Origin of the sequence: Aestuariivivens sediminis (assembly GCF_022662105.1) — a bacterium.
Classification (GTDB): Bacteria; Bacteroidota; Bacteroidia; order Flavobacteriales; family Flavobacteriaceae; genus Aestuariivivens; species Aestuariivivens sediminis.
Genome location: NZ_JAKMCP010000001.1, coordinates 1 through 57,671 on the forward strand (window position 1 = coordinate 1; position 57,671 = coordinate 57,671).

A 57,671-nucleotide genomic window follows, 5' to 3' on the forward strand; every position below is an offset into this window, starting at 1 on the left:
TGATGGTGGTGCTACTTGGACCGCTTCGCTTAACAATACAGGATTGACGGCCGGCTCTTACGATGTCCAAATTAGAGATGCTAATGCAACTTCTTGTGTCATCGATTTAGATGGAGGAACTAATACTGTATTAACAGTAACAGATGATATCCAACCAACAATAACATGCCCTGGAGATATTACTGTTGATAACGACCCTGGTTTATGTACTGCTGCTGTTACATATTCCACACCAACAGCTTCAGATAATTGTGGAGTAGCATCAATAACACGAATCGCTGGACCTGCTTCTGGAAGCCCTTTTCCAGAAGGCTCAACAACTGTTACTTTTGAGGTTGAAGACACAAATGGTAATACGAACTCTTGTAGCTTTACAGTAACCGTAAATGATACAGAACCACCTGTTGCAGTGTGTCAAGATATTTCCATAGATCTGGACGCTGATGGTGAGGTAAAACCCAATAGAAAATTATTCCCGGATGATATTGATGGTGGTAGTTCTGATAACTGTAATTTCAATTTGGCCTTTGCAAATGGCTTTAATGGTCAGTTTGATTGCTCAGACGTAGGCGTTAATATTATTACTTTAGTCGTTACTGATGCTTCGGGAAATCAATCGATGTGTGACGCCCAAGTTACAGTGGTTGATGCCAATACTCCTCCTGTAGCAGTTTGTAAAGATATTACGGTTCAATTGGATGCTACGGGTAATGCCACCATAACGGGTATGGATATCGATAATGGATCTTCCGATTTATGCGGTATTGCAAGTTATACGGCTACACCAAACACTTTTGACTGTTCTAATATCGGAACCAACAATGTGGTCTTAACCGTAACAGACTATAGTGGTAATACAGCCACCTGCAACGCCACGGTTACCGTTGAGGATAAGGTAAAACCCACCGTAAGTTGCCAACCTTTTACATTGGAGCTTGATGATTCTGGTGAAGGTACAATTGATATAGATGATATAGCTTTGAGCCTACCCTATGATGCCTGTGGTATAGCCAATACTGTTATTAGTAAAACGTTTTTTGATTGTTCCGATCTTGGCGATAATTCTGTTAGAATAACCGTTACAGACAATTATGGCAATGGAAGTTTTTGTGATGCCATTGTGACCGTTGAGGATAACATTCCTCCAGTGGTACCATCATTATCTGATATAAACTGGGGTTGTGCATACGAACCTGATACCCCTACAGCCACCGACAATTGTACCGGTGGGACTATTGATGGTGTTCCGGATGCGTCCTTCCCCATCACAACCACAACGACCATTACCTGGACCTTTACCGACAATGCCGGTAAAAGTTCTACAACCACTCAGCTCATTACGATTAATCAAATTAGTTGTACTGCCAGCGAAACGAAAGCGGTAAGCTGTAATGGCGGTTCAGATGGCGAAGCTACGGTTGACGTAACTGGTGGCATTGGTCCTTTTTCTTATTTATGGAGTAATGGCCAGACCACTCAAAACGCGACGGGTTTACCGGCGGGCTCCCATTCCGTAACCGTTACGGACAGCAATGGATGTTCTACAACATGTTCCGTAACCATTACCGAACCAACACCGCTTGGTGCTTCTATTACCGGGCAATCCAATACGCTTTTCTGTTTTGATAGTCCAGAAGGATGGGTTACGGCTGCAGGTTCCGGTGGTGTAACACCTTATACTTACCGAATTGATGGCGGTGCTTTCCAAAGCAATGCGACATTTAGCAATCAAATTGGTGGCAATCATACCATTACGGTTCAGGATGCCAATGGTTGTACCGCCGATGTGGTCGTAATTCTTACAGGGCCTTCTGAAGCACTCATTGCCGATGTACAATTAACGGATGCCAACTGTTTTGAACCCGGCTCCAAAGGCGTTGTCGTTACGGGTCAGGGTGGTAATGGCGGCTACGAATACCGAATGACCGGGGATGCCTCGGTATCATGGACTGCCGATGGTGACTTTGGAGGATTACTGGATGGCACCTACTATTTCCAGGTAAGAGATTCCGAGGACTGTGTATCTGAAAATGTCGAAGTCGTTATTAATGAATCCACGCGTGTTAAAGTTGAAATCCCCAGTTGGGAAAACGCTTTATGTTATGGAGAGGCTTCCGGTAGTGCCAGTGGTGTGGTTTCAGGAGGAAAAGCACCTTATACCTATTTATGGGATGACCCCGCTGCTCAAACCACTTTGGCCGCAACGGGATTGGCCGCAGGCACCTATACCTTAACGGTAACGGACTTCTACAATTGTCCGGTAACAGCCACGGTAACGATAACCGAGCCCGATGACCTGATAATTTCTGAATCCCATGAAGATGTTACCTGTTATAACGGAACCAATGGTTCCATAACCCTTTCCGTATCAGGTGGAGTTGGTCCGTATCTATATTCCAAAAACGGTGGAGTAACGACCTCCAATAATACATTTTTAAATTTAACGGATGGCACCTATACCATGAGTGTTATAGACGCCAATGGCTGTGAAAAGGAAATAGATGTGGTCATTACAGAATCTTCCGAAATTACGGCTTCGTTTACGACCAATACTGTTGGTTGTGCCCAAACCAATAGTGGTACAGCGACAGTTACGCCAACTGGCGGTGTTGGGCCATATACCTATTTATGGAGTAATGGTCAAACCGGCCAGACGGCTACAGGATTATCTCCAGCAACATACAATGTTACAATTACGGATGCTTCCGGATGTTCCGTAATAAAATCTGTGACCTATTCAGACCCGGCCTTATTGGATGTTTCGCTTATAGCCACTGTAACTTCAGGTGTTGGACAAACCGATGGTACCGCCTCTGCGACCCCAAGCGGTGGTGTTGGACCATATACCTATTCATGGACGACTTCAGACGGTAGTGGGTTAAATCCAACCGCTCAAAATCAAACAGGCCTGAGCCAAGGAACCTATACGGTTACGGTAACCGATAGCAAAGGATGTCAAAAAACAGAAAGCATTGTTGTAGCCGACATTATTACTATTGTCCTAGATTATGAGGCTGCTTGTGATCCTACTTTATCTGTTGATCTACAAAGATTATATATTAGATTGTTAGATGAAAATAGCAATCCTTTAATTACAGGTGGGTATGGTGATTTAACCTATAATTGGAATTTTGGAGCAAACGTTAAAAATGATGTGGATTATACTCCACCCCCAACGACAACAGTGAATGACAATTCTTCGTTAGAAATAGCATATACCTTGGGCGGTAATAAAACGATTGTGCTTACCGTGACGGATGACTCAGGACAAACTGTAAATTATTCATTTAATATTCTTATTGGCTCTTGTATTGAATTTGACGTGGAATGTGATCGTTGTGTGTCTCAGGATTATCAACTCCTGGATTGGTATATTGGTGAAGGAGATGGCACTCCCTTAGGGACTTGTGATAATCCAGGTGAAATAATTGATCATCCTATTTATATATGGTTTTATTTGGATCACGGTGATAATACCAATTATAATTTAAATGTGGTTGCCGAGTATACCACTGTTCATCCGCTTACGGGTGAGATTTCCACCCAAGCCGTTGAGGAATGTTTATACGAAGGTGTAAAAATTGGAACCGGAGCGGCTTACTTGTTTATTGACGATCAATATGTATGTGGCAGTCAAATAACAATAACCAAATTTTTAATATCCTGGACCAAATTGGCGAAAACCCCTTGTGGGCAACGTGAACCAAAATGTTTCTGTCCCGGTTTTGATCTTGAGGTAAGTTCTCCATTATCGGCCATTGCAACAGCTACTGATATTTCCTGTTACGCCGGTACGAATAATGGAACAGCCACTGTGGAAGCGTTTGGAGGGACACCTCCCTATAGCTACCTGTGGACTACAAGTGATGGTATTGGTTTAGACCCAACAGCTCAAAATCAAACCGGATTAAGCCCCGGAACGTACACGGTGACGGTTACCGATTCCAACACCTATTATGATGAAGATCTCGAAATGACCGTTTCTGACCCTTATACTTTTACAACGTCAGTAACCGTTGGAGAGCCTCCGGAACTATCCATTATTAGTTTTGACCCTAACGTCCCGCCTTGCTATGGCAGCTCTAACGGCTATGCCCAGGTGAATGCAACAGGAGGAACAGAACCATATACCTATGCTTGGTCTAATGGACAAACCACTCAAACCGCCACTAATTTAGGTGCGGGAACCTATACCGTGATTGTTACGGATGCCAATGGGTGTACCGATTCCGATTCGGTTACCATTACCGACCCACCCTTGTTAACGGCATCGGCGACCAGTACCGAACCCCTTTGTTATGGAGACAGTAATGGAACGGCAACGGTGACCCCAGCAGGAGGAACCTCTGGTTACACCTACTTATGGAGCGATGGACAAACGACTCAGCAAGCCTCAGGATTGGCTGCAGGTAGTTACTCAGTAACCGTTACCGATGCTAATAATTGTACCGCGACGGCCAGTGTTACTATTGGACAGCCAAACGCACTTGCAGCATCAACGTCAAAAACGAATGTAAACTGTTATGGCGCCGGTGATGGTACGGCCACCATTACGGTAACCTACGGGACTCCTCCATATACCTATTTATGGAGTGATAGCCAAACCAACCAGACCGCCATCAATCTTTCACCGGGAACCTATAATGTGGTGGCTACCGATGCCAACGGCTGCCAGATATCAAGAAACGTCACCATTACGCAACCCACTGATTTAACCTTGTCTACAGAATTTCAAGAGCCTCAATGCTACCAAGGTGCTAATGGTGGTACAGCCAAAATTTACCCCTCCGGTGGTACGGCACCTTATTCGTACTTATGGAGTGATGGGCAGACCACACAAACGGCTAATAATTTAGCTGTTGGCACTTATACCGTTACCGTTACCGATGCCAAAAATTGTACGGAAACTGCTTCCATTGAGGTGACGCAACCCCTGGAAACCGTTGCCAATGCGGGACCCGATCAAGACTTGAGTGTTGAGAACTGTGGTATCACATCAACGGTTCTGGCAGCGAGCGGTCAAAATTCTGAAGGTACACCACTTCCAGGAAGCTGGTACATAGCTTCCGGAACTGGAGGTAGTTTCTCTGATATAACTGACCCAAATGCGACTTTTACAGGTCAAGCGGGTAATACATATCAACTACTTTGGGAGATCGATTGTGATCAGGATCTCGTAGTTATTACGTTTGGAGAAGGTTGTAACACCTTAGATTTTGATGGTGACAATGACCATGTGACCTTCCAAAACGAATATAACCTAAGTGGGGCCTTTAGCTTCGAAATTTGGGTAAAACCAGATCCAAATCAAAATGATGGTGGTGCTAATAATGCCATTCAAACCATCTTTTCTAAAAGAGATGCGACAACACTTACAGATGGTTACGATTTGAGGCTTCAAGGAACCAGTCTCTCCTTTAATTACAATGGCGGTGGAACGATTACAGCATCCAATGCCTTAGGCACCAACCGATGGTATCATATCGCAGTGACATTCGATGGGGCTAACTATATCCTTTATGTGGATGGTATTCAGGTTGGTAGTGGCAGTGGCGCCGTTCCAACTGCAAACACCCATGAATTTATGTTAGGCGCCATGGATCAAAATCCGGCAGGTGGAAATCCGAATCCTGTGAACTACTACAGTGGTTGGATGCAAGAACTTCGTGTCTGGGACGTGGCCTTAACAAAAGAACAGATTCGTCAAATGATGAATCAAACCATTACCAATAATGGTACGGCAACAAGAGGGGAAGTTGTTCCCATTGATGTGGCTGGTTTAAACTGGTCGAGTTTGGTTGGTTACTATAGAATGCTTCAGCCGGCATCGCTCTCTGGAACGGGATATTTACTGGACACGTTTGGAATTGGTCCTGATGGTCAATTACGAAATATTGAAACAACACAGCAAGAAACGGCACCACTGCCCTATGAAACGGATGAACCCGGTAATTGGAATGCTGTGAATACCTCAAATAATGATGCGGGATCCCCTTGGGAATGGGGTCATACGGTTTGGGATTACCCCAATAGCACGGGTATCAATGGCGATCCCATAGATTGGAACATTGTTAGGATTAGGACTGACCATAATATTACTTCGGATGTACAGGATGTTACCTTATTAGGATTGCTTGTTGATACTGCTGAATTGACAATAACCTCTGCGGCCGGTGCTCAAGATGAAACTAATTTCGGTACAGGGCTATGGATAACCCATTATTTAAGTTTGGATGGGCAAATTGATTTAGTGGGTGAATCACAATTGGTTCAAAAACGATATACACCCACCCAAGTAAGTGAAAGTATCTTAGATATAGATAGTAGTGGCTTTATAGAGCGAGACCAACAGGGCACTAATAATCCATTTAGTTATAATTATTGGGGGTCTCCATCAGGACCACAAACTGTCGGCAGCAATAACAACCCAAGAACTATAAATGGGGTCATGAGGGATGGTACCGTTTCGAGCTCCCCACAAGATATAAGTTGGACCACCACCTACACGGCACCTGGAACAACACCAATTACCTTAAGTTCGCGATGGACATACGCTTATGAAAATTACGTATCTAACACCTATGCCAACTGGAGAAGATTAAATCCGACTTCAACTTATTTTAATATTGGCCTTGGCCATATCATGAAAGGTAGTGGCAACAACTATGTAGAAAATACACCGGGTACTCAAAATTATGTGTTTACAGGTAAACCTAATAATGAGACCATTACAACGCCTATTAATGCGGGTTATGATGCCTTAGTTGGTAATCCCTATGCCTCAGCCATAGATGCCAATGAATTTATTTATGATAACCAGAGCAGTACCACTGGAGCATTGTATTTTTGGGAACATTATGTTGAGAATAATACCCATATATTAAGGGATTATCTTGGCGGTTATGCAGTACGAAATTTACTAACCGGAATTGCTGCGGTTACTCCCGAACCTACTGCCGATGGCTATGTTATTGAAGGTGGTTCTGGAACCAAAATACCGGGTCGATATGTCCCTGTTGGACAAGGTTTCTTTGTTTTCTCCAATGAAACAGGTGGAGTCGTAACCTTTAAAAACAGTCAGCGTGTATTTCAAAGAGAAACCAATGATAATTCACAAGATGGATCCATTTTTATAAAATCAGGGAATACAAAAAACGGTAAAAATAATGCAGCTCCACCAGAGGAAGAACAAAATGAGCCACAAATCATTAGGTTTGAATTTAAAACCCCTAATGGTGCAGTTAGACCATTGGCGCTTGGATTTACTCCAAATAATGCAGCTACCGATGGGGTTGACTTCGGGTATGATGCCTTGACGAAGGAATCATTGCCAGACGACATGCTTTTTATAATAGAGAATCAAAAATATGTAATTCAAGGTGTTGGAGCCTTTGATGACAGTAAAGAATACCCATTAGGAATATTTTTATCAAATGCAGGTAATATCGAAATTTCCATATCCGCTTTCGAAAATATACCACCTAATTTAAAAGTTTATATTTATGATGCTTTATTGGGAACTTATACTAAAATTGATGATAAAAATCATAATTTTGAAATGACACTTGATACGGACATCTATTTGGATAGATTTTATATTACATTTAACAATAAAAATACACTTTCAGTTTCTGAACAAAATAAAATAATGAGTCAGGTTTCTGTTAACTATTTACAGAACAGTAAAGAAATATTTATTAGGACCCCAGATCATATTGATGTAAAACAAGTTTATTTAACTAACATTTTAGGTCAGCGTATTAAAACATGGAACAAGACCAATACCCCACAGTTCTCAAACGAAATGAAAATTCCAGTTGATGATATTACGGATGCGACCTATATAATTGAGGTTCAAACGACTGCAGGAAATATTAATAAAAAAGTTATATTAAGTAAATAAAAGCATTGAAGGCTTATGATTTATAATTCATAATGAGATCAAAATATTCTTTAATTTAAACTATAAAAGGGGCTTATAGCCTCTTTTTTTATCATATATTTCCTTCAAATATTTCATATAATATCCTTTTATCGATTTTTTTCGTATTTCATAGATTTTTTAACAATTTATTTATATATTAGCATTAGCTAACTAGAAATTGTTCATTAAACCCCAAATCTAATGATCAGATTAACCTACTTATGCTTTGCTTTTTTATGTGTCTTTACCACTGGAATTGCAAAGAATAATTTAAATAGAACCACAGTATCCGCAAATTCTACAAATCCCCAATTGTTAAGAATTGATTTTACTATGCCAAATGGTTATGTTCGCCATTTAGTAATTGGGTTTACAGATGATGTTGCCACAGACGGTTATGATTATGGTTATGACGCATTAAATGTCGATAATTTTCCCGACGATCTTAATTGGCTGATTGAAAATAAACGCTATGTCATTCAAGGTGTGGGTACATTCAACGAGACTAAAAAATATCCATTAGGTATGTTTTTAACCAATAGTGGAAATATAAAAATTTCACTTGACAAGTTAGAAAATTTTGAAAACCCCATAGATGTTTATGTCTATGATGCAAAATTAGATACATATACACAAATCAATTACTTAGATTATACATCATTTATATATAGTGGTGAATACCTTGATCGTTTTTATATTGCCTTTAAAGACAATTCGGTAACCAACCTTGCAAAAAGTAGCTTGTCAACACCGGATGAATTTATTGAAAATACCCGCATCAATTATTTGGGTAACACTAAAGAGCTTTATATCAATACAAGTATGTCTAATAGCATAAAAAGCATTTCGATATTTAACCTGAATGGTCAAAAAGTATACACTGCCAATGGATTACAAGAACAGACCATAAGAATGGCCTTATCCAATTTAAAAGGTAATTACGGTATCGTTTCCGTGGAAAGTGACGAAGGATTTATCACCACAAAACAAATAGTCATTCATTAACATAGGATTTCTAATTACGCAACTGCCCGCCATAGTAATGCTGTGGTTTTTTAATAATGTCTAACCTCTTCTTAATCCGTTGAAGTCCTTAAAAGGTTCAACCACAGCTTAAGCGCGTCAAAATTCGTATCAAATGTTAATGAATTATGCGTTTAATCGATTTTTTTTGCATTTCATAGATTTAATATGTAGCTTGTGGTCCTAGAATTTTGGTATCAAACCTACCAAATGAAATTCTTTAGTTGAGTTAGTCATGATTAGTTTGAGTTAGTCGATCCCCAAATCTACCATATCTCAACTAATTTAGGAGTCCCAATTAATTATTGGGGCTCTTTTTTTGGTATTTATTCTAGTTTAGAAATCAATGCCTCAAGTGAGACCTTTAATTGCTCTCCCGAATTCATATCCTTTAAGGTATATGTATTGGAAACCATTTCTTCTTCTCCAACCAAAACCACAAATGGTATGTGCCGCTTGTTAGCGTGATTCATCTGTTTTTTCATTTTGGCGGGATCCGGGTAGAGTTCGGCATTAATGGCCTTTAACCTTAATTGCTTAATGGCCTTCAGGGAAAACAATGCCTCCTTTTCACCAAAGTTAATGAACAGCACCTCTATATGTTTGGTTACCGTTTCAGGAAATAAATGAAGCTCCTCCAAGACCAAATAAATTCGGTCGAGACCAAAACTTATACCCACACCACTCATATCCTTCATGCCAAAAATACCGGTCAGGTCGTCATAGCGGCCACCGCCACCAATGGATCCCATTTGTATGGTTTTTGGTGCAGCAACCTCAAATATGGCTCCGGTGTAATAGTTTAATCCACGTGCCAGAGTAACATCCAATTCCAATCGGGCAGTTGAAAGGCCCAGTGTTGAAATCGCCGAATGAATAAATGCCAACTCCTCAATTCCTTTTTGTCCAATTTCTGAAGTCAACAACATGTCCTTTAAACTCCCCATTTGATCTTCAAAAGTCCCTTTTAAAGAAAACAATGGCTGTAATTTATCAATTCCTTCCTTAGAAATGCCCTTACTTAACATGTCTTCTTTTACTTTTGCCTCGCCTATTTTATCGAGTTTATCCAAAGCTACCGTAAAATCAATAAGTTTATCACGGGCGCCAATGACCTCCGCAATACCGGATAGTATTTTCCGATTATTGATTTTAATATGAACCCCCTTTAAATTTAAAGCGGTAAACACGGCGTCATAAAGTAAAACAAACTCCACTTCCTGCCAAAGGGAATCACTGCCCACAACATCTGCATCGCATTGATAAAATTCCCTAAAACGCCCTTTTTGTGGTCTATCGGCACGCCATACCGGTTGTATCTGATAACGTTTAAAGGGAAACTCAATATCATTTTGATGTTGTACCACATAGCGCGCAAAGGGCACGGTTAAATCATACCGAAGGGCCTTTTCAGAGATACTGTCCGCAAGGGATTGAGAATCTCTGTTGGCAATGGCTTGACTATCGGCTTTGGCCAGATAATCACCTGAGTTTAATATCTTAAATATTAAACGGTCTCCTTCATCCCCATATTTACCCATAAGGGTTTCTGAGTTTTCAAAACTCGGTGTTTCAATAGGTTGAAACCCAAAAGATTCAAAGGTCCTTCGAATCGTATTAAAAATATAATTGCGTTTGGCTACCTGTTCTGGATTAAAATCGCGGGTTCCTTTTGGAATACTTGGTTTTTGAGCCATTATAAAATTTTAGTTAATTGAATGTCCACTGTGCTCAGTGTGACAAAAATAATAGTTTTTAACGGGAAATGTATTCCTATAGAAGTAGGAATGCTAAAAAACCTAAATATTACCGATACGTCTAAATAAAATGAGACCATCCTTTTTTTTAAGTACCTCTAAATCGATGACCACGGCACAGTAAGGAGGTAGTCTTAAATGCCATGTCTGAAATTAATTAATAAGCTTATCAAAATACCTATACAATTCCCCTTTTGTGATGACGGCACCTTGTTGAATCATATTAAACTTATCGAGGTTTCTATCATTGCCATAGTCCTTATCGGCTTGAAAAAACTCCACATCATCATCCATTAAGTTCTCACGAAGCCACTGGTACCCTTCAGGAGTCGTAATATCCATGTCATTTTTTAAATTTAAAACTATGGCCTGCATTTTATCCGCTCCTAAATAAAATAAATACATATGCTGCGGAGATATATGCTCTAAATATTCCGCCTGGTTCAATACCCCTTCCCAAATTAAATCACTAAACACATCTAATTCGGTTTCAGCGAGTTCAGGTTTATTTTGTTTTAAATGGGTCCATTCTTCCTTTGTAATGGACTGGGTGGCCAAAAAGTTGATAAATTCCTGGTGTAATTCTTCAAACTGTTCCTTCGTAAGTCTGGCGTATTTCATTTGTTTTTCAATCAATATAATAGGATTCTGACTTATATCAGGGAAAATAGACTTAAAATTATACCAGTTAATTTGAGGAATAGATAACATTAAGTCTTACAAAAAAGCGCTCCCATTGATGAGAGCGCTAATGTAATAATAATCTATGGTTTTTTACTAGAAAATATAACGTAACCCTATTTGCATTTGCCAGCGTGAGGCCAAACTGGAGTCGTAGCCAAAGGTATTTTTTAAGTTTCCATTAAATGAATAGACAGGAACACCATTATCATCGAATGATACGCCTATGGGTTGAACATTATTAGGTTGCTGAATAACACCCCAATCGGAATTTAAAAAATTACCGAAATTTAAAATGTCGATACTGATCTGAATGGTATTGGTCTTTTCTTCCGATACATCAATATTAAAGTCTTGTAAAATTTTAATATCCCAACGGCTTCTCCACGGTGCTAAAGCACCATAGCGCTCGGCATAGTCCCCTCTCCTTCCGTTTAAATAATCATCTTGTTGGATGTAAGCTTCCAAAGCATTAGCGTCTCCTGCGTTTGCAAATTGCATTTGACCGATTTCACCGGATGTTGGGATATAAATGAGGTCATTTATAGAAGACCCGTCACCGTTTATATCACCCCCATAGGTATAATTAAAACGTCCTCCCTGAGCATACTCAAAGAAGGTAGATATTGTCGTGGCCCATTTATTATTACCGTAAACCCATTTTTTACTTCCTACACCAATAAAACGGTGGGTATCACCATACTTAGAGTACCCTAGCACATCATTATTTACATTTCCAACTACCGGGTTGCCATTAAAGGCATCACTTGTAATTTCTGCTTCTATCGAATTGACGTCTTTTGCATTTAAATAGCTGTAGGCAAGCATGGCATACAAACCATGATCAAATGTTTTCTGTGCCTTAAAGGAAGCATTCCAAATACGTCCTTTATCAGAATTTGTAAACACATAAGCACCATCCCCAACAAATCCATCAAATGTAACAACATCTGATGCTGTATAGATTGGGCGATTATCAACTCCCTGTAAAGTGCCAGATGGTGGTAATAGTCCCCAATGCTGTACATGTGGACCGTTTATATCTTTTGTATAAGACAGATCTGCCGTTAGAATTAATCCATTTTCCAACTTTTTGTCAGTACCAATATTGGTTCTCCAAACCTGTGGAAACTGATATTCAGGATCTACTGCTTGTAAAAAGAAAGCATCTGGATTTGCGATTTGGTTTCCTAGCCAAACAAATGGGAATCGACCGGTAAATAAACCAGACCCTCCACGTAATTGAAATGTATCATCGCCGTTAACATCATAGTTAAATCCAACTCTGGGAGAGATTAACCACTTATTCGTTGGCATTTGAGTATTATCTATAGTAACCCTTTGTGCTGTATTGGGATTATAGTACATAACGTCTGGCAACACAAACCCTCTATCAATAACCTCTTGTGCCTTCTCTGCCGAGTCAAAAAATAAGGGTTTATCAAAACGTATCCCATAGGTTAATTTAAATTTTTCGGAAACATTCCATTCATCTTGTAGATAAAAGGCCAATTGCCCTACGTTGGTTTCTGCCAATGCCCAGCCACCCGGGGTTCCCTCTGGCACAGCATTATTGGCTTCAAATGTTTGCTGGGGAGTTACAAAATCATATGCGGTGGCATCAAAATCCGCAATATCTACACTTCCAAAAAGATCAAAGCCATAACTAACTAAATTAAAAGAATTGTCAAATTGAAATTTTTCAAAAGACGTTCCTATGGTGAAGGTGTGATCTCCTTTATAAAAATTCAGATTATCCGTAAACTGAAATACTTTTTGGTCCAATCTGTTATGAACTGAAAATGGTTCATGTCCCGCAATAATGTAATTAGAACCTCCTTTTGTTATGTTAATGGAAGGTGCAGGAACAGAAAAAGGATTTCTAAAGTCATTAAAATGCGTATAACCTACTTGTAATTTATTGGAAGCACTTTCAGATAAGGTGGAATTTAGTTCAATTTGCACAGATCTAAGTTCATTATTAATCTCATAACCCGAATTTTCAAATTGTAAGGTATTGGCGTTAGGACCCCTAAAAGCTATCGCTGTTGGGTGTGCAGGTTTCTCCTTAGATGCGTTTAAAAAATTATAAATAACAGCCAAGCGGTTATTATCATTGATATTCCAATCCAACTTAAAAATCCCTTTGGTCGACTCAGATGCATGTGTAAACCCTTCATACGCGCCAGGATCATAACCAACAGCCAATAATGCGTCTCTTACTGCTATTAAATCACTTTCCAACACTCTGGATTCATTTATGGCACCAGATCCAGTATTAGGAGCCCATCCATTCGTGCCGAGATCGTCCCTTTCGTCTCTTTCGAAATTGGCAAAAAAGAATAATTTGTTTTTTATGATGGGCCCACCTATGCTTAGACCATATTGTGTTTGATTTAAATCGGGCCTCGTTACCTCCTCACCTTTAATTTTCTTACCGGTCATGCTCTCATCCCTGTAAAACCCATAAACAGTACCATGAAATTCATTGGTTCCGCTTTTGGTCACTGCATTAACTGAAGCCCCTGTAAAACCAGATAAAGTAACATCATAGGGTGCCGTAGTCACTTGAATTTGATCTATAGCATCCAATGAAATGGGCTGGGCGTCGGTTTGTCCACCAGGGGTAGCAGCATCCAATCCAAAGGGGTTATTAAATATGGCGCCATCCAATGAAAAGTTATTGAACTGGTCGTTTCTACCGCCAAAGGAACCTGCACTGGCAGTAGGTTCCAATCTTGTAAAGTCCGCTTGCGATCTGGTGATGGTGGGCAGTCTGGTAAGTTCTCGTCTTCCAACACTGGTTTCGGCTCCCGTTCTATCACTACCAAATGTACCCGTTCCTCCTGAACCCTCAATAAGAATGACATCTAATTGTTGATTTTCCTCTACCAGGATGACATCAATATTTTGGGTTTTACCCAGAGTTAGGAATACATCATTAAAGGTTTGCTCTTGATACCCAACAAAACTAATCATAATGCTATAGGGGCCTCCTACCCTTAAATTTAACAGGTTAAAACGACCATCGATATTGGAAGCCGCACCATATTTTGTTCCGGTAGGGGAATGAACGGCTACTATGTTCGCCCCTGGGAGAGGTTCAGAATTTTGGTCGGTAATAAGACCTTTAATGTTTGATGTTGTTACTTGTGCCAAGGCACCTACTGTAATAAACAGGAATACAATGGGAAGGATAGTTTTTTTCATTTGATTGGTACTGGATTGAGTTAGTCTATTATGCGCGCATAGAAAATGCGTTTCCCAAAAATAAAAAAAAAAGCTACTCAAAGAGTAGCTTATTCAAAATACTTTAGTATTATAATTTTTAACCCACCTGGGCTATGACTTCAAAAGGAAAATCGAAGGTTACTTCACGATGCAATCGAATAACCGCATTGTACTGTCCTAATCGTTTAATGTTTCCTCCGGTGATCGTCACGAACTTCTTATCGACCAAGTGTCCTTCCTTTTCGAAAGCCTCTACTAAATCTGCTTTCGTAACAGAGCCAAACAACTTATCTCCGGCTGATGCACCTTCAGTAGCCTTGGCCGCAATTCTAATTTCCAATGCCTTAATAGCCTCAGCCATTTTATGGGCATCATCAATAATTTTCTTTTCTTTAAAAGCTCTCTGTCTTAGATTTTCTGCCAAAACCTTCTTGGCTGATGGCGTCGCTAATATAGCCTGTCCTTGAGGAATTAAATAATTTCTACCATAACCGTTCTTAACTGTTACAACATCGTCTTTAAATCCTAAATTTTCAACGTCTTGTTTTAATATAAGTTCCATTGCTATCGGTATTTTATTTTAATAAATCTGCTACATAAGGCATTAAAGCCAAGTGGCGCGCTCTTTTAACAGCTACAGATACTTTTCTTTGATACTTTAATGAGGTTCCCGTTAAACGACGTGGTAAAATTTTGCCTTGCTCGTTCACAAACTTTAATAAGAAATCCGGATCTTTATAATCGATATACTTTATACCAGATTTTTTGAATCGACAGTATTTCTTTTTCTTATTTGTTTCAATGTTTAGAGGAGTTAAATATCTAATCTCTCCGTCTTTTTTTCCTTTTGCCTGTTGATCTATTGATGCCATAATTAAGCTTTTACATTAAGTTTTTCTCTTCTTCTTTCTGCCCAAGAAACGGCATGCTTATCTAATTTTACAGTAAGGTAACGCATAAAACGCTCATCGCGTCTAAACTCCAACTCCAGTTGGTTTATAACATCGCCTTCAACAGTGAATTCAAACAAATGGTAAAAACCACTTTTCTTGTTTTGTATGGGGTAAGCTAATTTTTTTAAGCCCCAATCTTCTTTGGCTACCATCTTTGCCCCTTTAGAAACAAGAAAATCTTCATATTTCTTTACTGTTTCCTTTATCTGGTCTTCAGATAAAACGGGATTTAAGATGAAAACAGTTTCATAATGATTCATAAAAATATATTTTAGTATTAAAAATGGGTGCAAAAATAACCAAATATTTTATATATTGCAAGTGCAACCTAACTTATTACAGCCGTCTTTTAAATGTTAAATTTTTGTTAAATTAAGCAGTTAATCGATGATTTTTGGTTTTTACCCGAATTTTTCGTACTATTGTCGATACTTAACCGAAATATTAAAATGTTATGACTTTAAACTGTGTAGTAGTAGACGACTCGGCAATCCAGCGTCTCTCGATAGTAAAGCTGGTGGAAAATCATCCGGCACTTAACTTAATTGCAGAGTACAGTAGTGCTCTCGAAACTAAAAATGGTTTAAATACCCACCAAGTAGACCTTATCTTTTTGGATATTGAAATGCCCGTTCTTAATGGGTTTGAACTTCTGGATGTATTAAACAACAAGCCTCAAATTATCTTTGTAACCGGGAAAACCGAGTATGCGTTTAAAGCATTTAATTATGATGCTACGGATTACTTGCACAAGCCTATAACCAAAGAGCGGTTTAACACGTCTGTAGAGAAAGCCTTAGAGCAGCATAAACTTAAACTAGACTTTAATGAAGAAGAAGGTGAGCACATCTTCGTAAAGAGTAATCTTAAAAAACGTAAAGTCTATATCAAGGACATTAAGTGGATTGAAGCGCTTGGAGATTACGTGAAATTGGTAACGGAAGAAACCAGTTTAGTGGTATTATCTACCATGAAGGCCTTTGAAAAAGAACTACCGGAAAATAAATTTTTAAGAATCCATAAATCATATATTGTGAATCTGGATAAAATAGATCGGTTTAACAGTAAAAATGTGGAAGTGGGCGCTTATGAAATTCCATTAAGCAGAAATAAAAAAACCCAATTGGTAGACGCTTTAAATAACATTTAGAGATTTTGTAAATAATCCATAATCTATCTCTCACTAAAAGTTATCGACATTTAAAATAATTTTAACCGACCGAAATTCCTTTATACTGAAGAAGCTGTTATTCACCTTAATAATGGCTTCTTTTGTTTTTGATAAGGATTGCCCTTGAGGAATCTTTATTAATATATTTTTATAAAACTGATTTCTTATTCGGGAAACTGGTGGGGATTCCGGACCTAAAACATATTCAGTGAAAAGTTGTCTCAAAGATTTGGCCAACCATTGAGATGCTTGCTCTACCCTATTAAAATCCCTGTGTTTTAAAGTTATTTTTATAAGTTTATAAATTGGTGGATACTTATAAGTATACCTGTCATTCAACTGTTCATTAAACATCTCTGTATAATTATTGGTGGAGACCTGCTGTAAAATGGAATGATATGGATTGTAGGTTTGAATGAGTACACTACCCCGCTCATCCGTTCGGCCTGCGCGTCCCGCAACTTGCAACATGAGCTGGAAACTACGCTCATGTGCTCTAAAATCCGGGAAATTCAACATGGTGTCGGCGTTCATGATTCCAACAAGTTTAACATTCCTAAAATCCAATCCTTTGGTAAGCATTTGCGTCCCTACTAAAATATCGATTTCCTGTTGTTCTAAAGCGTTAATTATTTTGTCGTATGCATACTTACCGCGGGTGGTATCTAAATCCATACGTGCCACTTTGTACCCCGGAAACAGGGTTTTTACTTCTTCTTCAATTTGTTCTGTACCAAAACCTTTAGAATCTATATCCGAACTACCACATGCTTCACAATTAAGGTGCATCGCGGTATGATAACCACAGTAATGGCATCGCAATTGATTTTTATATTGATGATAGGTTAAACTCACGTCGCAATTAGGGCACTGAGGGGCATGTCCACAGATGGTACACTCTATAATTGGTGAAAACCCCCTTCTATTCTGGAACAAAATTATTTGTTGACCTTCATTTAGCGCATCCCTCATGGCCTCAATAAGTGTATCGCTAAAATGACCTGTCATACGTTTTCTCTTGTATTTATCCTTTAAATCCACCAACTGAATTTCCGGCATTAAAACATCATTATAACGCTTGTGTATTTCTGCAAAACCATACTTATGCTGTTTAACGTTAAAATAACTTTCCAAACTCGGCGTCGCGGATCCCAAAAGGGTTTTGGTCCGATGCATATTAGCCAACATTATTGCCGTGTCACGCGCATGGTATCGAGGTGCTGGGTCAAATTGTTTATAGGACAGTTCGTGCTCTTCGTCAATTATAACAAGTCCTAAATTACTAAATGGTAAAAACAAGGAAGATCTTGCACCAATGACAATTTGTGCTTTGGGTGCCTGTTTTAACACATTATTCCAAACCTCAACGCGCTCATGAGAACTGTACTTCGAATGATACACCGATATGCATTCACCAAAGTAACGCTGTAATCTGCTAATAAGCTGGGTGGTTAAAGCAATTTCTGGCAGTAAATACAGTACTTGTTTGCCACTGCTAATACAATCTTCAATCAATTTCGCATAAATTTCTGTCTTTCCCGAAGAGGTTACACCGTGAAGTAGCGTCACATTTTGGGTTTCGAAGGCCTTTTTTACAGCATCCAGGGCCTGTATTTGACAGGTATTGAGCAACTTGGTTTTTAACGTATCTTTACCGGAATATTGAATTCTGTCGGTTTGTATATGATATTCTTCGAGGACACCTTTATCTATCAATGTTTTAATAATGGAGGAAGACGCCCCGCTTTCATTTTTTAAATTAAAAACCGTTACCGGCTTTTTTGTTTTTCCCACTAAAGAAAACAAGGTTAAGACGACCTCTTTTTGCCTGGGAGCGCGACCAAGAGCGTCCAATAACTGTTGCAATGCGTTTTCAGTGGTATAATTGGAGCCTAATTTTACATAACGTACCAGCTTGGGTTTATACTTTTCGTAAACTTCCTCTTCAAGATGAACAACTCCTTTTTCTATAAGCCTATTTATCACAGGGAATACCTGTTTTTTATCCAAAATCCCCATTACATCCTGAATTTTCAATGAAGACTGGTGCTGTAAGGCTTCGTAAATCAGAAATTCTTCATCCTCCAACATATGTTCTTCTATTGGAAAGCCTTTATTTTTCACAATTCTGGTTTCACTTTCCAAAATAAAAGCACCGGGCAGGGCTGCTCTCATCACATCTCCTAAAGTGCACATGTAATAATTTGCTATCCACTCCCAAAGTTCCAATTGCAATTCATTGACCAAAGGTGTTTCATCCAAAATTTGATGTATCTCTTTGGCCTGATATGCCGTGGGTGGCAATTGGTGGATCCTGGCTACAATACCCGTATAGATTTTAGATTTTCCAAAAGGTACGGCCACGCGCATTCCTCTTTTTATGAATACTGCCTCAGAAGATGAAATACTATACGTAAATAGTTTTTGAAGCGGAACCGGAATGATGACATCAATAAAATAGCCCATAAACTACCTCCTTTTGCGAAGTTTATTCAAAGACGCATTTAATTCATAACCCAATAATAGAATATTTGCGTTAAGCCACATATAGAAAAGCAGTATCAACAAGGCCCCTATAGAGCCATATAACTTATTGTATTGTCCAAAATTTTCAATATAGACCCCAAATAAATAAGACGTTAGCATAATAAGCAATGTAGTAAATAAAGCCCCAATGGAAAAGAATTTCGACTCCCGCCCTTCTTTGGTCCCAAAATAATACAGGGTCGCCGTTGCAATATAGATCATAATCACAAAAAAGACATATTTAGCAACGTCAAACCAGAACACCTCATCCGAGTCTAAATAACCTTTGTTATTAAGAACATCTACTAATTCCTTCACAACATAGATTTGAACATACCCTAATACCACAATAGTGACAATCAATAAAAAAACTAAAATCAATGCGATTCCAAGGGCATACAAATATTGCTTAAAAACATTTCGGGTCAATTGTTCATGATAGGAGTTCTCAAAACCGGAAAATATGGCATTTACACCATTTGCCATCAAGGCAATCGACAAAACCAAAACAGAGGACAATAGGCCTCCCCGCTTTGAGTTTTCGATGTTTTTAAATATGTTGTCAAAGAAAAAATCGGAAGTACTTGGAGGCAAAAAAGATTCCAAAAAGGTCATGAACTCATTTTGGAAATTAGCGACAGGTATCTCAGGAATGATAATAATAATAAACAGCAGAAAAGGAAACAAGGCGGTAAAAAAACTAAACGCAATGGCACTGGCTCGCGTCGTCAAAGCACCCTTGACAATACCCGTAATATAAAGCTCCAGTAAATCGTAAAAGGATAATCCTTCAAGACCCGGTAATTTAATTTGCTTAAAAAAGCGAACGATAACATTTAACACAGGAATCTTTTCAAGATTATCTTCGATAGGCTTGGTCATTAAAATAGAATTTGCTTTTAGCTCGTATTATATATGCAATTTATATAAATTTAGCTAACAAATTCGTGATAAAAATTAATTAATTAACGGCTTTTAAACTGAGGTCCATATTATGAACAGAATGGGTCAAGGCACCACATGAAATATAGTCCACACCGCATTCAGCATAATGCCTAATTGTCGCCTCGTTAATATTTCCCGAAGATTCGATTAAGCATTTATCCCCAATTAACTTTACGGCTTTTCGGGTATCTTCATAATCGAAATTATCCAATAAGATTCTGTAAACCCCTTCATTTCTTAGAATTTCTTCTACTTCCAATAGATTTCGCGCCTCGATCATAATGAGCAGATCTTTTCCTGTATCTTTCAGATATTGTTTGGTCATTTCAATGGCTTTCGTAATCCCTCCTGCAAAATCGATGTGATTATCTTTCAACATGATCATATCATATAAAGCAAACCGATGGTTTTCTCCACCCCCAATTTTTACAGCCCATTTTTCCAAAACACGAATTCCCGGTGTGGTCTTTCTGGTATCCAGAATCTTAGTTTTGGTTCCCTTTACCAGATCAACGAAAAGCCTCGTTTTGGTTGCAATCGCACTCATGCGCTGCATAGCATTTAATACAGTACGTTCTGCTTTCAAAATGGATTGCGAAGGACCTTCAACGTACATGACAATATCCCCAAATGTAACCTCCGTCCCATCTTCTATAAGTACCTCTAATTTTAAACTCTTATCCACGTAAGCAAAAACTTTCTTTGCAAAATTAACACCTCCAATAATGCCCTTATCCTTAACAAGAAGTTTCGCTTTACCCCTCGCCGTTTCCGGTATACATGCCAAAGAACTATGGTCACCGTCTCCAACGTCTTCGTTTATAGCACTGGAAATGATGCGCTTTATCTCTGAATCAAAGTGCTCCTGTGTAATCATATTTAAATATTTGATGCTAAAATAAGAAAATGCTTCACGAAATTATATGATAAATTTGTCAAATTTTCAAAATTCATAAAGATAAAATATATCATTGCTAAAATGTAAACCTTAAATTTGTATTATGACAATAAAACTTCTTGGTATTGGAAAAACAGACAAAAAGGAACTGGATGCCTTAATTGAAGATTATACGAAACGGCTAGGCTTTTATAACAAGTTTTCATTCCAGATTATTCCGGATATAAAAAAGGTAAAAAACTTATCGGAAAAGCAACAAAAGGATCAGGAAGGGGGAGCAATTTTAAACCTCATCAAACCTACTGACACCGTCATACTTTTAGATGAAAACGGGCCACAATATACTTCAGTCGGATTCTCCGATTACCTACAAAAACATTTAAATTCTGGCATCAAGCAGCTTGTTTTTGTTATTGGAGGACCCTATGGCTTCTCCTCCGACGTATACCAAAGAGCCAATGGCAAAATAGCATTATCTAAAATGACCTTTTCCCACCAGATGATTCGGCTTTTCTTTATTGAACAGTTATATAGAGCATTTACAATATTGAGGAATGAACCCTACCACCACCATTAATCTAATGTTTAATAAAAGTGTGCTTTCGCTTTTTTAATTGAATCTCCAAATCCTTGATGGTTTTCTTAACTGCATTTTCAAATGTACTCTCATTAGAGGTAGCAAAAATTCTAGGACCCGGAGCACTTAATTCAATTTTACAAATCTTACCGTTTTGATCTGCATTATGCTCAATTTCAAAACAGACTTCTGCGTTGATCAGCCAATCGTATTTTTTATTTAACTTATTTAATTGCTTGGTCACATAAGCGTTCATCGCTTCGCTCGTTAACATGTGAACGTATTGAATATTAATGGTCATATTAATGCTATTAAGTTATTAAGAATATGCTCTAAATATAGTAAAGTTTGAAAACCCCTAATCTAATAAAAATCATTTTAGGATAAAAAATTAAACTCAAAAAAGAAGGCGTATTCAATTCGTCCTTGCTTTACATGGTTCTGTGATGGTCCTTAAACTTGTAGTTCTTTAATTCGTTCAGTGGGTATTAATCTTTTTGGGCCCCGTTTTAAAGCTTCTTGATATAGAACTTTGGCTTCTTGATATTTGCCTTGTGATTTTAAAAACTGAGCATATAATTCTTTAGTTGGAATAATGATATCAGGTGGCCCATAACTGTATGACACATTTTCCTCAAATTCTACAGAATCCTTTAACAAACCGTCTGTCTTGTCATAATCATTATTTAGCCAGGCCTGAAGACCCAGTAATTGTACTTTCATAACATGAGCTCGTTTAACATCCAATCTATTTGGTAATGACCGATCCACAGAAGCACATAAGCTACTTCCATTGCTTATATTATCGACTAATACTGATTCTTTATCTATCTCAGCTGACAATTCATTTATGGTGGCATCTAATGTCTTTTTATCTTTGCTGTGGAACGCTTTCATCCCTTCAATAAAGTAATTCTGGGCCTTTACGGAAATATTAATGCCCGTAACATCGATCGCTATATCCGCGACAGGATGTTCCCAAAGGCCAGACTCCGCCAGGAAGGTCCCTTTTAAAAACAAAAGATGTACATTAGCTCTTTTGGATGGTTTTTCATTACAAAACCGTTGCATGTCCCAAACCATTTTTTCAGCTTCAGCAATTTCCCCTTGTTGCAAGTAGCCATATTGTAACCAATGATAGGCATGATAACCCCGGGCGTCATTGTCCAATCCTTTTTCCTCCATTCTTTTAATACTTGCCGCATAGGAATCAATATTGGAAGATACCACCTTATCCCACATCCCTAAAGCAACATAAATGTGCGATGGCATGTGAAGTGCATGACTGGCATCTGGAGCAACCTTTGCGTAAGAATCGGCAGCATCCAATGCCAAATAGGCATGGTTAGGATCGTCGTAAGAATGTATCAAATAGTGAAGCGCTCCTGGATGCTGTGAATTTCTTTCTAAAATTTTGTTTGCAATCAGAGCTCCTTCACCATAGATGGAATCATTTCTGCCCTCGGCAACAGATCCCAGCAAGGACAGCGAATAAAAGGCGGCTACCTCATTTTGATTGGGATATTTATGATATAGTGATTTCATGTGCTCCATATAGGCTTTGTCCCGTTCTTTCTTTGGGGTTTTAGCCTTGTAGAGGACGCTCACCGCCTGTAAAAGATCTCTTTCAACAGGATTCAATGGGCTTAAATCCAATTGTGCTATCTTGTTCACCACAGTAATACCATCCTGATAATCTTGTTCTCTCCAAAGACTGTGATTATAAGTCATCGCCTCTCCCCAATAAGCCATAGCCATATTAGGATCCATTTTTTGGGCATCGATAAACGCCTCCCTGGCATCATGGTATTCAAAACTATGTAATAATAATAGTCCCTTCTCAAAAATCGGGAGCGCTTCTTCCTTACCTGTAACTTTAAAATCCACAATTCCTAGATAAACAGGCTGCTCTTGTTTATTTTTACAAGAAATTGCAATCATACATAAAAGCACCATGACAAAATGTTTCATAACTTGACTATATTTAGACCATTAGAATTCTTATTGTTTTAAAGATACATAATATTTTTATCGGAAATCAACTGTGCATTAAGATAATTGACTTTCCGTTTTCACAGACTAAATTTAATCCTAAAACCCTTTTAGATTGATAACACTGGTATTCGCGACTAACAACAGTAACAAAATAAAAGAAATTCAGGCATTACTGCCCTCACATATCAAACTCTTAAGCTTGAAAGATATAGGCTGTTTCGAAGAACTCCCTGAAACTCAAAACAGTATTGAGGGTAATGCCAGGCAAAAAGCTAACTATATAAAATCACATTACGATTATGACTGTTTTGCGGATGATACCGGACTGGAAGTGGAGGCACTCGACGGGGCTCCCGGTGTCCACTCGGCGAGATATGCAGGAGAACATTGCGATGATCATGATAATGTAAACAAACTGCTGATGGATTTACAGGATTGCAATCACAGAAATGCACAATTTAAAACGGTAATAGCTTTACATGTAAATAATGACCTATTGCTCTTTACTGGAATTTGCCGCGGACAAATAACCCGAAACAAACGAGGCGAAAATGGTTTTGGCTATGACCCCATATTTATCCCCAATGGCTTTAAAGAAACGTTCGCTGAGATGAATTTAAAGGTAAAAAACAGGATTAGTCATCGAGGTAAAGCCATGCATGAGCTTATCGCCTATTTAAATACCACCAATACTACCCCCTAGTCAAAAAGAAAAAAAGGGTTGCTAGTTTATTATCTTTATGCTAATTTTAATATATGACTGAAGAAGCAATAGAAAAGGAAAATATAGCCATAACCAAGGCTTACAAAGAATTACTAAAGGTTAGTTATCGCATACTGTCAAAAGAAGATAAACAATTAATCCGGAAGGCCTTTGATGTTGCCCTGGACGGGCATAAGGATCAGCGTAGAAAATCCGGTGAAGCTTATATTTTCCATCCTTTGGCAGTTGCTAAAATTGTGGCTCAGGAAATAGGATTGGATGCCACGTCCATAGCGGCAGCCTTATTACACGATGTTGTTGAAGATAATGAGGCCTATTCCATAAATGATATTGAACAACTTTTTGGTGAAACCGTTGCCAAAATAGTAAATGGATTAACTAAAATTTCATCCCTTAGTAAAGAACAGGATATGGATGTGTCTTTACAGGCTGAAAATTTTAGGAAAATGTTACTTACCTTAAATGACGATGTGCGTGTCATCATTATTAAAATTGCGGATCGTCTTCATAACATGCAAACCATGGATGTAATGCGAGAGGATAAACAGGTTAAGATCGCATCCGAAACGCTTTACATTTATGCTCCATTAGCGCATAGAATTGGACTCTACAATATTAAAACCGAATTAGAAGACCTTGGCTTAAAATATACCGAACCCGAGGTGTATAATGATATTTTAAATAAAATAAAGGACAGTAAGGAGGAACAGGACAATTATATTGCACAGTTTAGTGATGTTATTAAAAACTCATTGGACAAAGAAAATATGGAATATACCATAAAGGGTAGACCCAAATCCATATTCTCCATTAGACGGAAAATGGTAAAGCAAGGGGTTTCCTTTGATGAGGTATACGATAAATTTGCCATTAGGATCATTTACAGGAGCGACGAGGTTAATGAAAAATTTCTGGCCTGGAAAATTTACTCCATTGTCACCGATCATTTTCGTCCCAATCCGACACGTTTGCGCGATTGGATTTCATCTCCTAAATCGACGGGTTACGAGGCGCTTCACATAACAGTAATGGGACCGAAAGGGCGATGGGTGGAAGTCCAAATTCGCAGTGAACGCATGAATGAAATTGCCGAAAAAGGGTATGCGGCACATTACAAATACAAGCAAGATGATGAGAAAGAGGATACCTTAGAAAGCTGGATCAATAGGTTACAGGAAGCATTGGAAAATCCACATCTCAATGCTGTAGATTTTGTTGAACAATTTAAACTCAATCTATATTCACAGGAAATATTCGTTTTTACCCCAAAAGGGGAGCTCAAATCCTTGCCAAAGGGTGCCACAGCATTAGATTTTGCGTTTAGCATCCATACCGAAGTCGGCATGAAAACCCGTGGTGCCAAGGTTAATGGTAAACTAGTGCCTTTAAGTCAAGTTTTACACAGCGGTGATCAGGTAGATATTTTAACCTCGGAAATTGCCAAACCAAGCACAAACTGGTTGGATTATGCGACCACTGCCCGGGCTCGGAGTAAAATTAAATCGGCCTTAAAAGAAGATAAAAAGATTATTGGAGAAGATGGAAAAGAGGTTTTAAGGCGAAAGTTAAAACAACTTAAAATCACCTTAAATGAGCAAACCGTGAATGATTTGGTTCGCTATTTTAAGTTGAAAACCAGTCTCGATTTATTTTATCGGGTTGGGATCGGTTCCATAGACAATAGCATGCTCAAGGAATTCGCAGCCTCCAGAAGCAATGCCTTTGTAAGTTATATAAAAAATAAAATTTCCCGAAAACCAACTATTAGCAAGGAAGAGATTGAAAAAGATGAAATCACTTCAAAATACGACTCCCTTGTATTTGGTAAGGAAGAGGAGAAATTGGATTACAAATTAGCCAATTGCTGTAATCCCATTCCCGGAGACGATGTATTTGGTTTTTTAACCGTTTCCGAAGGGATTAAGGTTCATAAAAAAAATTGTCCCAATGCACTAAGTCTTCAATCCAATTACGCCTACCGAATTATTCATGCCAAATGGATTGATTCTACCCAGCAGGAATTTTTAGTAAAAATTGAAGTTTCAGGAATCGACCATTTAGGGCTCGTCAATGAAATAACCCAGATCATCTCATCCAACATGCATGTCAATATGAAAAGCCTTAATTTTGAAAGTGACGACGGGGTATTTTCAGGTCGAATTTCGGCCATTGTTAAAAACAATACCATGTTAAATAAATTAATTGAAAAACTTAAAAAAATTAATGGTATTGATAAGGTTAAAAGAGTATAAAAAAGATTAAATTTGCCACGAAATTATGAGCACGAATTCCGATACAAAGAATCAGGACATTGTTAAAAGTGTATTTACCAACTTCTTAGAAGCTAATGGGCATCGAAAAACACCTGAACGTTATGCTATTCTTCAGGAAATTTACAATAACAATGAACATTTCGATATAGAATCTTTATACTTAAGTATGAAGAATAAAAAATACCGGGTTTCAAGAGCAACACTGTATAATACCATTGAATTGCTTTTAGAGTGTGGATTGGTAAGAAAACATCAGTTCGGGCAAAATCAGGCACATTATGAAAAATCCTATTTCGACAGGCAACATGACCATGTCATTCTAACCGATACCGGAGAGGTTATTGAGTTTTGTGACCCAAGAATTCAATCCATAAAAAAAACCATCGAAGAAGTCTTTGATATCGAAATTAATACACACTCACTTTACTTTTACGGAAACAGAAAATCAACCAAATAACTTAAATTATAATGGCAGTAGATTTACTACTAGGATTACAATGGGGCGACGAAGGCAAAGGAAAAATTGTTGATGTTCTCACCTCCAAATACAATATTATCGCACGTTTTCAAGGAGGGCCTAATGCGGGGCACACCCTTGTTTTTAATGGTAAAAAACATGTGTTGCACACCATCCCTTCAGGAATTTTCCATGATAATGCAACCAATTTAGTCGGAAACGGGGTGGTTATCGATCCTGTTATTTTTAAAGGAGAGCTGGACAAGCTGGAAGAGCAACATATTGATTATAGAAAATCACTTCTTATCTCACGTAAAGCCCATATTATCTTACCCACCCACAGGTTATTGGATGCCGCCAGTGAAGCGTCAAAAGGAAAAGCCAAAATTGGTTCTACCCTTAAAGGAATCGGACCGACTTACATGGATAAAACGGGTAGAAATGGAATCCGCGTCGGGGATTTGGAGTTAAGAGATTGGAAAGAACGCTATCGCGCTTTGGCAGATAAACATGAATCCATGATTGCCTATTATAATGTCGATATAGAATACAATTTGCCGGAGCTTGAAGCAGAATTTTTCAAAGCGGTTGAGGTACTGAAATCAATCCCTTTTATCGATTCTGAAGAGTACATTTACCAGGCACAAAAATCGGGCAAGACTATTCTGGCTGAAGGTGCCCAAGGCTCCTTGCTTGATATTGATTTTGGTACGTATCCTTATGTGACGTCCAGTAATACTACCGCTGCCGGAGCCTGTACCGGATTAGGGGTTTCGCCCAATAATATTGGTGATGTTTTCGGTATTTTTAAAGCGTATACCACTCGTGTTGGCTCGGGTCCATTTCCTACCGAACTATTTGATGAAAATGGAGCAACCATGTCTAGGGTAGGACACGAATTCGGTGCAACAACAGGACGTCCAAGACGTTGTGGATGGTTGGATTTAGTGGCCTTAAAATATGCCTGCCAAGTCAATGGAGTCACACAGCTCATGATGATGAAAGGGGATGTGCTTTCAGGATTTAAAACACTAAAGGTTTGTACCGCTTATAATTACAAAGGCGATATTATTGAACATTTACCTTATAATATCGAACCCGAAAACGTACAACCTATATATACAGAGTTTAAGGGCTGGAATGAGGATTTAACCGCAATGACTGAAGCATCCGAATTGCCAAAACCTCTTAATGATTATATCGATTTCTTAGAAAAAGAGCTGGAAATACCAATTACTATTGTATCGGTTGGTCCGGATAGAAAACAGACCATATTTAGGTAAAAATCATGGTTTGCATGCGTTAAATTTCAATATATTCAACATTATTTTTGCTGTAAAGAACCACAAATTGAATACATCATTTAAACTTATCTTATTCCTATTATTCAATATAATTTTTATTTTTTCTTTAAAGGCCCAAGAAAAAAAAAGAATTGAAATTGAGCAAGCCGGAGCGATAACTATAGATGAAGCCAATTTCCCGGGAGCAAAAATCATAACCCGTGATGATAGAGGTCAGGTACACATTACCCATGAGAACATTACCATGTGGTGCGACAAGGCGATTCAATATACCAATGACAATTTTATAGAAGCCTACGGACATGTTAAAATGATACAGGGTGATACCATTAATATGGATGCCCAATATGTGGAATACAGCGGTAAAACGCAATTGGCATTTGCAAGTGGTGAGGTCTTGTTAACCACTCCGGATTCCGAACTCAAAACAGACACTTTATATTTCGATCGCATTAAACAACAGGCCTATTACCGATCGGGCGGTACCGTTGTTAAAGACACCTCAGGGACGATTACCAGTAAAATTGGCAGATATTATATGGAACTTAAAAAATATAAGTTTGTCCAGGATGTCGTTTTGATCAACAAAGAATCTACCATAAACACAAATTATTTTGATTTCTACGAAGATACAGGGCATGCCTATCTCTATGGCCCGTCAACCATTACCACACCAGAAAGTAAGACCTATTGTGAAAAAGGATTCTATGACACCAATACAAAAATTGGATATGCGGTAAAAAAGGCCAAAATACATTACGATAACCGTATTGTTGAAGGGGATAGTTTGTATTTTGACAACAATGAAAGCTTCGCGTCAGCAACCAACCATATCAAGGTAACGGACACGCTTAATAATAGCATCGTTAAAGGACATTACGCCGAGGTTTACAAGGCAAAAGATTCCGTGTTTATCACCAAGCGTGCCCTTGCCATAACCTTACAGGAAAAGGATTCCATATACATCCATGCAGATACCCTTATGGTAACCGGTAAGCCTGAAAAACGAATTACACGGGCCTTTAGAAATGTAAAACTCTACAAAACGGATATGAGCGGTAAGGCCGATTCCGTTCATGTTAACCATGAAATTGGACTCACGCAAATGATCAATATTTCCAGACGTTCCGATTTGGATCAATTTACGACGAAACGGAAACCGATACTCTGGAACATCAAAAACCAAATAACCGGAGATACCATTCACTTAAAATCAAATCCTGAAACCGAAAAGATCGATTCTCTCATTGTCTTCGAAAATGCATTTGTGATTAGCAAAGATTCACTTGGCGCGGGCTATAATCAGATTAATGGCAAAACACTCATAGGCTTGTTTAATGAGGATAATGATTTGTATCATGTGGATATTTTAAAAAATGCGCAATCCATTTATTACATGCGGAACGAAAAAAATGAACTTATAGGAATAGACAAGTCTAAATCCGGAAGTATCCAAATAAGCATTACCAACCGAGAAATCGAAGAGGTAAGAAAGCTGAACCAAATTGACGGTAACATATATCCCGAATCCATGTTCCCCGACAACGAAAAGTTTCTTAAAGGCTTTGATTGGCGTGAAGAAGAACGCCCTTTAAGTGTTGACGATTTATTTAAAGACGACCCTCCTCCTAACCTAACTACGATTAAAGGTCTGGAGGACTATGTTCCCCAGGAAGATTTCTTTGACGATACCATGTTAGAACGTATTGAAAAGGCGGATAAGGAATCTGATAAAACTTCCCCTGAGGAAGCCAAGGCCTCTAGAAATATCCCACAGGATATCAGGGATAAAAGGATTCCAGAAGGTCCTAAAAAAGCCGTTAAATAATTAGGGATGATATCGAATTTCCTTAAATATCAAGCTCAAACGAGTCCAAATCCATTAGGGATGGAAATTTCCCATGCTTTGGGATCTTATATTTATGATAGTAACAATATCCCATATTTGGATTTCGTTGCCGGTGTTTCGGCTTGCCCTTTGGGACATAACCATCCCAAAGTAACTACGGCTATTAAAACGCAACTAGACCGCTATATGCACGTTATGGTATATGGTGAATATATATTGAAACCGGCGGTCGACCTCAGCAAATTACTTGCTGAAAACCTACCCGATAATTTAGAAAAAACCTACTTGACCAATTCAGGAACCGAAGCTATTGAAGGCGCCATAAAATTAGCCAAACGGGCTACTGGTAGAAGCGAACTTATTGCGGCCCATAAAGCCTACCATGGCAATACCATGGGTGCCATGAGTGTCATGGGTTTTGAAGAACGCAAGCAAGCCTTTAGGCCTCTAATTCCTGATGTTAGATTTATCGAGTTCAACGACAAAAAGGATTTAGAACACATTACCAAAAACACAGCCTGTATCGTTTTGGAAACCATACAGGGTGGTGCAGGATTCATTGAACCAAAGGACGGATACCTGGAAGCCGTTCGATACCGCTGTAACCAAACCGGAACTTTACTCATATTAGATGAAATTCAGCCGGGTATGGGAAGAACAGGTAAACTATTTGGTTTTGAACACTACGCGTGTGTTCCCGATATTTTAGTCATGGGAAAAGGTCTTGGCGGTGGTATGCCCATTGGGGCGTTTACGGCATCCGGTGAAGTCATGGACACATTACAAGATCATCCAAAATTGGGACATATAACCACCTTTGGTGGACACCCGGTTATTGCTGCATCTGCATTGGCGACACTTCAGGAAATTTTGGGCAGTGACTTAATGCAAAAAGCGCTGGAAAAGGAAGCCTTGATTCGAAAAATGCTGGTTCACCCATTAATTGAAGAAATAAGAGGTGTCGGCTTAATGCTGGCATTAATCATGTCCTCCAAGGACCTGGCAAATACGCTTATTTTAGAGGCCCAAAAGCATCGACTTATTCTTTTTTGGTTACTTTTTGAACCCAGAGCAGTACGCATTACACCACCTTTAACCATATCCAATCAGGAAATCTTAGAAGGATGCCACATCATTATTGATATACTAAATCGTATCAAATAGATTTCAAATTATTGAATATCAACACAGAACACCTTATCGCTAACCACCATACCGGAATGTTCATTACTTTGTTAAAAACATTTGCCAATTCAACTTTTTAAAAAAGAATAGAACCTTAAATTTATTGAAGTAGAACTTTACTATTGTGCCTATGGAGTTTAGTCATAACGACAACAACAACTTGCCACTTTCTAAATTCGAATCGATGTTAAAAACAAACCATGTGTTGTTTTTCGATTCTGAAGAATTTGAAAACATCATCCACCACTATTTAAATCAAGGTAAAATAGCCTTAGCAAAAAAAGCTATTAAACTTGGTTTGGATCAACACCCAACCTCAATTAACCTGAGACTGTTTAAGGCAGAAGTGTATGTTTTTGAAGATAAGCTTTTAGAAGCAGATGAACTCTTAAATGAACTCTATAGTTTGGATCCTGCCAATGAGGAAATCTATATCCAAAAAGCCAACATTTTATCGAAAAAGGATGAACACCAAAAAGCGATTGAGGTTCTAAAAAAAGCATTGGAACTCACTGATGATGTGGTAGACATTTATTCGTTGATTGGCATGGAGCATTTATTTCTTGATGAGTTTGAAAATGCCAAAACCTATTTTATGAAGTGCATGGAGGAGGATATGGATGATTACTCCGCCCTGTATAACATTATTTATTGTTTCGACTATCTAAACCAGCACCATGATGCCATTGAATATTTGAATATATTTCTGGATAGAAATCCTTATTGCGAAGTGGCATGGCATCAATTAGGCAAACAGTACATGGAACTTAAAAAGTACAAAAAAGCATTAACCGCGTTTGATTTTGCCATTATTTCCGATGACACTTTTATTGGCGCCTATTTGGAACGCGGTAAAGTATTGGAAAAACTAAAGCATTACCATGAAGCTATTGAAAATTATAATATCACCCTTAAACTAGATGACCCAACGTCCTTTGCGCTATTACGCATTGGTGGTTGTTATGAAAAGTTGGGCAATACGGATTTAGCCGTTCAATATTATTACAAAACGGTGCATGAGGACCCCTTATTGGACAAAGGCTGGATAGCGATTACAAAATTTTACAACAAAAATAAAAATTACCAGAAAGCCTTGTATTATATTAATAAGGCCATTAATATAGATTCAGAAAATGTGACCTATTGGAAACTGTATGCACAAATTAACCAACGCTTAAACTTTTATGAAGAAGCAGAGCGGGGCTATAAAAAAACCTTGGAATTAGGGAACTACGAATTAAACACCTGGTTGTCAAGAGGTGATTTACTGATTAAACTGGGGGAATTGGAGGCATCCGTTTACAATTTTGAACAAGCCGTAGAGTTTTATCCTGAAAATCCCGAACTGGAATATCGCCTGGCAGGCTTGTATTTTGTGCTGAATGAGAATGCCAAGGGTTCATTTCATTTAAAAAATGGGCTTTGTCATAACAAAGACTATGCATTCATCATAGAAGAACTTTTCCCCGAACTAATTGATAAAATCCAAGTTAAAAATTTGCTAAAGGCAAATCTATAATCTATCCTTGCATTAAAATACATATCTTTGATTTTCCGCAAAAAATCGGTGTATGCAAAGACGATTAATCGATTACTTAGTCATTTTCTCAAAAGGTATTGCCATGGGAGCAGCCGATGCCGTCCCGGGTGTTTCGGGAGGCACAATTGCGTTCATTTCTGGTATTTATGAAGAATTAGTAACGACCATAAGTAATATCAACCTCTCTCTTTTAAAAACCCTTTTCAAAACAGGACCGATGGCCTTTTGGAAGAGATTAAACGGTAATTTTTTAATAGCCCTACTTCTGGGGATGATGGTAAGTTTTGTGAGCTTTATGAGACTGGCAAAATATTTACTTGAGAATCATCCCATTTTAATATGGTCTTTCTTTTTTGGACTTATAGTGGCTAGTATCTATTTTGTAGGAAAGGAAATAAAAAATTGGAACCATTACATGGTAATGGCCTTCGTCATTGGTGCTGTCGCCGCATTTTATGTTAGTAAGTTACCGTCATCTGCGACCATTGAAAGCCCCTGGTTTTTATTTTTTGCCGGGGCCATAGCCATTTGTGCGATGATTTTACCTGGTATTTCCGGATCCTTTATCCTCATTATTTTAGGAGCCTATAAAACGCTGAGTGATGCTTTACACGATTTCAAAATTAAGGAAATATTAATCTTTATCACCGGGGCAGGAATAGGCATTATTAGTTTCAGTCACATTTTAAAATGGCTTTTTAAACATTACCGAAACACAACTTTGGCCTTGTTGACCGGCTTTATATTTGGTTCGTTGAATAAGGTCTGGCCATGGAAAAAAACCTTAACATGGCACACGAATTCAGAAGGATTAAAACTCCCGCTATTGCAAGAAAGTGTTTCCCCTTTTTTGTATGAAGGCCATAACCAGTTACTTTATGCCCTACTCTTAATGTTTATTGGTTTTTTAACTATTTTTATTTTAGAAAAATTAGACCCTAAAAAAACGTAAATGCAAAGTACCAGAACCCTTACTGATAAAATGTTCCTCATCCTAAAAGGACTAGGTATGGGTGCCGCCAATAAGGTGCCGGGGGTGTCAGGGGGAGTCGTAGCCTTTGTTGCCGGGTTTTATGAAGAGTTTATTTATTCCCTACAGAAAATAAACCGTAAAGCCTTTAAGCTATTAATAAATGGTCGATTCACGAGTTTCTTCAACTATATAAACGGCCGCTTTTTAGCCTTGCTGTTTTTCGGTATGGTGGTGAGTTATTTTAGCGTTTCAAAACTGTTGGATTATCTTTTTGTGCGTTATGAATTGTTTGTTTGGAGTGTATTCTTTGGAATGATTGTGGGTTCCATTTATTATATAAATAAGGATTTCAAAGATTGGAACTACAAAACCTACACCTCGCTAGCGATAGGTATTATTTTAGGGGTGAGTATTAGTTTTCTCCATCCGGCCAAAGAAAATGACAATTTGTGGTTTGTATTTTTTTGCGGTATTATTAGCGTCTCAGGCATGACGCTTCCGGGATTTTCGGGTTCCTTCATCCTTATATTGTTAGGGAATTATGTACTCCTGCTAGTCGATTCAGTCAATGCCCTCTATGACACGTTTTATGATATCCTAAATGGTAAATTTTTAGTGGCAGCGCATCCCGAACGACTAAACCTATTGAAAGTTTTGGTGGTTTTTACTTTAGGTTCTGTAACGGGTCTGGTTACATTTTCACACGTATTAAGCTATATATTAAAGCATTACAAAAGCATAACCCTCTCTACAATAATTGGATTCATCATTGGCTCCCTTGGAGTGGTATGGCCCTGGAAAAAAACGATTTACAAAGTAGGTGATAATGGCGCTTTCTTGTTTGATTCCACGGGAGAAAGAATTGTTGAAAACTATCAACGGTATATCCCTAAATTAAATTCAGAAACACTATATGCTATCCTATTTATTTTTTTGGGAATTCTAATTGTTTTAGCTTTGGAAGCTTATGGTGCCAAAACAAGAAAATCCAATGCATAAACTCGGACTCTTAGGTAAAAATATATCCTACTCCTTTTCAAGGGCTTATTTTAAAAACAAATTTGAAAGCGAGCGTATTACGGATTGGAGCTATGAGAATTTTGATATCGATCACATAGAGGCATTCGCCACAATTTTAAAAAATACGCCCAATTTAAAAGGTCTGAATGTTACAACACCTTATAAACTGGCAGTCATTCCATACTTAGATCAATTGGACAAACAGGCTCAAGAAATAGGGGCGGTAAATACCATTAGAGTAACCGGAGATGGGAAACTGGTGGGGTATAATACCGACTGCTATGGATTTGAAAAATCTATTGCTCCTTTATTGAATTCAAACCATAATTCGGCGTTGATCCTGGGTACGGGAGGCGCAAGCAAAGCCATAGCATATGGTTTAAAACATCTTGGCATACCGTACAAATATGTATCGCGAACGGCCTCAAACCATGTAAGTTATACCTACGACGATCTAACGGAAACCATCATTAAGCAACACTTCATTATAATAAATTGTACGCCTCTCGGGACCTTCCCTAATGTAAAGGCCTGCCCGGACATTCCTTATGGGGGCATAACCGAAAATCACGTGTTGTACGATTTAATTTATAATCCAAACGAAACGTCTTTTCTTAGAAAGGGTAAAGAACATGGAGCGACAATTTGTAATGGACTAAAAATGTTAGAATTGCAGGCAGAAAAATCCTGGTCCATATGGAATTTAGACTAAAAACGCGCTATTCGGGTACTTAAAATCTGGCTTCTCTTTGTAAATCCTCAGGTTGTTAGTATATTTAAACTTTAAATGATATTCTTAACGACCCTAAACATTTTTAAAATGTCTGAGACTGATAACCTGCATAAAGCAGAAGGAGAACAAGAAATTAATAAAGATTCTAGCTCAAAAAATAATCAAGAGATTACCGACGATAAGGAGTCAAACACCACAGATTCTGAGGTTCAGGAAACCCAGACCGTGGAGGAAACTGACGCAGTGGAAACTGACGTAGTGGAAACTGACGTAGTGGAAACTGACGTAGTGGAAACTGACGTAGAGGAAACTGACGTAAAGAAAGTTGGCGTGGAGGAAACTAACGCAGAGGAAACTGAAGTTGATATCCCTGTTGGTGAGGACACAGAATCTATAAAAAATACCCATAGCGATTCGGAACCGGCTGAGGATAACATCGTTAATGAAAATAAAGTTACTGAGGTTGTTTCTGCGACCTCTGATAAAACATCCGATTCCGAAACCAATGTGAATGATCCTATAGCACAAGAGGATGAGGGTCCTGTTTCAAAATCCTCTGATGCCGAGGCGAAAGAGACTTCAGAAAACGATAGCGATAAAAACGATGATGAAGTCTTAGATGAAATAGAAGCCTCAAATGCTGAGGATGCAGAGGACGAAGGCAATAAAGACCGGCATAGAATTGAGGTAAAAGAATACGATAATATGTCTTTAGAGGCCCTGGCCATTGAGCTCGAGAGGTTATTAAAGCAAGAAAAAGTTCAGGCCATAAGATCACATGTGCAACAAATTAATAATGAATTCAAAACAAAATTTCAGTCCCTTGTCGATGAAAAAAAGGCAGAGTTCGTTAATGAGGGCGGCAATGAAATAGATTTCTACTATAACTCCCCGGTCAAGAAAAGGTATAAAAAAGCCTATAAAGATTACCGTAGTAAGCTAAACGAACACTACAAGAACCTCGAACAGACCTTTAAACAAAACCTGGTCGAAAAGCTTGAGATTATTGAAGAACTTAAAGGCTTAATTAATATTGAGGAAAATATAAATACCACCTATAAGCACTTCAAGGAATTACAAGAACGCTGGCGTAATACCGGACCTATTCCCAGGGACAAATACAATAACGCATGGAACAGTTATCACCACCATGTGGAGATGTTTTATGACTTCCTGCATCTGAATAGGGATCTCAGGGATTTGGATTTTAAGCATAATCTCGATAAAAAGCTTAAAATTATTGAACGAGCCGAAGAACTGGCAAAGGAGGACAATGTATTACATGCCTTTAGAGAGCTCCAAGAACTCCATAAAATGTGGAAGGAAGAACTGGGTCCGGTAGCAAAAGAACATCGTGAAATCATTTGGGAACGCTTTAAAACAGCTACAAAAGAGATAAATGATAAAAGGCAACTCTATTTTAAAGAAATAGACAAAGTTTACGAAAAGAACTTAGAAAAGAAGGAAGAGATTATTGAGCAGATACATTCCTTGGCTCAGGAGGAGATAAATACACACAGTGGTTGGCAGAAAAAAATTAAGGAAGTCGAATCTTTAAGAAATAATTTTTTTAATGCAGGGAAAGTCCCTTTACGGGTAAACGAGGCCACATGGGCAAAATTTAAAGACGCTGTCCGCAAATTTAACAGAAAAAAGAACGCCTTTTATAAAAGCCTTAAGAAAGAGCAATACAACAATCTTCAAAAAAAGTTGGAGCTTATTAAAATTGCTGAGGACAACAAGGAAAGTGATGATTTTACAACGGTTACCCCCTTGATGAAAAAAATTCAAAGTGACTGGAAAAAAATTGGTCATGTTCCACGAAAGGATAGTGATAAAATATGGAAACGCTTTAAAACGGCCTGTAATCATTATTTTGATAGAATTCATGATAAAAAAAACACAGCCAACCAATTGGAGCTTGAAGCTTTTAACAAAAAACAAGACTTCCTCAGTAAGATCAAGGATATGACCTTAACAGGAGACAAAACAAAGGATATTGAATCCATAAATGAAATGATTTCACTTTGGAAGGAAATGGGACGGGTCCCTTATGACAAACGCTATATAGAAGGCAAATTCCATAAGGCACTTGATGGTTTATTTTTAAAATTAAACATGGATAAGAATGAAATTGAAATGATTAAGTTTGAAAATAAACTGGAACAGTTAAATAGCGAAGAAGACTCCAAACACTTGGATAACGAACGCGCATTTATAAGTAAGAAAATTGACGAAATTAAGGGGCAAATCAATCAGTTAGAAAACAATTTACTATTTTTCACCAATGTGGATGATGACAATCCTGTGGTAAAAGAAGTTCACAGTAATATTAAAAGACATAAGGATACTCTAAAACTTTGGAAGAAGAAATTTAAAAAGATCAAGGAACTTTACTAAGGTATTGTCATATTTTAAAAACCACTGAATGACGGCCTTGATTCATCTGTGGCCATCCCCGTTGCTTTTATAGAATAGGTTAACAAAAAACCACATTACGCTTTATTTTAGTTACTGCGCCGCAGGTCCTAAAGCTGTTTTGCCTCTTCCCAAAACACATCCATCTCGGCCAATGTCATTTCCTTTAAAGGCTTATTCAAACTTTTGGCTTTATGCTCCAGGTATTGAAATCGTCTTGAGAATTTTTTATTGGTTCGCTCTAATGCGTTTTCCGGATTTATATTTAAAAATCGTGCATAATTCACCATCGAAAACAAGACATCGCCAAATTCATTTTCTATGGCTTCCTTATTACCTGATTTCAGTTCCATCTTGAATTCGTTAAGTTCCTCCTCTACTTTTTCCCACACTTGATTAGGGTTCTCCCAATCAAAACCCACTCCGGCCACTTTATCTTGAATCCTATTGGCCTTAACCAGAGCCGGTAAACTTTTAGGCACACCTTCCAAAACGCTTGATTTACCTTCCTTAAGTTTTAATTTTTCCCAGTTACGTTTAACATCTTCTTCATTATCAACCTTTACGTTACCGTAAATATGGGGATGTCTGTCAATCAACTTATCACATATACTATGACATACATCGGCTATATCAAAATCCCGGGTTTCACTCCCTATTTTGGCATAAAATACAATATGCAGCAACAGATCCCCCAATTCCTTTTTAACTTCCTCTAAATTGTTGTCCAGGATAGCATCACCAAGTTCATAAGTTTCTTCAATGGTTAGGTGTCGAAGCGACTCCATGGTCTGTTTTTTGTCCCATGGGCACTGTTCGCGCAATTCATCCATAATGGTTAACAACCTGTCAAAGGCTTTAAGTTGTTGAGCTCTGAGATCCATAACATATACTTTTAAAAACGAGAAAACCTGATAGGGTTTTAAAACAACCCTATCAGGTCTAAATATACTCTAAATGATTAATTTTATTAAGCGTTTTGTTTTTTAATTAAGTTTAAAGCAGAACCTTCCTTAAACCAAGCGATCTGGGTTTTGTTGTATGAATGATTCAGCTTAACGCTGTCTTTTGTTCCGTCTGAATGGACAATTTCCAAAGTTAATGGCTTGTCCGGAGCAAAGGCATCCAGGTCTAAAAAGTTGAAGGTATCATCCTCCTGAATAAGGTCATAGTCATTTTCATTGGCGAAAGTTAAACCTAACATCCCTTGTTTTTTAAGATTGGTTTCGTGGATTCTCGCAAACGACTTCACAATAACGGCAACGACACCCAGGTGTCTGGGTTGCATAGCAGCATGCTCTCGGGAGGACCCTTCACCATAATTATGGTCTCCAACCACAATCGTCTTAATACCGGCCTTTTTATATTCCCGCTGAACATCTGGAACACCTCCGTATTCACCAGTCAATTGGTTTTTAACAAAATTGGTCTTTTGATTAAAGGCATTTACAGCCCCTATTAAAGTATTGTTGGCAATATTATCCAGGTGCCCTCTAAAACGTAACCAGGGACCGGCCATGGAAATGTGATCGGTAGTACATTTACCAAAAGCCTTGATCAATAGTTTTGCTCCGGTAATGGAGTCCCCAATGGGCTCAAATGGCGTTAATAATTGCAAACGTTCCGATTGTTCATCAACGATAACCTCAACATGACTCCCATCTTCAACAGGTTCCAGATAGCCATTATCCTTGACTTCAAAACCTTTTGGAGGCAATTCCCATCCTGTTGGTTCATCTAGCATCACCTCTTCACCATTTTCATTGATCAAGGTATCGGTTAACGGATTAAAGTCCAACCGTCCTGCAATAGCAATGGCGGCCGTTATCTCAGGTGAAGCGACGAACGCATGTGTGTTAGGGTTACCATCCGCTCGCTTGGCAAAGTTTCTGTTAAAAGAGTGCACGATGCTATTTTTCGGTGCATTTTTTGGATCTTTATATCTTGCCCATTGCCCAATACAAGGACCACAGGCATTAGTGAATATTTTAGCATCCAATTTTTCAAAAACCGCAAGTATACCATCGCGTTCAGTGGTGTACCGCACTTTCTCAGATCCCGGATTAATACCAAATTCAGCTTTAGTCTTTAATCCTTTATCCAAAGCCTGTTGGGCAATTGACGATGCACGTGATAAATCTTCATAAGATGAATTGGTACATGACCCTATTAAGCCCCACTCCACTTTAATGGGCCAATCATTAGTTTTAGCTTTTTCGGTCATTTCCTTACCTACGGGTGTCGATAAATCCGGAGTAAAGGGACCATTTAGTAAAGGACTTAACTCTGATAAATTGATTTCTATAACCTGATCAAAATAGTGTTCCGGGTCGGCATAAACTTCCGGATCGGCCGTTAAATAACTTTTAATGGCGTTAGCCGCATCCGCAACATCTTCTCTTTCGGTTGCACGTAAATACCGTTCCATAGACTCATCGTAACCAAAAGTAGAGGTTGTCGCTCCTATTTCGGCACCCATATTACATATCGTGCCCTTTCCGGTACATGACATGGCTACAGCTCCCGGTCCGAAATATTCCACAATGGCTCCAGTACCCCCTTTTACGGTAAGGATCTCAGCAACTTTTAAAATGACATCTTTGGGTGCCGTCCATCCGGATAACTTTCCTGTTAGTTTTACACCAATTAATTTGGGAAACTTAAGCTCCCAGGCCATTCCGGCCATCACATCAACGGCATCTGCCCCTCCAACTCCAACCGCTACCATCCCTAAGCCACCGGCATTAACGGTATGGGAATCCGTGCCAATCATCATACCCCCGGGAAAAGCATAATTTTCCAGAACAACCTGATGAATGATTCCTGCTCCCGGTTTCCAAAAACCAATACCATATTTGTTGGAAACAGATTCTAAAAAGTTAAAAACCTCACTGCTTACGCTGTTGGCGTGCTTCAAATCTGCAGTAGCTCCGTCTTTAGCCTGAATAAGGTGATCACAATGTACTGTTGTTGGAACGGCTACCTTGCTTTTTCCTGCCTGCATAAACTGCAACAATGCCATTTGTGCCGTAGCATCCTGACAGGCAATCCTGTCCGGAGCAAAATCGACATAATCCTTACCCCTTACAAAAGCCTTTGTGGTCGTTCCTTCCCATAAGTGATTATATAAAATCTTTTCTGAAAGCGTTAACGGTTTTCCAACCACCTCACGTGCTTTATCCACACGATCGACCATTCGGTTGTAAACCCCTTTAATCATGTCTATGTCAAATGCCATATCTGTTGTTTATTATATTAATGTTTTTAAGTCTCGCAAAGTACAAAATTAATGCAAAGATTTAAAAATAAACACCCAAGAATACCCTACTTTCCATACAATTTTGTTATAGTTATATTGTTAATAAAAATAGATTGAACGATTCTCATTTTTTAGGGTTCAATGCCCCTGTTTTTTTAATTTATTCACTAAAAAACCGCATGTTTCTAAACGATTCCCTTAAATTGGTGCAAGGGCTTTCAAAATAGGTATAAACCAAATAGGAACCAAAATAGGTTGCCATAAGATACACCAACAGGCACAACATCTGTTGCCAAATATCAAGACTGTTAAAATCGAGCCATAATTGCATCAGATACAGGATAAACGTATAATGTAATAAATACATGGCATAGGAATATAAACTAATGTTTTTAATGATAGTGGCATATCGTTCTCTGGGTGGTTTTAAAAAGTAAAACAGCGGCATTATTAAACAAAGCCCTATGGAATTTAACGGCAAGTACAGCACGTTCCAATAAAACGGAAACTGTTCTATGGTAACTCCCATTAAAGGCATTATTATGAGAACAGCGACACATAGCACCAACCCTAAAAAAAAGAAAATATATTTGGCGCGCTCTAGTTGCGTTTTATATTTATTAAAATAATACACTAAAATAAATCCATAAAAAATAGCATCCAATCTATAAATAACAATAGACTTTAGGCGAGCATTCCAAATATTTAGGGAAGGCACAGATTCCATGACAGCGCTATAATAATACCATTTGGTCACAAAAAAAAGCAGCACCAAAAAAATGGAAACAGCAAGGAATAATGTCTCTTTATTCTGAACCTTTTTGAAAACCTTGTGGCCTGTATAAAGGCATAAAGGTGCCAGAACATAGGCGTATTCCTCTACGGATAAACTCCAGGATTCCGGAAAAAATGGGGTATGATAATCCCAAAAATTCTGCAAAAAGAAGAGGTATTTCCAAAGATTTTCCGGTAATCCATAGCCAACAATTAAGGCAATAATTATATTGACCAAAAGCATTGTGTAATACAAGGGCAATGTTCTGAACCAACGCCTTATCCAGAAGTACAGCACGTCCCTCCAGTGCAGTGTCGTGGTATTCAATAATCGCAAAAGCAATCCTCCAATTAAAAACCCACTCAGGACAAAAAACAATTCAACCCCTTGCACTCCCAATATCTGAAATCCTTCAAAATCATAACCTTGAAAAATATAATTGGCATGCGAAATGACTACCATTCCAATGGCCATGGCACGGTAAACATCCAACCCATATATTCTTGAGGATCCTGTTTTCAAATTCATCTCGGGAATTTTTGATCTCTATAACGTAAAATCGGTTTCTCAAAATATAGGTAAACCGCGTTCGAAACTGTAAAGGTCATCAGCATAAATAAGGTAACCATACCTATCTTTAACCATAATCCCCATCCTTCTGTAGCAATCCATTGTTGCATATGTAATAATATTAACGAATAATTTACCAAATACAAGGCATAAGAGCGCGTACTGATAAATTCAATTACCGGGTTTAAGCCCGCAGTCCCTTTTAAAGCTATGATATAAGGAAACAGGAGTAACAAAGACACGCCTATAACCTGCAAATAAATCAAGGTATAAAACCACAGATGGGTTTCAGGCACCAGGGCAAAGCCATACATACAGGCATGAAGAACCAAAAACACCAAAAGCCCAACCACAAATAACCTGTATTTATGGTTTCGAATAAAGTTGGAAAAGGATTTTACACAATAAACGGCTAAAAACCCATAGTAAATACTATCCATTCTATAAATCACCACTTTTCTAAAGGACGAACTCCATTGGTGATAATCCGTAATCTCAGTATGTAAAAGGTATTGGATTTTAAAAATCGTCAGTAATGCTATAACGCCTATGGTCGTGATAAAAAACACCTTTTTTCCAGACTTCTTTTTGAAGCTTATACTTGCCAAAAAAAGAGCAAAGGGTAACACAATATAGGCAAACTCTTCAATGGACAAACTCCAGGCTTCTGTAAAAAAATCAGGATGGCCCCATGAAAAATTTTGAAGAAAAAACCCATAAAGAATGGTATTTTCAGGTAAGGGTAATCCAATTATTAGGGCAACAACAACATTCAAAACTAAAATTAGAAAATAATTGGGTAGGGTTCTTAACCAGGGTCTTTTCCAAAACTTAAACAGCCTTGACCATTTTAAATTTTGTTCATTATTTATGACTTTAAGAAGGATACCTCCAATTAAATACCCACTTAATACAAAAAACAAATCGACTCCTATCGCGCCCATTGCCCTTATACTATTCAAAAGCAGGGTATCGGATTGAGGAAATAACAAAAAGGTACAGTGGGATAGTAACACGAGGCTTATCGCCAGGGCACGCAAAAGATCTAAACCAAATATTCTGTTTGTTTTAATCAACTACATCGCATAAAGGTCTCAATGTACTATTTTTTTTAAAACAAGTCTTTAATGATTTCATTTTCGGATATCCCTTCAGCCTCAGCCTTGTAGTTCTTAATGATTCGATGTCTGAGGACACTATGGGCCACAGCTTGAACATTTTCCATATCCGGGGAAAATTTACCATGAATTGCAGCATGTGTTTTGGCAGCCAATATGAGATTCTGTGATGCTCTTGGCCCGGCACCCCAATCAATATAAGTCTTTACCAAGTTGGTTGCCGTAGGGCTATCCGGTCTGGTTTTCCCAACCATGGATACCGCATACTCAACAACATTATCCGGCACGGGAATTCGGCGGATTAAATGATGGAAATCAATAATCTCCTGAGCCGTGAACAAGGGGTTCACCTTGTTTTCCACATCAGTGGTAGTTGTTTTTACAACCTCAACCTCCTCTTTAAACGTAGGGTATCCCAAATAAATAGCAAACATAAATCGATCCAACTGGGCTTCAGGTAAGGGATATGTTCCCTCCTGTTCAATGGGGTTTTGGGTGGCTAACACAAAATAAGGTAAACTCAATTTATAGTGATGACCTGCCACTGTTACCGCCCGTTCCTGCATGGCTTCCAACAAAGCCGCCTGAGTCTTGGGCGGAGTCCGGTTTATTTCGTCGGCCAAAATGATGTTCGCAAATATGGGCCCCTTTACAAATTTAAAATGTCGGTCCTCATCCAGAATTTCACTCCCTAATATATCGCTTGGCATTAAATCCGGTGTAAACTGGATGCGTTTAAAATCTAATCCTAAAGCTTGTGCAATGGTATTAACCATTAAGGTTTTGGCTAAACCAGGCACCCCAATAAGTAAAGAATGTCCCCCTGAAAAAATGGACACTAATATTTGATCAACAACCTCATTTTGACCAACAATAACTTTAGCTATTTCGTTTTTTAAATCTTTATAACGTTTTACAAACTGTTTTAAGGCAGCGACATCGGACATATATTATTTTTTTAACCAGTTACTAGAAAAATCACAATCTCTATATTCTCCTCCTATTTTAATATAAGTATCCATAATTTTTTCTGATTGCCATTTCTCTATGGCCCTAATTCTTTTTTCTTGCAGAGCCAGGTCCTTAATTTTTAAAAAATCCTGGGCATAATCCGCCTTATGCTCATCCACGCGATCTGTAACGGTTAGTATTACAAATTTAATATCCCCGGTGCGTTCCTGATCGCTCAATACAAGACTCACCTCTCCATCCTCCAGGTTTTGAATTTGTGTGTATAAGTCCGTATCCATTTTGGTCAATTCAAAATTATAGTCCTGGGTTGTTGGATTTATTAGCTGTCCTCCCTCCGCTCGAGTTTCTTCTTCATCACTGGCCTCCAGTGCAGCATCCGCAAATGAAATGTCCCCATTAACAATGCGCTGCCTAATTTTTTCCAAGCGGTCTTTGGCTTCTTTTATGGCCTCATCGGATACTTTCGGTCTTAATAAAATATGGCTTACATCATATTCCTGCCCTCTAATTTTCTGCAGGTGAATGATATGAAAGCCAAAGTCGGTTTCAAAGGGTTCGGATATCTCGCCTTCCTGAAGGGAAAATGCCACCTGCCGAAATTCCTTCACCATTCTGGGTTGTTTTCTGTGTAAGGTATATTTATAACCCGACTGTTTTAAACCGGGGTCTTCACCATATAAAATAACCTTAGATCGAAAACTGGCACCATTTTCCTCAACATCGGCTTTAAATTCGTTAAGTCTATCGATAACTTTTTGCTTTTCCTCCTCCGATACTTTCGGTTTGGATACAATACGGGCAACCTTCAATGTGGTTCCAAAAACAGGGCGTTCATCTTCAGGAATATTATTGAAATAGGCTCGTACCTCTTCGGGCGTAATCTCGACGTCTTCAACAACTTTGGATTGCATTCGCGCAGCTAATTGGTTCGCTTTATTAATTTCAAACATTTCATCCCTGAAACTCTTTTCGTCTTCCTTTTTATAAAATTCCAACAGCCGTTCCATGGAACCGTTCACCTGCTGTAAAAATTGTTCAATCTGATAATCTACGTTTCTGCGAATGTCAGCATCAGACACTTCAATACTGTCTTGAATAGCATGATGTGCATACAATTTATCCTCCAACAGCTTTCCCATTAACTCGCAATTAGAAATATCTTTGGTATTATATCCGCTTGCTTCGAGTTGGATCCTGTTTTTAGGAATATCGGACTCCAGAATAATATAGTCTCCCACTACTGCCGCTACACCATCTACCTTAACGGCATTGGTTGTATCCACCGTTTTAACAGCTGCTTTAACTTCCAGGTCCTCCTCTTCAATAACCTCTTGTGCGGAGATGAGGTTTAAGGTAAAGATAGACAGGCCAAATACTATTTTTAACCTGAAATTATTTGAAAATTTCAAATTGCTTATTTTTAATTGCATCTTTTGTAATGTCTTTTTCTATTTGCTTAATGAGCTCCAATTTTCTCTTGTTAACAACGATTTGATCAATGGTTGGCTTCACGTATTCCAACGGGGCCGTTTCGTTGCGTAATAGAACATCGTTAATTTGCATCAAATATACTCCTAATGAATCTTTGAGTTGTATAAAATTAGATTTTTTTAACAATTGGTTTTTATTCTCAGAATTTAAAACCGGAATCTTATCTATAACCTGACTCACTTTTACCCAAATGGAATCGTTCAATGAATAGGATTTAAACTGAATGGATAGCGAATCGAGTTCATTTTTATCCTCTGCATTAAAACGCTTGAATCGCTTTTCTATGTTTTTAAAGTTATTAATAGTCTCTACAACATTGATGTACCTGAACTTAACCAATTCCTCATTAAGTTTAAATATAGCTTTGTTTTCAAGGTAATAGGCCTCTGCCTCCTCAATAGCGACCACAGTGTCCACACTTCGGCTAACCAAAGCTTCCAAATAGGCCTTGGCATACAAATCATTTTTATACTGATTAACCAATCTATTGAAGGTTTCCTGTTTGTTCACACTTAAATTGAGTTTGGCACCATCTAAAAGTAACTGCTGCGTCGCCCAACTCTTAATATAGTTTTGAACCAAAAGTATACTATCTTCCCTGGATGTATCTTCGGAGATCAATCCCTGGATATCCTCTTCATACAAAAAAGAATCATTTACACGGGCAATAGCCACACGGTCGTCTGTAGTTTTAAAAAATTTACAGGACGTTATAATGCTACATGATAAGACTATCCAAATTCTAAAATACACCTAATTATTTTTAACGGTTTGCTTTACTTGATCCAGTACTTTTTGATCGACACGTACCTCGTATTTCTTGCGTAACGCCTTGACCCAATTTTCCTCCTTAAAGTCCTGATAGTCACTTATAACAGCGCCTTTGGCCTCGTCAAAGGATTTTATGGATGCGGGAAGTATCTCCTTGGTTTGCACCAAAACAAAGCCTGAGTTATGCCGATAAATTTTCGATAAACCCATTTTAAAAGTATAGGCTTCAGGAAGCGCCTGATGACCGGCATCCATGATCCCCGTCGTAAAAATCACCTCGATATTGGTGTTACTGTTTACCAGATTTTTAATTTTATCCAAAGCCAGCCCCTGTTCCAATAATTGAGCGACTTTCTTTAAGGTTTTTTGCTGAGACGATGAGGCGACTATCGCATCGATCCGCTCAGGAACATGGTAATTAGATTTATGGGTTTCATAGAACTGTTGTAATTCGGTTGAATCGTTTCCGGCATTCCAAATGGTAGACTCCATAAGATCAAACAATAACAACCCATCTCTGTATTCACCCATTATAAGAGCAAAATCCTTGTTTTCCTGTTCCAAATTATCTTCCCGATAGGTCACTAAATTACGATTTAAAAACGCATTATAATGTTTCAAAACCACATCTTTAAAGGGTGCTCTGTTATTAAACCCACGTTGACTGTCTAGCAGATAGGATCCAAAATCGTTGTAGGTCAATGTCCGATCACCAATGGTAATTAGGGGTTTATTTCCCTGAAAATCTTCGGGAAGTCTCCAACTTCGGGTAAAATAATTCTCATTTAACAGGGACGCAAAATAGTCTAATGCCGGTGGCTCACTGCCCACCTTGTAACGTTGTCTTAATTTCGCATAGAGTGCTTCATCAATAAGTCGGGACCTGTCATCCCGTTTCACCTTCACTTCCAACTCAGGTTTCATGACTTCAAAAGGAGCCACAGGTGTTTTCTCATAAAGTTTAACAATATGCCATCCAAACTTCGTTTTAAAGGGCTGCGATACATCTCCTATATGCTCTAAACTAAAAGCGACCTCTTCAAATTCCGGTGCACTTAATTGACCTCCCGAAAAGGGTTTCAACAGGCCTCCTTTTGATGCAGAGCTTTTATCCTCTGAAAACTGTTTGGCCAATACTTCAAAATCACTGCCTTGATTTATTTTTTTATAAATCTCATGAATCCTGGTTTCGGGGCTTCCATGAAGGGTGTCCTTGCTATTAAATCCAATCATGATATGAGCCACCGTTCTTTCCCCTCGTGATTTTCTCTTATCAAAAACTTTAAGAATATGATATCCAAATCGCGTTCTAAAAGGCATTGAAATTGCTCCAACGGGGGTATTGAAGGCTGCATTTTCAAATTTATAAACCATTTTAAACCCTGTAAAATATCCTAATTCCTCTCCAAAAATAGTTTTCCCGTCGTGAACTTGTTTTCTTACCACTTCAAAACCTTCGTTCAATGCACGTTCCCTAAGCTTATGTATTTCATGATATGCCGCTAATGTATCCTGAGGACTTGCATTTTCATCTACCCGAACCAAAATATGGTTGGCCTTTACATCATGGGATATACGGTCATAAGCTTCCTTTACCAGGGCCTCTGTTACCCTGGAATCTGAAATATAGCTTTTGGCCAATTGGTTTCTATAGGTATTGAGTTCACGACTGTAGCTTTCTTTTTTATCCAAACCCAGGGCTTTGGCCTCTTTTAATTTTAGCTTATAATTGATGTAGAGCGATAAATATTCATCTACATCCTTTTGCGATTCATCCTGGACCAGGTCGAGGTTTTTATTATACACCCTTAAAAACTCCGACACATAAACCGGTTCGCCATCCACCGAAAAAAGCATGGGGTCTTCATGGGATTGCGCATAGGTTTTTATAAAAAGAAATAGAACGAATACAACTGAAAAATACTTTATCTTCATTTGGTTAAATAGCTTTAGCAAGTCACAAAAATAGTAATATATACCTATATTACAAGTCGTTTAATACAACGAATAAAAAGCAATTCTAGTATCAAATTATGAGTTAAACCTTTACATTGAAATTTCAGTATAAGGATATACTGCTACTATTCCCGATTTAAGATTGGCCTCCCTAATGGCCATACGCCTTCCCATAATGACATACAGGTAAAACTGACGATCTCCCTGAAGGAAATAACTACAGGCCGGGATGCAGATATTACATCAGCTTGGTTGATCTCACTATACAGGTGGTCAGCCCCCTTTTTATCTGCCCCTAACACCAAACGGAAAAAGACGTGCAAGCTCAAATCCTTTTACAGATGTATTAGTGTTATTTGCTTTATTATAATTATCCTTTACCTCGAATAATTCGGAGACTCCTTGGTAATGGTCACGTTGTGGGGATGGCTTTCATTGATCCCACTCGAAGTTATTTTAACGAAGCGTCCATTTTCCTTTAAAGCTGCAATGTCCTTAGCCCCGCAATACCCCATACCTGCTCTTAAACCACCAATAAACTGATGGATGCTTTCGTACAGGTCTCCTTTGTAGGGTACCCGTCCAACAATACCCTCGGGTACTAATTTTTTAATATCGTCCTCAACATCCTGGAAATATCTATCCTTACTACCTTCTTTCATGGCTTCCACCGAACCCATGCCACGATAGGACTTAAATTTACGCCCTTCGTAAATAATGGTTTCACCGGGAGATTCTTTGGTCCCTGCCAACAGAGATCCTAACATCACACAGTCTGCACCGGCAGCAATGGCTTTGGGTATATCCCCAGTATATCGAATACCGCCATCGGCAATAACAGGTACACCACTTCCTTTTAAAGCTGCAGCTACCTCCAATACGGCAGAAAATTGAGGGAATCCTACACCTGCGACAACACGCGTTGTACATATAGACCCCGGGCCAATCCCAACTTTTACCGCATCGGCTCCAGATTCGGCCAAATATTTCGCAGCTTCTGCCGTCGCGATATTACCGACAATCACATCCAATTCGGGAAATTTTTTCTTAATTTCCTTTAAGACCCCTACCACACCTTTGGTATGTCCATGTGCCGTATCGATCACCACGGCATCAACGCCGGCATTAACCAATGCCTCAGCTCTATCTACGGCATCTCCGGTAACACCAATGGCTGCTGCAACTCGCAGTCGGCCATATTGATCTTTGTTGGCAATGGGTTTTTGACTTAACTTGGTTATATCCCTGAAGGTAATTAATCCGCATAATTTATAATCCTCGTCAACAATAAGCAGTTTTTCTATTTTATGGGCTTGAAGTATAGCTTCGGCATCCATCAGGGAGGTCCCAACCGAGGCGGTAACCAAATTTTCGCTGGTCATCACCTCAACAATGGGTTTTTTAATGTCATGCTCAAAACGTAAATCACGATTGGTCACAATGCCCTTTAATTTACCGTCTTCATCTACTATGGGTATGCCTCCGATACCATGCTCAGCCATAGACTGCTTGGCATCAATAACTTTTGCGGTAAGCGGCAAAGTTACAGGATCTATAATCATCCCGCTTTCGGCGCGTTTAACACGTCTTACTTTCAGGGCCTGGGCTTCAATGGTCATATTTTTGTGGAGTACTCCAATACCCCCTTCCTGAGCCATGGCTATAGCCATTTTACTTTCGGTAACGGTATCCATTGCCGCCGATATAATAGGTACATTAATGGTAATATTACGCGTAAATTGAGTTTGAATGTTCACTTCGCGTGGTAGGACTTCTGAAAATGCTGGAACTAACAGGACGTCGTCATAAGTAAGACCTTCGCCAACTATTTTGTTTTGATGTGCAGTCATGTGCAATTACGTTATAATTGCGTGCAAATTTACATATTTTTTTCCATTATGACTTAACAAATAACACCTTATTTAGGCGCGGTGTCATTTCCAAAAAACGGGGGTCGAAAAATACTAAGGTCTCAGGTAACCACAGTGAACTACGCCATCTGTTAAAACAGGTTCATCAAAAAGAAGGGACCGGCCCCCTTTACACCATCCGCTTAGGGTTTCAATGAGGCCATGTCGATTACAAAGCGATAGTGCACATCACTTTTAAGCATGCGTTCATAGGCTGTATTTATATCTTGTATCCGAATCATTTCAATTTCCGAAGTAATGCCGTGTTCTCCACAGAAATCCAATAGTTCCTGTGTTTCTGCTATACCCCCTATCAAAGATCCCGCAACGTTTTTACGCCCCATAATCATGGGCATGGAATTCAGCATGGGATCTAATGGTCCCAAATATCCTACTAAAACCAAGGTGCCATTGGTGGCCAGGGTGCCCACATAAGGATTGATATCATGAATATAGGGAACGGTATCAATTATAAGATCAAAAACCCCCTGCACCTCAGCCATCTGCGACTCATCCGTTGATATGACCACATGATCGGCTCCAAGATCCATTGCGTCCTTCGTTTTACTCGGGGATCTTGAAAGCAAAGTGACCTCTGCTCCGAGTGCATCGGCCAACTTTATGGCCATATGCCCTAATCCCCCTAACCCTACAACAGCAACTTTAGTCCCCTTTCCAACGTTCCAATGTCTTAAAGGAGACCAGGTGGTAATACCGGCGCAGAGTACAGGTGCAATGGCGGCCTTATCGAGGTTATCCGGGACCCTCAATACAAAATGCTCATCCACAACGATACTTTCAGAATAGCCTCCAAACGTTTGCATATCCAGATGCTTATCATGTCCCCCATAAGTACCAACCCACTCCGGGCAATATTGTTCGAGATCTGCTTTGCAATTATTGCAGCTTCTGCACGAATCGACTAAACAGCCAACAGCAACCACATCTCCTACCTTATAAGCGGTTACCTTGTCTCCAACTTGAGTAACGGTGCCTACTATTTCATGTCCCGGCACCACCGGGTAAACTGAAAACCCCCAATCGTTTCTCGCAAAATGCAAATCGGAATGACAAACACCACAATATTCAATATCTATTTCAACATCATTTGGCAATATTGCTCTTCTAGTAATGGCTAATGGTTCCAGAGCGGCATCAGCGGCTTCTGTACCAAAAGCCTTTATTTGTTTTGTATTCATTTTACTTGGTTTTTTAAAGTTGGTTGCTATACAGGTATTGCAGACCAAGGAATCATTAAAAGTAACCAAAAAACATATAATGAACAACTTTTACCTGCCTTACCTGTGAACATTGGTTTGGGAGGTAGGAACATCATTTTTAAAGGACTTAAAACCATTTGTATAATGCAATGGGAAAGCGGCCCGGTGAAGCGTATAGTGTTTGCGTTTCGTGCTTTGTACCTCAATCTTGAATCTCAAGAATTCCTCTATGGTTTAACTCATAAAATGGGTTGTTCATCATCCTTTGACAGGCACAATTCGATCTAAACAAGTTGGTTGAGACTCCATAAGGCCCCTTTATGGGGTAATTGATTATTAGGGTAATGGTTCTGGATGATATTTTAGACTTAACTGATACAGAACAATTATTACAGCCAGAGTAAAGGAAAGAGTCATCAAAATTCCGGAGATCATGACGATATATTTCATCCACAGGATGCCCTTCCAGAGTAAATAAAGCCCTCCAAACGTAAATAGAACCGAGAAAAAGGGTTCAATAATTAAAAATAACTTGACCTTTTTAGAAAGTTTTGTCATGGACACAATCAAGCCCAATAGAAAAAATATTATGGCCATGGACAATACGTGGTTATGCACCAGGGTAAGCATCTCGTGATCACTTTTTTTAAAGCGCATCACTTCTACCTGTTCTTGGTCCTCATTGCCCAAATAATTTTCCTCAATTCCTCCGGGATTTAGTGAAGACGTTTCGCCAACAAATAACAGACCCGTAAAAAAGCCAATACTCAATACGATTAAAAAGGTTCCAATTAATAATTTGAGTTCTTTTGGTAGGGTAAGTATTAAGCCGTTCAACTGCATCTATAACACATTTTTAGTATGAAGGATTTTTAAGGATTGTAAAAAATTGTTCATCGCCGTAGTCATGGAACGCACCGAAATGGTTGCTCCGGCAATAGCAACGATATTGTCTCCATAGGTTAACTCATCGTTCTGCGATTTGCCGATAAACTGTTTCAACCATCGTTTACTACCTATCTCGCCGCCGTATTCTTCCCGATAAATTAAGACTTTGGCCTTTAAAACAATCCAGTCTTTATCTAGCAATACGAGATAATCGAACTCTGCGGTCTTACTCGGGGCCTTCGCGGTATAGGCATAACCTAATACCTTTTCGTTATCTTCAATTTTAAATAAATTGTCTGCACCGAAGGTGGCCGGTAAATCCTGGGCTATTTCCGAGGGAATAGAAAGACTGGTTACATTAAATTGGTCCACTTCGAAGGTGTCTTTAATCTCCTTTTCCACCTTCTTTTTAATATGCTTTGGTATCCCAAAAGCCATCAGAAGTAAAGCCAGTAAAACTATAAAACCTTGTTTGTTACCCATAATGCAAAAGTATTCTTTTTAAATCCAAGAAACAAGACACTAAGTGGTGTATTGGCACTAAGTATCTTGTTAACGGTTCATTTCATATAAGCCATGCCTAGAACCAAACGCCTATTCCAAAGTTTAGCCTATCGTCAACCTGGTCGCCTGCCAAGCCATTATCCCTAAATTGGTAATCGCCTTTAAGCACGACACCGGGGGCGATATGGTAGCTCAATCCGGTGGTGATATCCGTTCGATTGTAAGCATCATTTCTTACTAAGGAACCTGCTGTATCCGCATGTGTGTCGTATTGTTCATATCTCAAAAAGGCAAATAAGCGTTGCTGATTGTTCTGCGGTAATAGGTTGTATGCCCCTTCCAAATACCAACCTTGTAAAACACTCCCCAAATCCTTTCCCGTGGCAAGATTATAAGCCTCCGTGTCCTTTAGGCTGGCATAGATAAATTGCCCGCGGGCGGTAAATCTTTGATAGGCATAACGTGCGTCCAACCCTAACATGGTCACTCCAATATTGGCCCCATCGAATTCCTCAATATCATCTTCAGCTTGTGTTTTGCCGGTATAGCCGGACAGCCCCAATCGCAATCCCGGCAAACCATAATAATCCAATTTTACAGATAAGGTTGGACTATCCACGGTAGATTGAATCGCTTTTTGACGACCGCCACGTAATCCACTTGATCCACTTAAAAATCCGCTTAACCCGGATTGGCCATCGGAAGCCGTGGACTTAAATCCATTAAACACATAAGCCTGATAACCCAATGATAAATCATTGAATCTACCGGTAACACCAACCCCTATTTCTCTCCAAGTGGAGGGCACTATAACGTTATCAACGGCGGGACGCTCAACACCATTGAATGTGGTTGGTTCGTGAAATTCGTTAACAATACCCATAGGCACTAACATTAATCCTCCCCGAAGACTAACATTAGAGGCAATGGCATAGTTAACAAAAGCCTGTTCAACAAAAACTTCTTCTACGTGTTCGAGTTCCAATTCAGTGACAAACTGGGTTTTATCATTGAATTTATAACCAAAGAGAAGGACTAATCGTTGCACGTCCAACTCTCCATTTTTTGCTTCCGGCTGATTATAGGTCAATTCGCCATAAGCACCTACCGTAACCGCTTTACCGTAATTACCCGAAAGTAATCGCTGTGCGGCATTTAATTGTTTTTGAGGGTCAAAAGTAATGGAATCCTGCATAGTCTGTGCAGCGGAAATTAAAACGGTAAACATTGTAAAAAGTACGACTATTTTTTTCATGGTTAGATTGATTATTATATTTATTTAGATTAATTATAAATAACATAGATTTTGAAGTTGCAAAGATAAAACACAGAACGTATTGCGCAAACTTTATTTAGATTAATTTTAAATAAAGAACATCCACCACCCTATAACCTGATAATTTTCAGTAGTTTAAATCTGTAAAAAAATTAATAATAAAAATTAAATATTTTAGAGGCCTCGTTATAAGCGCTTTCAAAACTTAGGGCATTAAGGGGATTGGTTTTATTTGAAGTAAAATAGGATAATAACTTTTCGGTAGGCATATTTCCAGTAAGTTCATCTTTTGCCATGGGACAGCCTCCAAAACCTTGTATAGCACCGTCAAAACGCCTACAACCCGCTTGAAATGCCGCATCTACTTTTTCAAACCAGGTTGAGGGGGTGGTATGCAAATGGGCGCCAAATTCAATATGGGGATATAGTGGAATTAAATTAGAAAACAGGTACGCTATCGTTTCCGGGTTGGAGGTCCCCACGGTATCGCTTAAAGACAAAATCCGTACTCCCATGGCTGCCAGTTTCTCGGTCCATTCACTCACAATTTCCACATTCCAGGGGTCGCCATACGGATTTCCAAATCCCATGGAAATATAAACCACGACCTCTTTATTAAAGGTATTCGCGATTTCCATAATCTCCGAAAGGACCACAACAGATTCAGCAATGGTCTTATGGGTATTTCGCATTTGGAAGTTTTCAGAGATGGAAAAAGGATATCCCAAGTAATCGATTTCCTCATATTGGCAGGCATCCTTAGCGCCTCTGGTATTGGCGATAATAGCCAATAATTTACTCGGGGTTTTACTCAAATCGAGCTGTGCCAAAACGGCCGCGGTATCCACCATTTGAGGGATCGCTTTTGGAGATACAAAACTGCCAAAATCTATGGTATCGAACCCAACACGCAACAAGGCCTGAATATACTGCACCTTACGTTCGGTAGGGATAAACTGCTTGATGCCCTGCATTGCATCACGAGGACACTCAATAATCTTAACAGGTTTGCTCATAACGCGTTTAAAATTCCGATAAAAATACTACAAATTTTGTAAGACCTCTGCAATGATATCGACATAAAATTTAAGCTTATTACCACAGGATGCCACATTTTTACAGGTTAGATTCTCTTTTTTTTGTATGGCTATTTCTTACCATCACCATAGTGCATGGGCAAAGTACAGCCATTTATGAGCTGACCTTTACAAGCATTTGGAATGCATCCGATCATACCTCGATCCCTGCAAACGCCCATTGGTCGGATTTGGTTGGAGCCACACACCACCTGCCCAACACCTTTTTAGAAATTGGCCAATTGGCTTCAAACGGCATTAAAGATGTTGCCGAACTGGGTTCGAATACCCTTTTTGAAAGCGAAGTACATGAAGCTATGTCATCGGGTAAGGCAGACCAATGGTTGCAAGGCGTCTTTTCACCGCATGATGCCATAAGTTCGGCAACAATAACAGGTATCCAAGTAAGTGAAGACCATCCGCTACTCACCTTAGTTGCCATGATAGCACCCAGTCCGGATTGGTTCATTGCCATAAACAGTTTAAATCTAAGAACTGTGGACAACCTGGCTTGGAAATCTTCCTTTTCCATGGATGTTTTTGCCTACGATGCAGGAACAGACGATGGTATCCATTATAATTCCGATAATAGTATCAGCACTCCTCCTGTTGGAATAGCCCGCATTGACGGGGCACCCTTTAATGGTCAATCCATTGGAACCCTTACGGTGATACTGCAATCCGTATTGGGCCTTAATGAAAACACGCTAAATGATATTAGCATATTTCCCAACCCCACGGATGGTACTATTTCCATTTCTAATGTCGGGGGTACCAGACTGAAAAACATTGAAATTTATAATAGTGTCGGACAATTAATGCGCCTTGTTAGTATCTCGGAACATACAAATGTAGAGCATATAGACCTTGGGCCTTTAAAAAAAGGGCTGTACCTCGTCAAATTAAACACTGAACATGGCCCCGGTAAAATACAAAAACTAGTTTTTCAGTAAGGCTTGGTTAATTGATTTGACCAGGGATGGTCCTTCATAAATAAAACCGGTGTACACCTGAACCAGGTCTGCGCCCGCCTCAATTTTTTCCAAGGCGTCGGTTGCGGAATGGATACCCCCCACACCAATTATGGGGAAGGCCCTCCCACTGTGTTCAGAAAGGTATCGGATTACTCTGGTACTTTTATCCTTAATGGGTTGCCCGCTTAATCCCCCGAGGCCAATGGCCTCCAATTGCGCTTTAGAGGCTTTTAAACCGGTTCGCCCGGTTGAGGTGTTACTTGCAATAACACCATCCAAGTGGGTATCCTTTACCAATTCTATAATTTCATCCAGTTGCCCGTTGTTTAAATCCGGTGCTATTTTTAATAAAATGGGTTTCTGTTTTTCGAACGTCGAATTGGCCATTTGGACTTCGCGGATAAGCTCCTCTAAATAATCCTTGTCATTCAATTTGGCATGACTTTCCACATTCGGGCAACTTACATTAAGTACAAAGTAATCCACATAGGGATGCAAGGCATTAAAACATTCCAAATAATCCCTGGTATAGGCTTCAGGAGGTGTACTTGTATTTTTTCCAATGTTTCCGCCGATAATCAACCGGCCCCTATTCTTTTTCAATTGTAAAATAGCAGCCTCCACCCCATCATTATTGAATCCCATTCGATTTATAATCCCTTGATCGTCTTTTAATCTAAATAAGCGTTTTTTAGGATTCCCCGGTTGCCCTTTGGGCGTGACCGTGCCTATCTCAATGAAACCAAATCCGAAA

Annotated in this window: 42 protein-coding genes (1 of these 42 running past the window's edge); 16 read left to right on the plus strand and 26 right to left on the minus strand. The window is 38.8% G+C overall.

What is annotated here, in order from left to right:
- The first annotated feature begins 43 nt into the window (after window positions 1–43).
- Window positions 44–7,903 (plus strand): LamG-like jellyroll fold domain-containing protein, encoded by a 7,860-nt coding sequence (locus MR054_RS00005; protein WP_242155022.1) that lies wholly within the window; start codon window positions 44–46, stop codon window positions 7,901–7,903.
- A 222-nt stretch (window positions 7,904–8,125) separates the two neighbouring features.
- Complete coding sequence (locus tag MR054_RS00010) at window positions 8,126–8,929, plus strand: T9SS type A sorting domain-containing protein (protein WP_242155025.1); 804 nt, start codon at window positions 8,126–8,128, stop codon at window positions 8,927–8,929.
- A 344-nt stretch (window positions 8,930–9,273) separates the two neighbouring features.
- Here MR054_RS00010 and hisS read toward each other — a convergent pair whose 3' ends face one another.
- From hisS to rpsF, 6 genes are all read right to left on the minus strand, one after another.
- Entirely contained in the window at window positions 9,274–10,644 is a 1,371-nt protein-coding gene (gene hisS / locus MR054_RS00015) for a histidine--tRNA ligase (RefSeq protein ID WP_242155027.1), read from the minus strand.
- A gap of 213 nt (window positions 10,645–10,857) precedes the next feature.
- The gene (locus MR054_RS00020) at window positions 10,858–11,325 is read right to left on the minus strand and encodes a DUF6495 family protein (RefSeq protein WP_242086297.1); all 468 of its coding nucleotides are present in this window, start codon (window positions 11,323–11,325) and stop codon (window positions 10,858–10,860) included.
- Window positions 11,326–11,481: 156 nt separating this feature from the next.
- A complete protein-coding gene (locus tag MR054_RS00025) occupies window positions 11,482–14,595 on the minus strand; it encodes a TonB-dependent receptor (protein WP_242155030.1) in 3,114 nt (1,037 codons plus the stop codon).
- 118 nt (window positions 14,596–14,713) lie between these two features.
- Complete coding sequence (gene rplI, locus MR054_RS00030) at window positions 14,714–15,178, minus strand: 50S ribosomal protein L9 (protein WP_242086293.1); 465 nt, start codon at window positions 15,176–15,178, stop codon at window positions 14,714–14,716.
- 13 nt (window positions 15,179–15,191) lie between these two features.
- Entirely contained in the window at window positions 15,192–15,488 is a 297-nt protein-coding gene (gene rpsR, locus MR054_RS00035) for a 30S ribosomal protein S18 (protein WP_242086286.1), read from the minus strand.
- A gap of 2 nt (window positions 15,489–15,490) precedes the next feature.
- Complete coding sequence (gene rpsF, locus MR054_RS00040) at window positions 15,491–15,829, minus strand: 30S ribosomal protein S6 (RefSeq protein WP_242086283.1); 339 nt, start codon at window positions 15,827–15,829, stop codon at window positions 15,491–15,493.
- Between the two features lie 194 nt (window positions 15,830–16,023).
- Here rpsF and MR054_RS00045 point away from each other — a divergent pair, with 194 nt between their 5' ends.
- Window positions 16,024–16,719 carry a LytR/AlgR family response regulator transcription factor gene (locus tag MR054_RS00045; RefSeq protein ID WP_242086280.1) on the plus strand — a complete coding sequence of 232 codons (696 nt, stop codon included), beginning with the start codon at window positions 16,024–16,026 and terminating at the stop codon, window positions 16,717–16,719.
- 33 nt (window positions 16,720–16,752) lie between these two features.
- On the opposite strand, the gene priA is transcribed toward MR054_RS00045, so the two are convergent.
- From priA to nadC, 3 genes are all read right to left on the minus strand, one after another.
- The gene (gene priA, locus MR054_RS00050) at window positions 16,753–19,206 is read right to left on the minus strand and encodes a replication restart helicase PriA (RefSeq protein ID WP_242155032.1); all 2,454 of its coding nucleotides are present in this window, start codon (window positions 19,204–19,206) and stop codon (window positions 16,753–16,755) included.
- A gap of 3 nt (window positions 19,207–19,209) precedes the next feature.
- Window positions 19,210–20,148, minus strand: a complete 939-nt coding sequence (locus MR054_RS00055; protein WP_242155033.1) for a YihY/virulence factor BrkB family protein — start codon at window positions 20,146–20,148, stop codon at window positions 19,210–19,212.
- Window positions 20,149–20,227: 79 nt separating this feature from the next.
- Window positions 20,228–21,088, minus strand: a complete 861-nt coding sequence (gene nadC / locus MR054_RS00060) for a carboxylating nicotinate-nucleotide diphosphorylase (protein ID WP_242086271.1) — start codon at window positions 21,086–21,088, stop codon at window positions 20,228–20,230.
- Window positions 21,089–21,212: 124 nt separating this feature from the next.
- Here nadC and rlmH point away from each other — a divergent pair, with 124 nt between their 5' ends.
- Window positions 21,213–21,686 carry a 23S rRNA (pseudouridine(1915)-N(3))-methyltransferase RlmH gene (gene rlmH / locus MR054_RS00065; RefSeq protein ID WP_242155035.1) on the plus strand — a complete coding sequence of 158 codons (474 nt, stop codon included), beginning with the start codon at window positions 21,213–21,215 and terminating at the stop codon, window positions 21,684–21,686.
- 1 nt (window position 21,687) lies between these two features.
- Here rlmH and hpf read toward each other — a convergent pair whose 3' ends face one another.
- Together hpf and MR054_RS00075 are read right to left on the minus strand one after the other, a co-directional pair.
- The gene (gene hpf / locus MR054_RS00070; protein ID WP_242086267.1) at window positions 21,688–21,987 is read right to left on the minus strand and encodes a ribosome hibernation-promoting factor, HPF/YfiA family; all 300 of its coding nucleotides are present in this window, start codon (window positions 21,985–21,987) and stop codon (window positions 21,688–21,690) included.
- Window positions 21,988–22,139: 152 nt separating this feature from the next.
- A complete protein-coding gene (locus MR054_RS00075; protein ID WP_242155037.1) occupies window positions 22,140–23,657 on the minus strand; it encodes a tetratricopeptide repeat protein in 1,518 nt (505 codons plus the stop codon).
- 139 nt (window positions 23,658–23,796) lie between these two features.
- Here MR054_RS00075 and MR054_RS00080 point away from each other — a divergent pair, with 139 nt between their 5' ends.
- From MR054_RS00080 to MR054_RS00130, 11 genes are all read left to right on the plus strand, one after another.
- Complete coding sequence (locus tag MR054_RS00080) at window positions 23,797–24,384, plus strand: non-canonical purine NTP diphosphatase (RefSeq protein ID WP_242086614.1); 588 nt, start codon at window positions 23,797–23,799, stop codon at window positions 24,382–24,384.
- Between the two features lie 53 nt (window positions 24,385–24,437).
- Window positions 24,438–26,657: a RelA/SpoT family protein gene (locus MR054_RS00085; RefSeq protein ID WP_242155039.1), complete on the plus strand. Its 2,220-nt coding sequence runs from the start codon at window positions 24,438–24,440 to the stop codon at window positions 26,655–26,657.
- Between the two features lie 25 nt (window positions 26,658–26,682).
- Window positions 26,683–27,135: a Fur family transcriptional regulator gene (locus tag MR054_RS00090; protein WP_242086254.1), complete on the plus strand. Its 453-nt coding sequence runs from the start codon at window positions 26,683–26,685 to the stop codon at window positions 27,133–27,135.
- Window positions 27,136–27,146: 11 nt separating this feature from the next.
- Entirely contained in the window at window positions 27,147–28,418 is a 1,272-nt protein-coding gene (locus MR054_RS00095; protein WP_242086252.1) for an adenylosuccinate synthase, read from the plus strand.
- Window positions 28,419–28,485: 67 nt separating this feature from the next.
- On the plus strand, window positions 28,486–30,267 hold the full coding sequence (locus MR054_RS00100) for an OstA-like protein (RefSeq protein ID WP_242155041.1): 1,782 nt from the start codon (window positions 28,486–28,488) through the stop codon (window positions 30,265–30,267).
- A 6-nt stretch (window positions 30,268–30,273) separates the two neighbouring features.
- The gene (locus MR054_RS00105; RefSeq protein WP_242155043.1) at window positions 30,274–31,452 is read left to right on the plus strand and encodes an aspartate aminotransferase family protein; all 1,179 of its coding nucleotides are present in this window, start codon (window positions 30,274–30,276) and stop codon (window positions 31,450–31,452) included.
- A 151-nt stretch (window positions 31,453–31,603) separates the two neighbouring features.
- Window positions 31,604–32,992 carry a tetratricopeptide repeat protein gene (locus tag MR054_RS00110; RefSeq protein WP_242086246.1) on the plus strand — a complete coding sequence of 463 codons (1,389 nt, stop codon included), beginning with the start codon at window positions 31,604–31,606 and terminating at the stop codon, window positions 32,990–32,992.
- 52 nt (window positions 32,993–33,044) lie between these two features.
- Window positions 33,045–33,965 carry a DUF368 domain-containing protein gene (locus MR054_RS00115; RefSeq protein ID WP_242086244.1) on the plus strand — a complete coding sequence of 307 codons (921 nt, stop codon included), beginning with the start codon at window positions 33,045–33,047 and terminating at the stop codon, window positions 33,963–33,965.
- Entirely contained in the window at window positions 33,966–34,985 is a 1,020-nt protein-coding gene (locus MR054_RS00120) for a DUF368 domain-containing protein (protein ID WP_242155045.1), read from the plus strand.
- Complete coding sequence (locus MR054_RS00125; protein WP_242155047.1) at window positions 34,978–35,718, plus strand: shikimate dehydrogenase family protein; 741 nt, start codon at window positions 34,978–34,980, stop codon at window positions 35,716–35,718. The genes MR054_RS00120 and MR054_RS00125 overlap by 8 nt, the downstream gene beginning before the upstream one ends.
- 108 nt (window positions 35,719–35,826) lie before the next feature.
- Entirely contained in the window at window positions 35,827–38,139 is a 2,313-nt protein-coding gene (locus MR054_RS00130) for a DUF349 domain-containing protein (RefSeq protein ID WP_242155049.1), read from the plus strand.
- A gap of 128 nt (window positions 38,140–38,267) precedes the next feature.
- On the opposite strand, the gene mazG is transcribed toward MR054_RS00130, so the two are convergent.
- The 14 genes from mazG to MR054_RS00200 form a co-directional block, all read right to left on the minus strand.
- A complete protein-coding gene (gene mazG / locus MR054_RS00135; RefSeq protein WP_242155051.1) occupies window positions 38,268–39,041 on the minus strand; it encodes a nucleoside triphosphate pyrophosphohydrolase in 774 nt (257 codons plus the stop codon).
- A gap of 86 nt (window positions 39,042–39,127) precedes the next feature.
- A complete protein-coding gene (locus MR054_RS00140; protein ID WP_242086230.1) occupies window positions 39,128–41,395 on the minus strand; it encodes an aconitate hydratase in 2,268 nt (755 codons plus the stop codon).
- A 181-nt stretch (window positions 41,396–41,576) separates the two neighbouring features.
- A complete protein-coding gene (locus MR054_RS00145) occupies window positions 41,577–42,719 on the minus strand; it encodes an acyltransferase family protein (protein WP_242155053.1) in 1,143 nt (380 codons plus the stop codon).
- Complete coding sequence (locus MR054_RS00150; RefSeq protein WP_242155055.1) at window positions 42,716–43,837, minus strand: acyltransferase family protein; 1,122 nt, start codon at window positions 43,835–43,837, stop codon at window positions 42,716–42,718. The genes MR054_RS00145 and MR054_RS00150 overlap by 4 nt, the downstream gene beginning before the upstream one ends.
- 35 nt (window positions 43,838–43,872) lie before the next feature.
- Complete coding sequence (locus MR054_RS00155) at window positions 43,873–44,826, minus strand: AAA family ATPase (RefSeq protein ID WP_242086218.1); 954 nt, start codon at window positions 44,824–44,826, stop codon at window positions 43,873–43,875.
- Window positions 44,827–44,829: 3 nt separating this feature from the next.
- Entirely contained in the window at window positions 44,830–46,260 is a 1,431-nt protein-coding gene (locus MR054_RS00160; protein WP_338081484.1) for a peptidylprolyl isomerase, read from the minus strand.
- Window positions 46,244–47,095 (minus strand): peptidyl-prolyl cis-trans isomerase, encoded by an 852-nt coding sequence (locus MR054_RS00165; protein ID WP_242086207.1) that lies wholly within the window; start codon window positions 47,093–47,095, stop codon window positions 46,244–46,246. Before MR054_RS00165 ends, MR054_RS00160 begins: the two co-directional genes overlap by 17 nt.
- Window positions 47,096–49,048 (minus strand): peptidylprolyl isomerase, encoded by a 1,953-nt coding sequence (locus tag MR054_RS00170; protein WP_242155057.1) that lies wholly within the window; start codon window positions 49,046–49,048, stop codon window positions 47,096–47,098. It abuts the gene before it with no gap.
- 398 nt (window positions 49,049–49,446) lie between these two features.
- Window positions 49,447–50,919, minus strand: a complete 1,473-nt coding sequence (guaB, locus tag MR054_RS00175; protein WP_242155065.1) for an IMP dehydrogenase — start codon at window positions 50,917–50,919, stop codon at window positions 49,447–49,449.
- 203 nt (window positions 50,920–51,122) lie between these two features.
- A complete protein-coding gene (locus MR054_RS00180; protein ID WP_242155067.1) occupies window positions 51,123–52,178 on the minus strand; it encodes an NAD(P)-dependent alcohol dehydrogenase in 1,056 nt (351 codons plus the stop codon).
- Between the two features lie 357 nt (window positions 52,179–52,535).
- Window positions 52,536–53,042 (minus strand): hypothetical protein, encoded by a 507-nt coding sequence (locus MR054_RS00185; protein ID WP_242086192.1) that lies wholly within the window; start codon window positions 53,040–53,042, stop codon window positions 52,536–52,538.
- Window positions 53,043–53,570, minus strand: a complete 528-nt coding sequence (locus tag MR054_RS00190) for an FMN-binding protein (RefSeq protein WP_242155069.1) — start codon at window positions 53,568–53,570, stop codon at window positions 53,043–53,045. It lies immediately after the preceding gene.
- 97 nt (window positions 53,571–53,667) lie between these two features.
- Window positions 53,668–54,846, minus strand: a complete 1,179-nt coding sequence (locus MR054_RS00195; protein ID WP_242155072.1) for a hypothetical protein — start codon at window positions 54,844–54,846, stop codon at window positions 53,668–53,670.
- Between the two features lie 173 nt (window positions 54,847–55,019).
- Window positions 55,020–55,883 (minus strand): hydroxymethylglutaryl-CoA lyase, encoded by an 864-nt coding sequence (locus MR054_RS00200; RefSeq protein WP_242155074.1) that lies wholly within the window; start codon window positions 55,881–55,883, stop codon window positions 55,020–55,022.
- 89 nt (window positions 55,884–55,972) lie between these two features.
- Between MR054_RS00200 and MR054_RS00205 the strand changes: the two genes are divergently transcribed.
- Window positions 55,973–56,896 (plus strand): T9SS type A sorting domain-containing protein, encoded by a 924-nt coding sequence (locus tag MR054_RS00205; protein WP_242155075.1) that lies wholly within the window; start codon window positions 55,973–55,975, stop codon window positions 56,894–56,896.
- Here MR054_RS00205 and MR054_RS00210 read toward each other — a convergent pair.
- On the minus strand, window positions 56,882–57,671 hold the 3' portion of the coding sequence (locus MR054_RS00210) for a quinone-dependent dihydroorotate dehydrogenase (RefSeq protein WP_242155077.1). It continues 242 nt past the right edge of the window; only the last 790 of its 1,032 coding nucleotides appear in the window; its start codon lies beyond the right edge, outside the window — the gene reads right to left on this strand; its stop codon occupies window positions 56,882–56,884. The two genes, MR054_RS00205 and MR054_RS00210, sit on opposite strands and share 15 nt — an antisense overlap.

What these genes read in the sequence shown, in the direction of transcription:
- MR054_RS00075 (WP_242155037.1), bottom strand. Translation starts at nt 23,657, where the DNA reads ATGAAACATTTTGTCATGGTGCTTTTATGTATGATTGCAATTTCTTGT.
- MR054_RS00045 (WP_242086280.1), top strand. Translation starts at nt 16,024, where the DNA reads ATGACTTTAAACTGTGTAGTAGTAGACGACTCGGCAATCCAGCGTCTC.
- MR054_RS00095 (WP_242086252.1), top strand. Translation starts at nt 27,147, where the DNA reads ATGGCAGTAGATTTACTACTAGGATTACAATGGGGCGACGAAGGCAAA.
- MR054_RS00085 (WP_242155039.1), top strand. Translation starts at nt 24,438, where the DNA reads ATGACTGAAGAAGCAATAGAAAAGGAAAATATAGCCATAACCAAGGCT.
- rpsR (WP_242086286.1), bottom strand. Translation starts at nt 15,488, where the DNA reads ATGGCATCAATAGATCAACAGGCAAAAGGAAAAAAAGACGGAGAGATT.
- MR054_RS00130 (WP_242155049.1), top strand. Translation starts at nt 35,827, where the DNA reads ATGTCTGAGACTGATAACCTGCATAAAGCAGAAGGAGAACAAGAAATT.
- MR054_RS00205 (WP_242155075.1), top strand. Translation starts at nt 55,973, where the DNA reads ATGCCACATTTTTACAGGTTAGATTCTCTTTTTTTTGTATGGCTATTT.
- rplI (WP_242086293.1), bottom strand. Translation starts at nt 15,178, where the DNA reads ATGGAACTTATATTAAAACAAGACGTTGAAAATTTAGGATTTAAAGAC.
- MR054_RS00200 (WP_242155074.1), bottom strand. Translation starts at nt 55,883, where the DNA reads ATGAGCAAACCTGTTAAGATTATTGAGTGTCCTCGTGATGCAATGCAG.
- MR054_RS00020 (WP_242086297.1), bottom strand. Translation starts at nt 11,325, where the DNA reads ATGAAATACGCCAGACTTACGAAGGAACAGTTTGAAGAATTACACCAG.
- rlmH (WP_242155035.1), top strand. Translation starts at nt 21,213, where the DNA reads ATGACAATAAAACTTCTTGGTATTGGAAAAACAGACAAAAAGGAACTG.
- priA (WP_242155032.1), bottom strand. Translation starts at nt 19,206, where the DNA reads ATGGGCTATTTTATTGATGTCATCATTCCGGTTCCGCTTCAAAAACTA.
- MR054_RS00010 (WP_242155025.1), top strand. Translation starts at nt 8,126, where the DNA reads ATGATCAGATTAACCTACTTATGCTTTGCTTTTTTATGTGTCTTTACC.
- MR054_RS00145 (WP_242155053.1), bottom strand. Translation starts at nt 42,719, where the DNA reads ATGAATTTGAAAACAGGATCCTCAAGAATATATGGGTTGGATGTTTAC.
- nadC (WP_242086271.1), bottom strand. Translation starts at nt 21,088, where the DNA reads ATGATTACACAGGAGCACTTTGATTCAGAGATAAAGCGCATCATTTCC.
- rpsF (WP_242086283.1), bottom strand. Translation starts at nt 15,829, where the DNA reads ATGAATCATTATGAAACTGTTTTCATCTTAAATCCCGTTTTATCTGAA.
- hisS (WP_242155027.1), bottom strand. Translation starts at nt 10,644, where the DNA reads ATGGCTCAAAAACCAAGTATTCCAAAAGGAACCCGCGATTTTAATCCA.
- MR054_RS00110 (WP_242086246.1), top strand. Translation starts at nt 31,604, where the DNA reads ATGGAGTTTAGTCATAACGACAACAACAACTTGCCACTTTCTAAATTC.
- MR054_RS00195 (WP_242155072.1), bottom strand. Translation starts at nt 54,846, where the DNA reads ATGAAAAAAATAGTCGTACTTTTTACAATGTTTACCGTTTTAATTTCC.
- mazG (WP_242155051.1), bottom strand. Translation starts at nt 39,041, where the DNA reads ATGGATCTCAGAGCTCAACAACTTAAAGCCTTTGACAGGTTGTTAACC.
- MR054_RS00090 (WP_242086254.1), top strand. Translation starts at nt 26,683, where the DNA reads ATGAGCACGAATTCCGATACAAAGAATCAGGACATTGTTAAAAGTGTA.
- MR054_RS00180 (WP_242155067.1), bottom strand. Translation starts at nt 52,178, where the DNA reads ATGAATACAAAACAAATAAAGGCTTTTGGTACAGAAGCCGCTGATGCC.
- MR054_RS00115 (WP_242086244.1), top strand. Translation starts at nt 33,045, where the DNA reads ATGCAAAGACGATTAATCGATTACTTAGTCATTTTCTCAAAAGGTATT.
- MR054_RS00185 (WP_242086192.1), bottom strand. Translation starts at nt 53,042, where the DNA reads ATGCAGTTGAACGGCTTAATACTTACCCTACCAAAAGAACTCAAATTA.
- hpf (WP_242086267.1), bottom strand. Translation starts at nt 21,987, where the DNA reads ATGACCATTAATATTCAATACGTTCACATGTTAACGAGCGAAGCGATG.
- MR054_RS00125 (WP_242155047.1), top strand. Translation starts at nt 34,978, where the DNA reads ATGCATAAACTCGGACTCTTAGGTAAAAATATATCCTACTCCTTTTCA.
- MR054_RS00105 (WP_242155043.1), top strand. Translation starts at nt 30,274, where the DNA reads ATGATATCGAATTTCCTTAAATATCAAGCTCAAACGAGTCCAAATCCA.
- MR054_RS00155 (WP_242086218.1), bottom strand. Translation starts at nt 44,826, where the DNA reads ATGTCCGATGTCGCTGCCTTAAAACAGTTTGTAAAACGTTATAAAGAT.
- MR054_RS00025 (WP_242155030.1), bottom strand. Translation starts at nt 14,595, where the DNA reads ATGAAAAAAACTATCCTTCCCATTGTATTCCTGTTTATTACAGTAGGT.
- MR054_RS00055 (WP_242155033.1), bottom strand. Translation starts at nt 20,148, where the DNA reads ATGACCAAGCCTATCGAAGATAATCTTGAAAAGATTCCTGTGTTAAAT.
- MR054_RS00140 (WP_242086230.1), bottom strand. Translation starts at nt 41,395, where the DNA reads ATGGCATTTGACATAGACATGATTAAAGGGGTTTACAACCGAATGGTC.
- MR054_RS00190 (WP_242155069.1), bottom strand. Translation starts at nt 53,570, where the DNA reads ATGGGTAACAAACAAGGTTTTATAGTTTTACTGGCTTTACTTCTGATG.
- MR054_RS00170 (WP_242155057.1), bottom strand. Translation starts at nt 49,048, where the DNA reads ATGAAGATAAAGTATTTTTCAGTTGTATTCGTTCTATTTCTTTTTATA.
- guaB (WP_242155065.1), bottom strand. Translation starts at nt 50,919, where the DNA reads ATGACTGCACATCAAAACAAAATAGTTGGCGAAGGTCTTACTTATGAC.
- MR054_RS00120 (WP_242155045.1), top strand. Translation starts at nt 33,966, where the DNA reads ATGCAAAGTACCAGAACCCTTACTGATAAAATGTTCCTCATCCTAAAA.